Consider the following 57,671-nt stretch of genomic DNA (forward strand, 5'->3'; position numbering starts at 1 on the left):
GCGGCGCTCAATCGCGCACGGCTTACCTACGCCGCCTACGTCGGTTTTCTGCAACTCAATTTCACGCTCGGCCTGCCAAGGTTGACGCACGAAGAATTCGACGCCTACGTCCAACATACGATCGCCACGCTGATTCCTTAAAGCCCGGCGGGGAAGCGTAAATCGAAACCCGGTCACGCAAGTGCGGCACTGCTGCACGTGCGATCAACTGTGCTTGGTTCCCGCTTTAGTCGTATTTATGCTGCACCCCACCTTGCAAGGCCAGTTAGCGTAACTTAGCGTCGCGCCTATCTTTTCTTGGCATACCAAAGTGAGGAAAGCATGACGAGCAAGCTAGTGGCGCTCGAGCAATGGGTAAGCGACGTGGCGGCGCAAACGCGCCCCGCGAAGATCCATTGGTGCGATGGTTCGGACGCCGAATATCAGGCATTGGTGCAGCAGATGCTGCAGACCGGGGATCTGATCGAACTCAATCAGCAGACGCATCCGCGGTGCTATCTGCATCGCTCCCATCCGTCTGACGTGGCGCGCGTGGAGCACCTCACCTTCGTGTGCACCGAGCACGAAGAAGATGCCGGCCCGAACAATCACTGGATGGCGCCCGCCGAAGCGCACACGAAGATCGATGCGCTGTTCGAAGGCTGCATGGAAGGCCGCACCATGTACGTCATTCCTTATTGCATGGGGCCGATCGATTCGCCGCTGGCACGCTGCGGCGTGGAAATCACCGATAGCCCTTACGTGGTCGCCAACATGCGCACGATGACGCGCATGGGCGCCGCGGCGCTTGCGCGCATCGAGCGCGAAGGTCATTTCGTCAAAGGCCTGCATTCGATCGGCGAACTCGATCCGGAACGCCGCTTCATCATGCATTTCCCGGAGGAACTCACGATCAAGTCGTACGGCTCCGGCTATGGCGGCAATGCCTTGCTCGGCAAGAAGTGCCATGCATTGCGCATCGCGAGCTTCCAGGCACGGCGCGAAGGCTGGCTGGCCGAGCACATGCTGATCGTCGGCATCGAAAACCCGCAAGGCCAGACGCACTACATCGCCGCCGCCTTCCCTTCCGCCTGCGGCAAGACCAACCTCGCCATGCTGATTCCGCCGGAAGGCTATCGCCAGAACGGCTGGCGCGTATGGACCATCGGCGACGACATCTGCTGGATGCGTCCTGGCGTGGATGGCCGTCTGTATGCGATCAATCCGGAAGCAGGCTTCTTCGGCGTGGCGCCTGGCACCAGCGCCAACAGCAACCCCAATGCGCTGACTTCGATTTCGCACGACACCATCTTTACCAATGTCGCGCTCACCGCCGACAACCAGCCATGGTGGGAAGGCCTGCCCGGCACGCCTGTGATCGATTGGCAAGGCCGGCCGTACGACCCGGCCAACGGTCCGGCCGCGCATCCGAATTCGCGCTTCACCGTCAGTGCCAAGCAGTGCCCGACCTGGTCGGCCAAGGCCGAGGATGCGCAAGGCGTGCCTATCAGCGCCATCGTGTTTGGCGGACGCCGTCCGTCGCTGCTGCCGCTGGTGATGGAAGCGCGCGACTGGGCGCATGGCGTGCTGATGGGCGCCGCGATGGGCTCGGAAACCACCGCCGCCGCCACCGGCGCGGTCGGTGTGTTGCGCCGCGATTCGATGGCCATGAAACCGTTCTGCGGCTATCACTATGGCGACTACTTCACCCATTGGCTGTCGTTCGACCAACCGGGCGCCAGGCTGCCGAAGATCTTCCATGTGAACTGGTTCCGCAAAGGCAAGGACGGCAAGTTCCTGTGGCCGGGCTTCGGCGAAAACCTGCGCGTGCTGGAATGGATGATCGCCCGCGTGGAGAGCAAGGCGCGCGGCATCGACACGCCCCTCGGCATCGTGCCGTCCAGCGGCGAACTCAAGCTGGACGGCCTGGACCTGCCGCGCGAGACGGTGGCCGAGCTGCTCCACATCGACCACGCCGGCTGGCAGACCGAACTGCACGCCATCGGCGAGTACCTCGACAGCTTCGGCCAGCGCCTGCCCGCCTCGCTGCGGCAGGAACAGCAGCGCATCGCCCAGGCCCTGCACGCACCCCTGAAGGCGGCCAACGCCTGAATCGTCGGTTCCCCCTCTCTCTTTCGGAGAGAGGGTCAGCCAGGCGGTGAAGGATCGCCTCCTCTAAACCCATCGCCCGCCACACGCATCCAAGCTGGCAAGATGATTGCTGCTTGCATTGCCACCGGAAGCGCCATGCCCTCTGCGCTCGCTGCGGAAAACAACGAGATGGATGACGTTCGCGCGGCCGCCGCAGGCGACCGTCAAGCGTTCCAGCGCCTGTATCGGCAGCACGCGGGGCGCGTGCATGGCGCGATGTTGCGCCTGTCCGGTTACGATCATGCGCGCGCCGAGGATCTTACGCAGGATGCGTTCGTGCGCGCCTGGCAGAAGCTGGACAGCTTTCGCGAGCAAAGCGCGTTCGGCACCTGGCTTTACCGGCTGGCGGTGAATGTGGCACTGATGGACATCCGCGCGCGTGGCGCAGACCCGGTCGGCTATGTCGATGAGGAAAGCGTTCCCGAGCATGGCGAAACGCCCTTCTGTGCGGCCGAGCGCGAAGAACTCGAGCGCGCTATCGGCAAACTACCGCCACGGGCGCGCGCAGTTCTGGTGTTGCACGACGTGGAAGGCTGGCGCCATGAGGAAATCGCCAGCGAACTGGAGATGGCGGTAGGCTCGTCCAAAGCGCAACTGCATCGTGCACGCGGCTTGTTGCGCAAGGTTCTTGGAGAAGTGCGATGAACGAATTCGAATGGCGGCGCCAGATGCGCGACTTGAACCGGCCGGTGACGCCACGGAGCGATCTGTGGGCGCGTATCGATGCAGCACTCGACGACGCATCGAACAACGTCGCCGTGGCGGCGCCCGCGGCCCCTGCGCGACATCGCCGCAGCTGGGCGCTGGCGGCGAGCATTGCGGCGATAGCAGTACTGGCCGGTGGCCTCGTGTGGCGCATGCAGGTAATGCATGGCGCGGCGTCCATCGCCAGCGATCATCCGAGCCTGGAAAGCGCGCCGTGGAAGCCGAGCGACCCGCGCCTGGCCGGCGCCGCGCTCGAACTGGACGCCGCGCGCATGGAATTGCAACAGGCCATGCAGCAAGCTCCCGATTCACCCGCCCTGCAGCGTTTGCTGCAACGGACCCATGCGCAGCAGAACCAGCTGCGCGACCTCGAGAAACAAGCCGGCTAAGGACAACAACAATGAAAACCGCCCGCTGTCTAACCTTGCTGCTATGCCTGCTGGCAGGAGAGCAGGCGTTTGCCGATACGCCGCTGGATCTCCACCACGCGGCAGCGTCCACCGCACACGTCACCATCAACAACGTCAAAGGCGCGGTCAACATCGTCGCCTGGGACCGCAACGAAGTACACGTCGGCGGCCAGCTCGGCGACGGCGCCGCGCCACTTGCCATCGAAGGCAGCGACAACAACCTCACCATCAACGTACAGGCCAAGGGTCACGAAGGCTGGTTCAACTGGAGCGGCGAGAATGCGATGGAACCCACCACGCTGGACGTCAGCGTGCCGCGCGCCGCATCGGTAAAGGTCAGCGTGGTCAGCGCACCGCTGAGCATCGACGGCATCAAGGGCGGCGATATCGAAGCCAATTCGGTCAGCGGCCCGATCCGCATCAACGCGCAGACGCCTGCGCTGCACGTCGTCTCCGTGAGCGGCAACCTTGCCTTCTCCGGCCATGCGGAACAGGCGAAGCTGCAGACAGTGAGCGGCGACATTCTTGCGCCGTCGCTGGGCCATACAGTGGAACTGCAGACGGTGTCCGGTCGCATTCAATCCGGCGGAGGCCCCTGGCAGCAGCTCAACCTGAGCACGGTATCGGGCGACGTGCAGCTCACCGGCGGCCTGGCCGACGGCGGCAACATGAGCATCGACAGCATGAGCGGCAACGTGAGCCTGCAATTCCAGCATCCGCTCAGCGCCAACATCCATGCCAGCACCTTCAGCGGCAATCTGCATAGCGATTTCGGCACACCGACGCATCCCGAACATGGCCCCGGCAACACGCTCGATACGATGGCCGGCAGCGGCAGCGGCAAGATCCATATCGAAACGTTCAGTGGCGACCTGAAGATCAGGAAAAGCGATTGACGCGGCGGCGTTTCCGATGCCGCAAACGACAACGCCCCCGACATGCGGGGGCGTTTTCATTTATATCGGTTGGATCAGAGATCCTGGTGATATTGCACGTACGGCGTGCGCGACTGATCCGGCTCCGGCGGACCGGCCGGCGTGCTCACCGCATTGCCGGACGACCACAAATTCTGCGCACCGAAGCTCAACGAGCCCTGCCACGGCAGGCGCCACGTCACACCCAGGTCGATGCTGTTCCAGCGGCGCTCAGCGTTGAGCATGCCCGGCACCGCGGTGCCCGGTTCGGGCTGCATGGTGCGGCCGACGATGCTGGTGCTGACCGGACCGTGTTCGATACCGAAACTCAGTGCTTTCTGATCCAGCGTACTGAGCCCCAATTGATTGCCCGGTAGCAGGCGGATGCGCCCCATGCTTGCGCCGAGCAGCACGCCGCTATTGCCGTTCAAGGCGAAGCGTCCGCGCGCATTGACTTGCGTGCTGCTATCGAAATCCGCAAGACCGTTAACGCCAGGCGCCGCACCCGGCAATATGCGCGGCAGCGGCGTGGGGCTTGGCGCCTGATCCTGCGCCACGCTGACACCGACGCTGTAGCGGCCCGCGTTGTAGGTGGCGCCCACTTCGCTGCTGATGATGCGCGGTTGCGTCACCCATGAGCGCTGCGTGACACCTGCCTGCGCGGAAACGTTCGGTGTGACACCATATTGCACGGTGCTGGAATTGACCGTGCCGCCGGCAAGCGGATTCAACGAAAGCGAGGCATTGTTCTGCACGTCCGCCGTCGTACTGCTTTGCGACTGCACCAGCAGCGAGCCCTGCTCCGGTTGCGGCTGGCCGGTTTTCAGCGCCTGCTGTTGCTGCATCCACGCGGTGTTGCTGATCTGATCACCGGACAACGTCTGGCCTGCCGCCATCAGCGGCACGCAGAGCAGCGACAGTGTCAGCAGCGATCGGCGCATTGCAAATTCAGACTCGTTCTACAGACCCGCTCGTACCGAGAAACGATACGAACTCCCTAAATCCAGTATACCTTACTTTACTTTTTACTAACACCCGGAAAGCGCATTTTTCTGCGGCGCAGTCGACCAAAAACAGGTAAGCCGGCGACCGCCCTGTGGCATGGGGAATGCATGGGGAAGACATCTTCTTCACCTATGGAAAAAGCCATGGACGCCGGCCACATGACGGTATCTTCACGATATATAGTCAACCGACGTACCGCGTGGACCCGCTCATAGGTCATGAGTTCAATGCCCGATAGCCGCAATTTCGCGCCTGCCTCCGGCGATGCCCTACCGGCGGCGCTGCGTGAGGCATTGGAGCGGCTGTTTCGTGCCATGGATGCGGATGATGTCTTACGCATTTGTGAGACGGCGCTCGGCCAGCTGGGACTGCGCGGGACGCTCCATTGGCTTCCGCCGGCCGGCGAGGTTGGGGTGGACCCTGGCCGGGTGATCCTGGCCACCGATCCGCAGACCCAGCGCATTCTCGGCATGCAGGCCGAAACCGGCTCGCCCAGCGCGCAGGGCAGCGCCGAATTGGCATGGCTGGGTCGGTTGGCCGGCGTCCGTTTGCGCCAGCTCAGCGAAACCGGGCGCCTTTACGAATCGATCTCGCGCCTGGCGATGGCCGAGCGCCTGCAGCGCGCGCTGTACGCCATCGCCGAACTGGCCAGCACCACACACAACCTGGCCGAGATGATGCAATCGCTGCATTCCATCGTCGGCATGCTGATGTACGCGGAGAACTTCTACATTTTCCTGTACGACTCGGTCAGCGACAGTGTCCGCTTTCCCTATTACGTGGACACGGTCGACCAGAAGCCGCCGGCGCCGGACGAAAGTTATCCGCTGCAGGACATGCGTTACAGCCTCACCTGGAATTTGCTGCAAGGCACGCAGCCCATGATGGGTTCGGTGGAGGAACTGGCGCGCCAGCTGGAAGGTCGCTTCACGCTGATCGGGCCGGCTTGCGAACACTGGCTGGGCGTGCCGCTCACGCACAACAACAAGGCGGTCGGCGGCATCGTGGTGCAAAGCTATCGGCCGGATACGCACTACACCCACCAGGACCGCGACCTGCTCAACTACGTGGCGCAACACATGCAAACGGCGCTGGAGCGCCGCGAGGCGCACGCCGAACTGGAACGCCGGGTGGCCGATCGCACGGCCGCGCTGCGCGCCACCAATCGCGTGCTGCGCCAGCAGGTATTGCAGCGCCAGCGCGGAGAACGCCTGCAATCGGCGCTGTTCCGCATCGCAGAGCTGGCCAGTGCGCCGGAGAGCCAGCAGAACTTCTACGCAGCCGTGCATCGCGTGGTCGGCGGCCTGCTCTACGCACGAAACTTCTACATCGCATTGCTGGACGAAAGCGGGCAGAACATTACGTTTCCCTATTCGGTGGATGAGATCGATACCGAACGCGCTCCGCGCCCGATGGGCAACGGCGCAACCGAGTACGTGCTCAAGCACGGCAAGCCGCTGTTGGCCGATCGCCAGACCTTCGAACGCCTGGCCGCCGCCGGCCTGTATACCGAAACGGGCGCCAAATCCGTGTGCTGGCTGGGCGTGCCACTGATCTGGGACGACCACGTCAAAGGTGTGCTGGCCGTGCAAAGCTACTCGCCCAAGCACATCTACGACACGCGCGACCAGGAACTGCTCACGTTCGTCAGCTACCACATCGCCAACGCGCTGCAACGCAAGCAAACCAGTGAATCGCTGAAGCAGGCGTACGTGAACCTGGAGCGCCGCGTCACCGAACGCACCCGCGCGCTGGCCTTGGCCAATCGCGACCTGCGCGAACAGATCGCCGAGCGCGAACGCGTCGAACGCCGGCTGATGTACGAAACGCTGCACGACTCGCTCACCGGCCTGCCCAACCGCACACTGCTGCTGCAGCGGCTGGGGCAGGCGCTGCAGGCCTACCACGCCAATCCGAGCGCCTTGTTCGCAGTGTTGTTCATTGATCTGGATCGCTTCAAGGTGATCAACGACTCGGTCGGCCATCTGATCGGCGACGACCTGCTGTTCCAGGCCGGCAGCCGCATCCGCGCCTGCCTGAAAACGCGTGACCTGGTCGCGCGCCTGGGCGGCGACGAATTTGCCGTGTTGCTGGAAGGCATCAGCGACGTCGGCAAGGCCAGGCTGGTGGCCGAGCGCATCATCGCCGAGCTGCACGTGCCGTTTCGCCTGGGCGTCAAGGAGATTTTCACCTCTGCCTCGATCGGCATCGCCCTGCCCGGCCCGCACTACCAGCAACCGGAAGAACTGCTGCGCGACGCCGACGCGGCGATGTATCGCGCCAAGGACGAGGGCCGGCATCGCTCCGCCGTGTTCGATGATCGCCTGCGCCGCGAAGTGCTGTCGCTGCTGGAAATGGAGGGCGATCTGCGCCGCGCGCTGAGCCGCAACGAGTTCGTGCCGTTCTACCAACCGATCGTGGCGCTCGAAAACGGGCGCACGGTCGGTTACGAAGCGCTGCTGCGCTGGCGCCATCCGGTGCGCGGACTGCTATGCCCGGGCGATTTCCTCGCGGTGGCGGAAGAAAACGGCAGCGCCGAAAGCATCGACTGGCAGATCTTCGAGCAGGTCGCCTCGCAAGCCAGTACGCTGGCGGGTGCAAATGGATTCGTCAGCCTCAACGTATCGGGCAGGCATTTTCGCCAGCCGGACCTGGACGATCGCCTGCTCAATCTGCTGCGCACCTACCGCGTCAACCCGCGCTCCCTGCGCATCGAAGTGACCGAGCGCACGCTGCTGGAAAATCCCGCGCAAGTGAAACGCATGCTCGACAACTTGCGCCAGCATGGCGTGAGCATTGCGCTCGACGACTTCGGCACTGGCTATTCCTCGCTCAGCTACCTGCATCAGTACCCGATCGAAACGCTGAAGATCGATCGCAGCTTCATCATCGAACTGGCCAAGGCCAACAGCCACAGCGTGCCGGTGGTGCGCGCGATCCAGGTGCTGGCCGATTCGCTGCAGATGCAGGTAATCGCCGAGGGCATCGAGGACGACGCGCAACGCGAGATGCTGCGGCATATCGGCTGCCGCTTCGGACAGGGATTCCTGTTTGCGCAAGCGCAGCCGGTTGAAGTGTGGCTTGATGGGCGGGAGGCGTAATCGTCGATAGACGTGAACCAGGAATCGTCAAAAGATCAATGCGCGCGATTCGCTTTTAACGATTCCCGATTCCCGATTGACGCTTCGCGCAACTACTGCACCGTCGAACTGGCCGCCGTGCCTCCGCTCAACAGATGCTCCGCATCCACGCGATCGAAGGTGTATTGGCGTGCACAGAACTCGCAAGTGACTTCGATCATGCCGTTCTGCGAGGCCAAGGTCGCCTCGATCTCCTCGCGCCCTAGCGAACGCAGCATCGCTTCCACGCGTTCGCGCGAACAGCTGCAGCCGAAGACCAGCGGGCGTGGCTTGAACAGGCGCACCACTTCTTCGTGGTAGAGGCGGTAAAGCACTTCTTCCGGCGAGGTGTTCAACAGTTCGTCGCGGCCGAGCGTGGCGGTGAGCTGCTCAACGCGCGGCCAGCCATCTTCGTCGTGCTCGGTATCGTGACCGCCCTCGCCCGGCAGTTTCTGCAGCATCAGCCCGACGGCGTTTTGTCCGTTCGCCGCCAGCACGAAGCGCGCCGGCAATTGCTCCGACTGCTGGAAGTAATTCTCCAGTGCCGTCGCCAATTCTGGATGGCCCAGATCCACCAGGCCCTGATAGCGCTGGCCGCGTTCGGCCTGGCCGATGGTGATGGCCATGATCGCTTGCGGCAGTTCGCTCAAGGAAAGCGGCTCGGGCAAGGCCTCGTCCCAGCGCGCCAGGCCGCGCAGACGGCCGGCATCGGTGCATTCGGCAAACAGCAGTCGCAGGGCGCCCTTGCTTTTCAGTTCCACTGACAACGCGCCATCGAACTTGATGTTGCCGGTCAGCAGCGCGCTGGCGGCCAGAGTCTGGCCCAGCAGGTCCAGCAGCGGCGCGGGGTACTCGGCACGTCCGGCCACTTCGCGCCAGGCCGCGCCCAGCCGCACGATCACGCCACGGACGCCGGCACGTTCCAGCAAGAAGCGATGGAGCACATCCTCGGCAAGCACGGTTTCCACGTTGAACTACCTCACATATACGGCAAGATGCGAGAAATGGGGGCTCGCATCGGCAGGAACAATGGCAAGGCGTGCGCGCCACTTATACTGCCGGGGCTCCCCATGCTGATCGGTGCCATGCTGCATCTTCCACTTTTTCGCCGCCTGTTGCGTTACGCCGGTATCGTGGTCCTGTCATGGATCGCCCTGAGCTGGTTCGTGGTGCTGGTGTTGCGCTTCGTGCCGCCGTGGACGTCGGCCGTGATGATGGAGCGCCGCCTCTCTGCCCTGGCCCATGGCGAGAAGGATTTCCAGTTGCGCCAGCACTGGGTGCCGTGGTCGCGCATTTCGCCATGGGTGCCGATCGCGATGGTCGCCGGCGAGGACCAGAAATTCCCGTTTCACCATGGTTTCGACTTCGATTCCATCGAAAACGCGATCGACGCCGCCGACGACGGCAAACGCCTGCGCGGCGCCAGCACCATCAGCCAGCAGACCGCCAAGAACCTGTTTCTGTGGAACGGGCGCAGCTTCGTGCGCAAGGGCCTGGAAGCATATTTCACGGTGCTGCTGGAGCTGACCTGGCCCAAGCAGCGCATCCTGGAGGTGTACATGAACATCGCCCAGCTCGGCGACGGCATCTACGGCGTGGGCGCGGCCAGCGAGATGTTCTTTCATACTGCGCCGGCGCAACTCGGCCCCGCACAGGCCGCCCGGCTGGCGGCAGTGCTGCCCAATCCGGACCGCTTCCACGTCGATCGTCCGAGCGCCTACGTGCAGGAACGCGCGCGCTGGATCGAGCAACAGGTCAGCCAGCTCGGCGGGCCGGCCTACCTGCAGAGCCGCCAGCTGCCGCGCGATGCACGCCCTGCTCGCCGGCGCTGACCGCCAAGCACACGAACGTTCGCCCAGCACTTACACTTTACGCATCACCTATTGATGGACCCCTCCGGCATGCCGCGTCTTACGGTTGTCGTTCCTGCCTACAACGAATCGGCCGTGCTTGCTGCGTTTCACGAGCGCCTGTCCAAGGTGCTCGACCAGCTGCCGCTGACTTGCGACGTGCTCTACGTCGACGACGGCAGCCGCGACGATACCTGGGCGATCATGCAAGCGCTGGCCGCCGCCGACCCGTGCGTGGGCGCGCTGAAGCTCTCGCGCAATTTCGGCAAGGAAGCGGCGCTGACCGCCGGGCTCGATCACGTGGATGCGGATGCCGCCGTGGTGATCGACGCGGACCTGCAAGACCCGCCGGAACTGATCCCGCAACTGGTGGCGCAATGGCAGGCCGGCTACGACGTGGTGTACGCCACCCGCAGCGCGCGCGCCGGCGAAACCGGTTTCAAGCGCTTCACCGCCGCCGCGTTCTACCGCACCATGGAAATGATGTCGGACACCGCCGTGCCGCGCGATACCGGCGACTTCCGGCTGCTTTCGCGGCGTGCCTTGGCGGCGCTCTCGCAATTGCGCGAGCGGCAGCGTTTCATGAAGGGCCTGTTCGCATGGATCGGCTACCGCCAGACGGCGGTGACATACCTGCGCGACCCGCGCCTGGCCGGCCAGACCAAGTGGAATTACTGGCGTTTGACCAAGCTTGCCATCGAAGGCATCACCTCGTTTTCCAGCGCGCCGCTGAAGCTCGCCACCTGGACCGGCCTGGCCGCTGCCGTGGCGGCGTTCTTGTTTGGTCTCAAGGTGCTGCTCAAAGCGCTGCTGAATGGCGATCCGGTACCCGGCTATCCAAGCCTGATGGTGGTGATCCTGTTCCTGGGCGGCATCCAGTTGCTCGCCCTGGGCGTGATCGGCGAATACCTGGGCCGCAACTACAACGAGACCAAGCAACGGCCGCTGTATTTCATCGAGGAAGAACACCTGCCCGTCGCACGCAAAACGGTTCACACCCAGGCAACGCCGCAGCGCTAAACTGTCGCCACGCGGCCATCGCCACGGCCGCCGGGGAGGTCTGGATGCGTCAGGTCAAGCATTTGCTGGACAGGAAGGGCAGCGACATCTTCGCCATTGCACCGGAAGCACCGGTGCTGGAAGCGATCAAGCACATGGCCGAACGGAGCGTTGGTGCATTGCTGGTGATGCGCGGCGAGCAACTGGTCGGCATCGTTTCCGAACGCGATTACGCGCGCAAGATCATTTTGCAGGGTCGATCGTCCGCGCAGACGCCCGTATCGGAGGTGATGAGCAGTCCGGTGCTCACCGTGACACCCGATACGGACGTTTTCGACTGCATGCGCCTGTGCACCGACAGCCGCGTACGCCACTTGCCGGTGGTGGAAGGGCATCGCGTGATCGGCGTGATCTCGATCGGCGACCTGGTCAAGGAAGTGATCAGTGCGCAGGCCGAGCAGATCGAACAGTTGCAGCGGTATATCACTTCGTGATGCCGTAAATCGGGAATCGTCAATCGTTAAAGGCGACCACCTGCAAGCTTGTCGCCCTCGCCGTTACGATTCTCGATTTCCGATTGCCGATTTACGCTCTCGGGCGCCAGATCCGGCGAGGTAGCCGCTTTGCGCGCGATCCACGCCGCCAAAGACGACGCGCCCACGCCGATCAGCGCGATGCTGCCCACGCTCATGCCCAGCTTCACCAGGCTGCTGATGGCGCTGGTGATCACCACGTCGCCGAAACGCCACACCGCGGTGTCGACGAAGTTCTTGCCCTTGTAGCGCGTTTCACGCGGCACGCGCGTATACAGCGCATCGCTGGCGGGTTTGGTCATGCCGTACATGAAGCCGCGCGTGCCCACCATCATCATCGCCAACAGCGGCACGCCATAGCCGAACACGTTCCACTGCGCATGGCCGCCAAGCATCACCATCACCAGCAGGCCAAGATTGACCAACTGGGGCAGCACCATCGCCCAAACGACGCCGCGCCGTACCAGCAACCAGCGCGTCAGGGTCAATTGCAGCAGCGAGCCGAGCAGATTCGTAGCCAGGTCCAGATGCGCATAGAACGCTGTGCGCGCGCCGGCGGAAGCCAGATGCGCCTTGGCGTAGTCGGACACCAGCGCATAGGCCAGCGTACCCACGCCATCGCCCAGGAACATCAGAATGGCCATCGAGCGCAGGAACGGGCGCGACCACAATTCGCGCACGCCCGCCCACAACGAACCGCCTATGGGTTGCTCGGCATGGGTGTTTTGTCCTCGCTGCGCAGATATGCGCAACAGCAGCCCCAACGCAGCGCCGAGCATCACGGCCGATACCAGCAACAGCGGCGCCACGCCGATCAAGACGACCAGCAGACTGGTCACGGAGGGCCCGACGATCGCACCGGCCATGCCGCCCAGCGCGATCAACGAAAACACTTCGCGCGCGCGACGGCTGTCGAAAACATCCGCCATCAGGCTCCAGAACAGCGACACCACGAACAGGTTGAACACGCTGCCCCAGATGAAAAACCCCACACCCAGCGTGCGCGCGCCGATGCGCTCCTGCGCCATGAAGGCCGGAATGAACGCCAGCAGGCCCGCGATGAAAAAACTGTAGCTCCAAACCAGAACGCGCCTCCGCGGGAAGCGCGCCACCAGCATGCCGAACAGCGGCGTCAGCGCAAGCATGGCCACGAACACGGCGACATAGAACAATGGCAATTGCGTAGAACCCACCGCGCCGACCAGCTGATCGCGCACCGGGCGAATAATGTAGTAGGCGGTCAGCACGAAGAAAAACGCCAGCGCCGAAAGCGCCGGAGTGGCGTCATGACGCAGAGAATCGGAAGACGTCGAACGCACCGGGTGGGGTTCCAGCGGAAGGCCGCGCAAGACTAGCATGTACCTGGTGACACACGGCCACGTGTGGGGGGCGGGTATGGATTACGACTATGTGATCGTCGGCGCCGGCTCGGCCGGCTGCGTACTGGCCAATCGGCTCAGCACCATCCCAAGCAATCGCGTATTGCTGCTGGAAGCCGGCGGCGCCGATTGGCACCCCTTCCTCCATATGCCCGCCGGACTGGCGCACTTGCCCAAACGCCGCCGGCTCAACTGGAACTACGAAACCGAAACCGAATCGCAATTGCTTGACCGTCGCCTGTGGTGGCCGCGCGGCAAGATGCTGGGCGGTTCCAGTTCGATCAACGCCATGTGCTACATCCGCGGCGTGCCCGCCGACTACGACGCCTGGGCCGAAGCGACCGGCGACGCGCGTTGGTCATGGCCGCAGGTGCTGCCATGGTTTGTACGCAGCGAGAACAACAGTCGCGGCGCAAGTGCGCTGCACGGCGCGGAAGGGCCGCTGTACGTTTCGGATCTGCGTCATCACAACATCCTTTCGGCGGCATTGATCGATGCGGCCGCCAGCGCCGGGTACTCGCGCAACCCGGATTTCAATGGTCCCGAACAGGCCGGATTCGGTCTCTATCAAGTCACGCAACGCGATGGCACGCGGTGTTCCACCGCGTCGGCCTATCTGCGGCCCGCACGCGCACGTACCAATCTGCACATACGCACGCATGCCATGGTTGAACGCATCGTGTTCGAACACGACCGCGCAACAGGCGTGCAGCTGCGTCAAGGGCGTGAGCGGCAGACCGTTCGCGCTGGCGAAATCATCGTGGCCGCCGGCACCATCAATTCGCCGCAGTTGCTGATGCTGTCCGGCATGGGTCCCGCGGATCATCTGCGCGAACACGGCATTGCACCGGTGGCCGACCTGTCGGGGGTGGGCGCCGGATTGCAGGATCACCTGGACATCTGCACGCTGATCCATTGCACGCAGAACATCACCTACGACAAGCTCAACGAGCTCGCGGTGGGCTGGCGTTACCTGCGCCATCGCGACGGGCCCGGCAGCTCCAACATCGCCGAAGCGGGTGGTTTCGTGCGCAGCCGCCTGGCGACGGATGCGCGTTGCGATATCCAGTTCCATTTCGTGCCGGCCTTGCTGGACGACCACGGGCGTCATCGCCTGCCCGGCTGGGGCTACACCCTGCACGCGTGCTACCTGCATCCGCGCAGCCGGGGCAGCTTGCGTTTGCGTTCGGCCGATCCATCGATGCCGGTGGCGATCCATGCGGGATATCTCAGCGATCCGGAAGGCCACGATCTCGCGCGCATGATCGAAGCGGCGAAACTGTCGCGCGACATTTTTGCGCAACCGGCCTTCGATCCTTATCGTGGCCGGCCGGTCTTTCCGGAATCGGAACCGGCCAGCGACGCGCAATGGGAGGCCTTCATCCGCCGCAAAGCCGAATCCGTGTATCACCCGGTCGGCACGTGCCGCATGGGACGTGACGAGCGCGCGGTGGTGGATAGCGAACTACGCGTACGGGGCGTGGCCGGACTGCGCGTTGTCGATGCTTCGGTGATGCCCGCATTGCCCAGCGGCAACACCAACGCGCCGACCATCATGATCGCTGAACGCGCCGCCGCCCTCATGTTGGCCTGACGCTGGCCATGCGGAATATTCACGCACCGCGGACCGCCAGCACCGCCTCACGCCGTTGTGACCTTGTCCGAAGTACAGGACAATCCAGCGATGCCCATGGACGAGCTCAACCAGCCCATGACCGAAGAAGCCGAGCCGCATGCAGTACCGTAAGCTTTCCCTGCTGATCACCGCCTCGCTCGGCATCGCGGCAAGCTTGATTCCCGCCTTCCCCGTGCGCGCCGGCAGCACCGACGTGCAGCCTGCTGCCGATGTCCGCCCGGTTCGGCGCGATGCGCCCGGCTTGAGCGCGCCAGCCGCCCTTCCGCCGGCACAGGTGAAGGAAGCGCTGGATGCCTATTCGCATTGGCTGGATATCGTGGCGCAGCGTAACGAAGTGGCCGGGCTTGCCACTGCGGTGGTGGTGGACAACAAGGTCGCCTTCGAGCGCACGCTCGGTTACGCGGACGCCAACACGCAGGAGCCAATCACCCCCACCACCGTGTTCCGCCTCGCGTCGTTGTCCAAGGCCTTCGCCACCGCTGTCACCGGCCTGCTGATCGATGAAGGCCGCTTCAGCTGGAACACCAAGCTGGCCGACGCGCTGCCGTTCTTCCAGTTGAAGGATGCGCAGGCCTCCGGCGAGGTGACGGTGCGGGACATTCTTGGCCAGCGCCTTGGGCTTCCGCACAACACCTACGATCAGATGCTGGAAGACAACGTTCCCTACGAGGAACTGGTGCGCAAGCTGGATGAAGTGACGCTCACCTGCAACGTCGGGGAGTGCTATGGCTACCAGAACGTCGCCTTCAGCCTGATCGGCGACCTGATCTACGCCGAGACCGGCGACTTTTTCTATCACCAGGTCGACCGGCGCATCTTCTTTCCGCTGGGCATGACGACGGCCAGCTATGGCCGCGAAGCGCTGGAGAGCAGCAAGAGCTGGGCACGCCCGCATCGTCCGCACGGTGCGCACGCGTGGGAATCGTTCGATCCGAAGGAAGCCTATTACCGCGTGGCGCCGGCGGCTGGCGTAAATGCGAGCCTGCGCGACATGGAGCAATGGCTGATCGCGCAAATGGGCGGACGTCCGGACGTGCTTCCGCAAACGCTGCTCGATCAACTGCACGCGCCGGGCGTACTCACCCCGGGCGAAATGCACGCCACGCCGTGGCGCCATGCCCGCGTGACCGCCGCCAGCTATGCGCTGGGCTGGCGCGTGTTCACCTACGGCGGCGAAACCATGGTGTTCCACGCCGGCGCGGTGGAAGGCTATCGCACGATGATCGCGTTCTTTCCGAAATACCGCGTGGGCATCGTATCGATGTGGAATTCGCCGGGCGCGGTCGGCACCGATCTGATGCCGATGGTGTTCGACGCGATGCTCGGCCTGCCGCACGTCGACTGGGCAGGCGTGGAAAGCGATCCGCCTGCGACGCGGGCTACGGCGGTGAAGGCGCGTCACAAGACGCGTCGGCGCGGGGGTTGATCCCAGCTTGCCGGATGCGTCCCCTCCCTACGTGTAGTAGAGCCTGCCCCGGACTTGATCCGGGGAGAGGGTTCGGGCGGGGCGAAGCAAGCTTGCGGTGCAATTCAACATTGCTACAAGCCCTCAATAAGCCGGGAGATTTCCCGGCTCATAAGCCAAGCGGGATTACTGCGGCGAATTGAGCTTGAACTCGATGCGCTTCTGCTGCTGCGACGCGATCGCGGTGCCGGCGCGCATGGCGGGCGAGAACTTGGCGCGACGCAGCGCATCGATGGCGGCGTTGTCGAACACGTGGCGCGGCTCGGCGCCGGTCACCTGGATATTGCTGACGCTGCCGTCCGCATTGACGGTGTACTGCACGTCCACCCAGCCTTCCTGGTTGTTGCGCAGGGCTGTAGCCGGATAGCGCGGACGGATGGTCGAGATCGGAATGGCGTCGCGTGTTTCGCCGCCACCCGCCGACGCATTGCCGGCGCTGGCCACTTCGCTTCCGGCCGAGGTCGACGCCGGTTTCCTGGCTTCTTCCTGTTGCGCCTTCTGCTGCGCGGCCAATGCAGCCTGCTGTTGCGCGGCCTTGTCCGCAGCGGCCTTGTCGGCAAGCGCCTTGTCTGCCGCGGCTTTATCCGCAGCGGCCTTCTGCGCGGCCAGTTCGGCCTGGTGCTGCTGGTCGAGCTGCTTCTGTTGTTCCTGGTCGAGCGTCTTGCGCTGCGCATCCAGCTTGGAACGCAGGATGGTCAGCGTGTAATTGGTGGGGTCGACCTTCGCCAGCAGGTTGATCTCGCGATCGGCTTCGTCGAACTGGCGCTGGTTGATCACCTGCTCCACGTTGCTGGCCGCGAACGGAAAGGTTTCGCGCAAGGCATCGGCCGCCACCTGGTTGCCGGGCTGCTTCTGCAGCACCTTCAGGTAGAACTCGAAGGCGTTATTGCCGGCCGGCGCGACGACACGCTGCTGGTTCATCGCGCTGCGCGCTTCGTTGAGCAGGTCGTTGATGCTCAGCGCATCCACGTTCACCGGTGGCGCGGCCGCCTGCTGCTGGGCGACGCTGACGGGTGTGGACGGATGGCCGCCGGAGTCGGCGCTCAACAAGTCTTCATGCGGCTTGATGATGAGGAACCAGGCAACCACTGCCAGGCACGCAACGACGCCGAGAACGGCAATGATGACGGGCTTGGTAGCCCCGCGCGCACGCGAACGCGCATGACGATTGTTTCGGGTATCCATGATTTTCGCTGCTGCAGTGGCAATAGATACCCGCGCTTCCCCCCTGTTATCCAGGTGCGGCGCCCCAGGGCCGCGGCGCGGATGGGTCAAAGGTATCGCGATTGTGGCGGCTGGGCAAATGCGGGTTGTGAGGGAAGCCGACAGAGGCTTGGGGCAAGCTCGAACATCCGAGTGCCGGAGAGATTCTCCATGCCTATTTTCATTTTCGGGGGCCGAAAATGAAGCGTCCCGGCACGAGGCCGGGACGAAACGCTTTCGAACTACCTCCCTGCGCTGGGCACCGCAGGGAGACAAATCGAGTGCAACGTCTAGTTGTTGTGCTTACTTCTTTGCAGCTTTGGTGGCTTTCACAACTTTGGCAGCGGCAGCCTTCTTGGCGGTGCGCTTACGCGTCGCCTTCTTGGCAGCCTTCTTTGCGCCAACGCGCTTGGCGGTGGCCTTCTTCGCGCCTACGCGCTTGGCACCCGCCTTCTTGGCGGTCTTGCGCGCGGTGCGCTTCTTGGCGGTGGCCTTCTTGGCGACCGGCCGCTTGGCAGCAGCTTTACGGGTGGTTTTCTTGGCGGCTTTCTTCGCCGACTTACGTGCAGTTTTCTTGGCAGTGGCCATAGTACGTCTTAGCTCCTCATCAGTTGGCAGTGGTTGCCCAGTAAAAGCGTGGAGGAACGCCTCAACCAGCAGATCGCTGTTGGTGGCGTGCCGCAAATTGTTGACCTGTCGGTAGGTACGCAGATCCGACAGCAGTCGCAGTACATGCATGGGTATCGAAACAGTGATCTTTCTCACCGCGCCGGATTTTTCGCCGTGTTCTATGTAAGGTTGGACGAATTTCGATGCCACCATTGGTAACGTTCCCCGTTTATGGTGCGAAAGCTATTCCCGAACATTTCAACTGTCAATTGATTTTTGCCATGAAATCAATCCCTTCGCCCCGACAGCCGGTCGACGGCATGGTCGGGAAAACCGAATTTCGATGACTGGATGCAATACGAACAGCCATCCAAACGTCCAGAGAACTCGCCTCGCGCAATTTTAGAAAAAAGCCAAAAACAAGCTGAAAAGCGTGATTTTTCTCATCGACGCTGATACACGCGCAACGTCGATGCAAGCGCCATTGCCATGCGCCATCCCGCGCCGTTCGGAGTACCCGAAAGGGCGATTCGGAAGCATGAACGAATTTAGACCGGGAGGTGTCCGATCGGGTGTCGAAAGTGGCCCGAAGCGCCCCGAACACCCTCGATGCGCTCCGCGACGACATGCCGTCGCGCGCATGCGATGGGTGGTGGTCGCGGGTGTCGACGATGTTCGGCGGTGCGTTTCTTCACGCCGCGCATGACATCGCTTGCGTTGTTCCGGCGGCCGATGCGCACCGGACCGCCGACATGAGAACGGCCGCCTAGGCGGCCGTTTTCGAATCATGCCAAGCGCGCGTCAGTGGTCTTCGTTCTCGATCTGCCCGGCGTAGGCGTCGGCGTCGAGCAGATCATCCAGCTCGGCGCGATCGGAAGCCTTCACCACGAACAGCCAGCCGTCGCCGTAGGCATCTTCGTTGATGGTTTCGGGCTTGTCGGCCAGGCTTTCGTTGACCTCGACGATCTCGCCAGAGACCGGCGCATAGATGTCGGAGGCGGCCTTGACCGACTCCACCGTCGCCACGCTGTTGCCGGCCTGCACCTGGGCGCCGACTTCCGGCAGCTCCACGTACACCAGGTCGCCGAGCGCTTCCTGCGCGTGGTCGGAAATACCCACGCGGATCAGCCCATTGTCTTGGACACGGGCCCACTCGTGGGACTTGAGGAATTTCAGATCGCCGGGAATCTCTTTCTGGCTCATGGTCGGGTCCAGTCGTTGTTTCGATCAGGGTTGGAGGGTGCAAATTCTAACTGCTGGCATCGCGGGAATGGGACCTGCCCGCGACGTAATCCTTTAGATGCCTTCGCAGGCTTTGCCGTCGCGCACGAACGGGAATTTCACCACGCGCACCGGCACCTCGCGACCGCGGATGTCGACCCGCAGGTTGTCCGCAGCGCCCGCCGGCACGCGCGCGAACGCCACCGATTTGTTCAAGGTGGGTGCAAAACTGCCGGAAAGAATTTCGCCTTCACCTTGCGGGGTCAGCACTTTCTGTCCGTGACGCAGCACGCCTTTTTCATCCAGCACCAGGCCGACCATGCTGCGCGGCACGCCCGCGGCCTTTTGTGCTTCCAGCGCCTTGCGGCCGATGAAGTCGCGCCCTTCGTCCAGCACGATGGTCCAGGCCAGGCCGGCTTCCCACGGCGTGACGTTTTCGTCCATGTCCTGGCCGTACAGATTCATGCCCGCTTCCAGGCGCAACGTGTCGCGCGCCCCCAGCCCGCAGGCCGCGACGCCAGCGGCGGCCAGTTCCTTCCACAAGGCGACGGCGTGTTCTTCCGGCAGCATGATCTCGAAGCCATCCTCGCCGGTGTAGCCGGTGCGCGCGATGAACAGCGGCATGCCGTGCGGACCTTGCGCGGCGGCGGCGGCGAAGCGGCCGAGCTTCTCGATGCGCGGGCGATCCACCTCGTGCAACAGGCCGATCACCTTGGCGCGCGCGTTGGGACCTTGCACGGCGATCATCGCGAAATCCGGACGTTCCTTGACGCTGACGCCGAACGGCTTGGCCTGCCGTTCGATCCAGGCCAGATCCTTTTCGCGCGTGGCGGCATTGACCACCAGGCGGAAATGTTCGTCGCCCAGCAGGTAGATGATCAGATCGTCGATCACCCCGCCCTGCTCGTTGAGCATGCAGGTGTACAGCGCCTTGCCCTGCACTTTCAGCTTGTCGATGCTGTTGGCCAGCAGGTGGCGCAAAAAGTCGCGCGCACGCGCGCCATGCAGATCGACCACGGTCATGTGCGACACATCGAACATGCCGGCGTCGCGACGAACGGCGTGGTGTTCTTCGATCTGCGAGCCGTAGTTGATCGGCATGTCCCAGCCGCCGAAGTCGACCATGCGCGCGCCAAGTTCGCGATGGAGGGCATTGAGTACGGTCTTCTGGGTCATTGCGGGCCTGCAGATGGGGACATGAGGATCACACATTATGTCCAGCGGCCTGGGTCAATCCAAGCTGCAGGGCGTCATGGCGGGCCGATCAGACGGAAGGTGAGATTGATGCGTGGTCCGACAACTGCGCCGCTCTTGGGCAAATCGTGCTGATAGTGATCTTGCGTGCCGCCCGCCATATGCAACAGGCTGCCATGCGCCAGCGTGAGGCCGACCGGCGACGATGCGCGCATGCCACGCGGCACGCGGCGGCGGAACCGGAAACGACGCTCCGCGCCCAGGCTCAGCGACGCGATGACCGGCTGCGCACCGAGCTCGGGTTCGTCGTCGCTGTGCCAGCCCATGGCGTCGTCACCATCGCGATAGAGGTTGGCGAGCACGCTGTTGAAGCGCACCGCACAGGCCTGCTCCACGCGTGCCCTCAGCGATTGCAGCGACGGCGTCCATGGCCGCGGCTCGAAGCGGCTGCGCGAGTACATATAAGTAGCGCCGGGATCGCCGATCCAGCAGCTCAGGCGCGGCGCCTCGACCTCGCGTCCGAACATGCGCAGGCGATGCCGCTCCCACTGAATTTCGTCCTGCAGGCGCCAGAGCAGTTCGTCGGCTGCTTCGCGGGCGAGCCAGCATGAGGCATAGCGCACATCCGCATCGGCAAGGGGCAGCCGTTCCCAACGGCTGCCGGTATGCTCAATCATCAGCTCTGACATAGGTGTACACCTGCGCCGGCGGCAGGTTGCGCCACACCATGCCAGAGCGGTGGCAACGCAGCCGCAGTTGCCGTTGCACGTCCGGATGCATGGGACTGCGCCAACCGTAGGTGTATTGCACGAACACGCCGCCAGGACGCAGCACCGCCAGCGCAGCGGAGACAATGTCGTGCTGCAGCTGTGGCGACATGGCGAGCAATCCAAGACTGCTCAAGATCGCATCCGCGCCAGCTGGCGCCAGCACACCGGTGCGCCGGGCAAGTTCGTTGACCTGCCGCGCGTCGGCACACAGCACATGCGCCTGGGGAAAACGGCGGCGCAACACCGCATGCAGGGTCTCGTTCATTTCCAGCACCAGCAGTTGCGCCATCGACACGCCATGCTGCAACAGCGCCTCGGTGATAACGCCAGTGCCGGCGCCCAGCTCGATCACGCAATCGGCCTGGGTCGGCATGGCCGCCGCCATCATGCGCGCCAACGGCCGGCCGGACGGCAGCACCGAAGCCATCTGCAGCGGATGCTTGATCCACTCGCGGAAGAACGTGAGCTGTTGGCTATAGGCGGACATGGGGCGGAACCTGGGGACTTTGCGCCACTTTACCGGGCGCCGTGTAACAAAACGTTGTCACCTGCCATCAGGCGATCGCAGGATATTCCGGCGCCGCATCGAGCGTGGCCGACCACACCGCCGCCAGCTCCAGCAGGCGCAGGTCCGATCCGCGCGCGCCGATCAACTGCATGCCGATCGGCAGGCCGTTCGGCAGCGTGCCCATGGGAATGCTCACCGCCGGACAACCTGCCAGGTTGGCGAAGCTGGTGAGATCGGCCTGGGTAACCGGTACCGGGCCGTCCAGCGGAAAGGCGCCCTGCGGCGTGGTGGGCGTGACCAGCACGTCGATCTGCGCGAACAGGCGACGCATTTTCAGCGTGGCGGCATCGAGCACGCGGTCCGCGGCGGCGTAATCGGCGGCGCTCTTGCCAGCGGCGTAGCCGAGCAGTTGGCGGAACGGCGGTGAGACCGGATGTTCGGTATCGGCAAGCTGCGTGGCGAAGGTGCCGAGCATCTCCGCCTCCATCAACAGAAAACCGGCGCGGCGCGCGCGGGCGACATGCCAGTCGTCGAAATCCACCTTGCGGCACTCGCCCAGTTCGCGATCGAGCTTGGCTAGCGCCGCGTCGAATACGTCGATCACGTCCTGCTGCACGCCGAGCGCGGAAAGATCCGGCAACACGCCGCAGCGCAGTTTGCCGGGTTCCCAGTCCGGCGGCGACAAGGCCACGCGGCGGCGGCGCGAGCGCGGATCGTCCGCGTCGTAACCGGCAAGCACCTGCAGCAGCACGGTGAGGTCATCCACGCCGCGCGCGAGCAGGCCGACCGTGTCCAGCCGCCGCGCCGCGGGCGTCATGCCGCGCGCAGAAATTTCGCCTTGCGTGGGCTTGAGCGCGAACACGCCGCAATAGCTGGCGGGAATGCGCACAGAGCCCAAGCTGTCGGAACCGATCGCCGCCACGGCCAAGCCTGCCGCCACCGCCGCGGCAGCACCGCCGGACGAACCGCCCGCGGTGTAGCCGTGCCGTTGTGGATGATGGGTGGCGCCGTAATGCGGATTATCGGTGACGGCGCCGAGCGCGCCTTCGTCCATATTTGTCTTGCCGATCAACACGGCGCCCGAGGCGCGCAGCCGCGCCACCACATGCGAGTCGTGCGTGGCCGGCACGCCCGGCCCCGGCAGGCCGGCGCGCGTGGGCCAGCCGGCGATGTCGAAGTTGTCCTTGAGCGCGATGGGGACGCCATCCAGCCGGCCGATCACGCCATCGCGACGCCGCAGCTCCGCACTGCGCGCCTGCTCCAGCGTTAGCGCCGGGCTCAGGCCCACATAGGCATTGAGCCCGGGATTGATGCGCTCGATGGCCTGCAGATGCACCTCGGCCAATCGGCCCGCCTGTACCCGGCCGGAGGCGAGCCAGTGCAGAAGCTGGCACAGCGTGGCGCGGCGCAGGTCGATATCGGCGATCGGCGGTAGGGAACTCATGCACGCTCCTGCACAGGTGAAACGCGATTATGTCCAACCATTGCGACGCACCCGCAAGCAGCCCCCGGTTTGCCGCGCAGTAGGCGAATCCGGAGAATACCCGTCCGGACCGCCACGGAAACCCTCCGTGCGGCTACTCTCTGCCACCCTGCCACGCCGGAGCCCAGTCCACCATGACCGAACGCGAGACGATGGAATACGACGTGATCGTCGTCGGCGCGGGGCCGGCCGGGCTCTCGTTCGCGATCCGCCTCAAGCAGCTCAAGCCGGACCTAACGGTGTGCGTGATCGAAAAGGCCTCCACCATCGGCGCGCACATCCTCTCCGGGGCAGTGATCGAACCGCAGCCGCTGGACGCCCTGCTGCCCGGCTGGCGCGACAACCCGCCGCCGATCTGCGTGCCCGCCACCGAGGACGAGTTCTGGCTGCTCACCAAGACCGGCGGCCGCAAGCTGCCGGTGCCGTCGACGATGAACAACCACGGCAACTTCATCGTGTCGCTCGGCGCGATGTGCGCCTGGCTGGCGCCGCAGGCCGAGGCGCTCGGCGTGGACGTGTTCCCCGGCTTCGCCGCCGCCGACACCATCTATAACGAGGACGGCTCCGTCGCCGGCGTGCGCATCGGCGACATGGGCGTGGCGAAAGACGGTTCGCACAAGAGCGGCTACACCCAAGGCATCGACATCAAGGCCAAGGTCACCGTGTTGGCCGAAGGCGCGCGCGGCAGCCTCACCAAGCAACTGATCAAGCGCTACCAGCTCGACCAGCACAGCGACCCGCAAGGCTATTCGATCGGCATCAAGGAACTGTGGCAGGTGCCGGCCGGACGCGTCACGCCCGGCAAGATCTTCCACAGCTTTGGTTGGCCGGCCGACAACCACACCTACGGTGGCGCATTCCTTTATCACCTGGACAAGGACCGCATCGCGCTCGGCTACGTCAGCGGCCTCGACTACAGCGACCCCAACTACCAGCCTTGGGAAGCCTTCCAGCAATGGAAGAACCACCCCATGATCAAATCCCTGCTCGAAGGCGGCAGCATTCTTTCCGCCGGCGCGCGCGCCATCGTCACCGGCGGCTGCCAATCCCTGCCCAAGGTGGAACTGCCCGGCGCCCTGCTGATCGGCGACACTGCCGGCCTGCTCAACGTGCCCAAGATCAAAGGCACCCACCAGGCGATCAAGAGCGGCATGCTCGCCGCCGAGCACCTCGCCGCGACCGAGCTCAAGCCTGAAGGCTTCGACGCCAAACTGCGCGACTCGGACGTGATGGCTGAACTCAAAAAAGTGCGCAACATCAAACCCGGCTTCAAGAAAGGCCTGTGGTTCGGCATGTTCAACGCCGCCTGGGAAACCGCCATCGGCGGCAAATCCCCGTGGACGCTGAAGAACAAGCCCGACTGGAGCTCGCTGCACAAGCTAGGCCAGCAGGAAGAACCCAAGCGCGACTACGTGCAACGCGAGCTGCCCCCGCGCGACCGCCTGGCCGGCGTCTACTTCGCCGCCACCGAACACGACGAGGACCAGCCCGTACACCTGCACGTCAAGGACACCTCCGTGTGCGTCACCCGCTGCGCGGAGGAATACGGCAACCCCTGCACACGTTTCTGTCCGGCGAATGTCTATGAGATCGTCAATGACGAGGCGGGCAAGCGGCTGCAGATCAATGCCGCGAACTGTGTGCATTGCAAGACGTGTGACATCAAAGATCCTTACGAAATCATCAACTGGGTTCCGCCTGAGGGTGGGTCGGGGCCGAATTATCAGAATCTGTGAACCTCGATCTGGCTTGGCGCTTTGCGCGCTTGCATCAACTCATACGCCGCATCTGGGGTAGCTTGGTTCTGCGCGGATGGAAAGCCACGCTCAGGAGAGCCGTCGAGCAATTTCGCTCAGAGCAAGGCGAAGAGGCTAAGAACTTAGCCTTGAGTGTCCCTGCAAGTGCGCGCGGGTGTCGGCATATGCTGGTGATCGACACCATGGTGCCCAATCCCGCACGCGATTCTGGTTCGTTGCGCTTATGCATGATGCTGCAACTTCTGCATCGGGACGGTTGGCACATCAGCTTGCTGCCAGACGATGGCCGAGTTACCTCCGGCGACGTGGCGAGATTGAGTGCATACGGCGTCCATGTGCATGGCGGGAACGTAATGGCTTGGCTGCGTGAGCACGGGGAATCACTCGATGCGATCCTGCTTTGCCGCCTGGCTGTGGCTGCGCCTTACCTCAAACCAAGTCGACGCTTGGCGCCCAAGGCCATGTGCATCTTCGACACCGTCGACCTGCATTTTGTGCGCGAGGAACGTGCGGCCGAAGTATCGGGGAACCAGAGCATGCTGCGCCAATCGGCCGCCTCACGTCGGAGGGAATTGTCTTTGATACGCGACAGCGACGTAAGTTTCGTCGTCAGCGAAGTGGAACTGGCGTTGCTTCGGAAGGAAGTGCCTGACAGCAAGGTAGAGCTGGTGAGCAATATCCACGAAATACACGGCCGGCGTGCGCCCTTTTCCAAAAGACGCGATTTGCTTTTCATCGGCGGCTTTGGGCATCCACCCAACGAAGACGCCGTACGCTGGTTCGTGGCAGATATATTGCCACTGCTGCGCACGCGCGACCCTTCCATATGCCTGCATGTCGCCGGCGACATCACACCCGAAGCAAGAACCGCACTATCCCGGCCCGGCGTCGAGATGCATGGCCGCGTGGACGATCTGTCCGAACTGATGGACCATTGCAGGGTTTCGATCGCACCGCTGCGGTTTGGCGCGGGCGTCAAGGGTAAAGTGAACATGGCGATGAGCTATGGCCTGCCTGTTGTCGTCACGTCCATCGCCGCGGAGGGCATGCATCTATCCGATGGACATGACGCCTTGATCGCCGATACCGCGACCGATTTTGCCGAAGCAGTCTGGCGCGCGTACTGCGACGAACATCTGTGGATGCAGCTGTCCGACGGAGGCATCGCCAACGTGCAGCGGTATTTTTCACCGGAACTCGCGTTACGCACGTTGCGTAGAATCCTGCCCGCAAAGCAGGCATCTCAATGAAAAGCCTGCTCTACATCGCCAAGCAATTTCTGGCCAGGCGCCCTGGCCTGCGGCGCAAGATCGTCAACGCCATTTATCGCATTCCGGCGCTCGATATGCGATTGCGCGCAGTCCTGGATCAACGCGAAGATCTGGCCTGGCGACGCGTCGATGCCAATGACCTGCCGGACGATACGCGAGAGGTCTACGAAAAACTTCGCCACCGGATGAAGCGCTCATGAAGCTGCTGCTGGATCTTCAAGGAGCGCAGAGCCAGAGCAGGCATCGTGGTATCGGGCGCTACACTCTGGCTCTCACGCGCGCTTTTCTTGACCGAGCCGCGTCCGAGCATGATGTCCGATTACTGCTCAACGCGCGTTTCGGCGATCAGGTCGATGCACTGATTGCAACGCTGGGTGAGCATGCGCGGCCGGCGCACCGCCTCGTCGTGGAAGTACCCGAAGGAATTCGTGCGCAACCCGGCGGAAACGCCTGGTTGCGCCGGACTTCGGCCCGTGTCATGCGTCATGCCATAGAGAGCTCGGGCGCCGATATCGTTTGGTACAGCAGCATATTGGAAGGCTATAACGACGACGCTGTGGTACCGGAAACATCGCCCGTTGGAATCGCCAGCGTAGCGACGCTGTATGACCTGATTCCCTTGCATGATCAGGATGCGTATCTCGGTCACCCACGCATACGCCAGTGGTATGGGCAAAGCGTGGACATGTTGAAGCAATGCGACATGCTGCTCGCCATTTCCGAATGGGTGCGCCAGGATGCTATCCAGCGTTTGCAGTTGCCTCCCGAGCGTGTCGTCAACATCGGAGCGGCAGTGGATGACTGGTTTGCTCCTCCCACCCCAGACCCGGCTGCCAGTGCGGCGCTGCGCTCGCGTTACGGCATTACTCGCCCTTACGTGCTCTACAACGGCGGCTTCGACGCGCGCAAAAACGTACCATCGTTGGTCCGCGCATTCGCCGCATTACCTGAAGCAATGCGCGCGGCGCATCAACTCGTCATCGTCGGGCGTGCCGGCCAAGAGGAGGCCGCTCAACTGCACGAAGCAACGCGCAAAGCGCGATTGCCCGCGGACAGCGTGATCTATACCGGGTTTGCACCGGATGAAGAACTGATCCGCCTCTATGCCGAATGTGCCCTGTTCGTATTTCCTTCCCTACTGGAAGGTTTCGGTCTGCCGCCGCTCGAGGCCATGGCCTGCGGAGCTCCCGTCATCGCCAGCCATGCGGCCAGCCTGCCGGAAGTGATAGACAAACGCGACGCGCTATTCAATCCACATCGTGTCGATGACATCACCGCATGCATGTCCCAAGCACTCGGTAACGCGCACTATGCTGATGAACTGCGGAAATACGGGTGCGAACGTGCCCCGATGTTCAGCTGGAACAGCGTCGCCAACCGCGCTCTGGATGCGCTGCAGGAGCTTGCTCACCGTCAGAACCGCCGGCCCAACGTAGCAATCCACGGCAACCCGCTCGCACGAGAAGAGCAACTGATCGCCGATATTTCGCGCATGGACGGCAAGCCAAGCGACGAGGATCTCGCCAGCATCGCCAGCATGGTGATATCCACACGCAAACCTGAGGCAGTGCAACGTTGGCTGGTAGACGTGAGCAGCATTGCAGAAAAGGACATCCGTACCGGCGTCCAGCGAGTCGTGCGTAATATTCTTACGCATTGGCTCATCTCTCCACCTGAAGGCGTGCAGATCGTTCCCATACGTTTCGCGCGCGGCCGTTACCGCCACGCGCGGCAATACGCGTTCGAACTGCTTGGCCGCGAGAAAAATCCCTTGCCGGAAGACGCGATTGAAGCGGTAAACGGCGATGTTTTCTTCGGCCTCGATTGGGCGGTCGACGCCATTGATGCTGCAGAACCTCAACTGCGCCAATGGCATCGCCGTGGGGCAAGTGTTCAGTTTCTCATCCACGACCTGTTGCCCATCATGCTGCCAAATGCGTTCCATCCCTACGCTCGCGACCGGTTCGCACGCTGGCTGCGCTGCGCTGCAACCGTTTCCGACAACTTGATTTGCGTCTCACGGGCCACGGCAGACGACTTGAATCTATGGTTAGCGACCACTTCCATCCGTTATCAATTCGGGCGCGCCCCTGAAGTAACTCACTCCCCTCCCGGGGTCGATCCCTCCTTCAGCAGCGCAGAGCCCGTTCTTCGTCCGCTCCTAGCCGTCGCTCTACGCTCGCGGCCGACCTTCCTGATGGTAGGAACGATCGAGCCGCGCAAAGGATACGACCAGGCGTTGGAAGCCCTGGAACAATTGTGGAATGACGGCATCGACGTCAATCTGGTCGTCGTGGGTCACTATGGCTGGCTCATGGAGCCATTTCGAGCGCGCCTTGAAGCACATGCTCAATATAATCGGCGCTTGTATTGGATCCACGATGCCAATGATGACGAACTGGACGCCATCTATCGTGCCAGCACCTGGTTGCTCGCCGCATCTTGGGGCGAAGGCTACGGCCTGCCACTTATCGAAGCGACGCTGCGTAATATTCCTGTCATTGCCCGCGATCTGCCGGTGTTTCGCGAAGTCATGGGCGAACAGGCTCAATATTTCAAGGCGCAACAGCCATCAGAGTTAGCGGACGTATTGCGGAACCTACTTTCGCTTGAGGATGTACCATCACCCGTCAAATCGTTTCCCACTTGGCAGGAGAGCGCAGCCTCGCTCTCCAGTGTGATCAAGAATCTGATTTCGGATGAGTCTGCCTAGGAATGCACCTATGAACCGATGCCCCCGTCTACCTCAGGCTAGGCCCACTTGTCTGCCTTGCCTTCAAGGCATACTCGCCCCTTTTTCAAATTTTCGATATAACTATGAATCTCAAAGGGTGCTTTCAATCCCACCACGAGAATGACTGTTGCGGAACGCAGAGCTAGTTAGTAGCGAGCCAGGCCGTACAGTAGACCGCTCAAATTGAAAGCCAATCCGTTCTCCAACTCGTTTAGGATTAAGACGTGGCGCCATCGACCGTAGATCAAACATCAAGGAACTATTTGCAAGTCGCCGTTCTTATTCCTTGTTTCAACGAAGAGGCTGCAATTACGCAGGTAGTCAAGGATTTCAAAGCCGCGCTACCATCCGCTGACATTTACGTATTCGACAATAACTCAACTGATCAGACCGTTGCCTTGGCGCTCGCAGCAGGCGCCAACGTTTCACACGTACCGTTTCGCGGCAAAGGAAATGTCGTGCGCAGAATGTTCGCCGATATCGAGGCCGACATTTTCGTATTGGTTGATGGCGACGCGACCTACCATGCACCCAGTGTCACAATGCTCATCCAAAAGCTGATCGATGAACAGCTGGACATGGTTGTTGGGGTACGTCAACACGAAGAGAAAAATGCCTATCGCCCAGGCCATGAATTCGGCAACAGACTATTGACCGGATGTGTGAGCAGTATTTTTGGCGGCAAATTCACCGACATGCTGTCGGGATATCGCGTCTTTTCACGGCGATATGTGAAGTCGTTCCCTGCGTTGGCTCATGGTTTTGAAACGGAAACGGAATTAACCGTACATGCTCTGGAGCTCCGTATGCCATATGGCGAATTGATTACTCCATATGGCGTACGACCAGAAGGTTCTGTCAGTAAATTGAGCACCTACAAGGACGGCCTGCGGATTTTGAAAACCATCATCAAGCTCTATGCAACGGAACGCCCCTTACTCTTTTACAGTATCGTCGGCCTTGTCTTCGCGGTCGCGGGCACCGCACTATCAATTCCGCTAGCCGTCACCTACTTTGAGACTGGACTGGTTCCACGCATTCCTACTGCCATATTGTCCACGGGGTTGCTGCTCAGCGGAGTAACCTCTTTCGTTGCAGGACTTATTTTGCAGGCCACAACGCTGAGCAGACGAGAATTCAAGCGTCTTTCTTATCTGGCCATACCAGCTATCCCACGTGATGCTAGCGCCCGAGACATTGCGTCCATACGTTGAACAATACGTTTTTTTAACCTTTCCTGGTAATCCATCATGCCGATCACTTTCGATACTACAGATAAACAATCCCAATTTAGTTGGTCAAAAAAACAATTGATAATCCTTGGCGTTATCGTTTTAGCAATCATCACTTACCTGGCATTTCGATTCACGGGCGTTCAACCGGTCGTAATGTCGGATGAACAGCGCTTCAGTACATACTCGCGAATCCTCGATCCCGCACAAGCTGACGTTCCGTCTTATCTATTTTACTTTATATATCATATAACCAATCAATGCGGAGCAGGCTTTCTGGAATGTGGAAGATTATTGAATCTTCTTCAGCTCGGATTGGCCAGCGTTCTACTTTATATTCTTTGTATGAAATACTTATCAAAAAGGATTTCGGCATTTATTGCAATTGTTACGCTACTGGCTCCTTGGGGGAGCTACGTAACGTATTATATGCCAGAAATACTTTATTATCTTATTTTTCTGACATTGACATGGATCACTCTGAATGAAGAAAACTATCGCAACCAGACGTTATTTGACAGCGCCTCAGGAATAACACTTGGAATATTGTCCCTGATCAAGCCTCACGCGCTGTTTTTAGTACCGGCGTACGCTGCGTTCCGCGTTTACGCTCACGTCCTGAACAAGCGCCCGCACAGCCTGTTTAAACTTGCCTGCTCTATTGGTTTATCCGTTATTTTACTTTTTGTCGTCCGCCTTTCTGTGGGTTACCTGATAGCTGGCCATGCTGCGCTCAGCCTGTTCGGAAGTACCTATAGCGGAGTTGCAGATAAGAGTGGCGGACTCTTCAGTTCTCAAATGCTTTTATCCCTTTTTTATGTTGCAAAAGGTCACGCATATGGGCTCCTGGTACTGCTGGGATTTCCGTTGACGGCGGGCTTCGTTATACTTTGCAACAAGATCACTGATGATAACCGCGAGCAGAAAAAAATCATTTTTTTTTCGATCGCCGTGCTGATATGCATGCTCGCTGTCACAATCGCCTACACGGCGCGAGTTAACGGAATGAACCAGTATGAAAGCCTTAATCGGCTTCATATGCGTTATTATTTTTTCATATTTCCGATTTTTTCCATTATTGCCGCATTCTTTTTCAAAGAGACGGAACTCAATCTCGCAGCCTGGCAAAAAACAATTGCTGCGCTTGTACTTGTCGTCACTCTTTATGCCGGCTTCAGAGGGCTCAAGCCGTACACTCCCTCTGCCGTGGACTCGCCCGATCTGTGGACAATTGCATATCACCCCAAGGTGTTGCACGTATTTGCACTATTACAGGCGTTCGCCCTGCTGCTGCTTATCATAAAGCCTTCCAAGGCCTCGAAATTCTTTGTCTATCTAATACTTCCTTCATTGGCAGTTAATGCCGCACTCACCCTGCCAGTTTTCTTTTCGTATTATAGGGTGCAAAGCACCGCTGACAAAGCTGGCGTCTTTTACGAGATGACCATAGGCAACCATGATCCGGTCGCGATTGTCACGGACGACGACTCGAACGCAACACGTGTGATATTTCACCTTAGCGCCAAGGACATAAGGAAGGTTCTTACTTCACCTACCCAGATGTTGACTGCACAGATGATTGCGCCCGATGTTCGTTGGATCATCGCTCTTAACGACAATCCACTCGCTCCTTCACTTCGGGGTTATCTTGCATACGAGATGCCTGGATATAAAATTTGGCACGTCGGCACCAGTGGTTACGACGTCGATTTCACTGGAACAACTTGGCCTGAAGTGGACTCGATTAAAGGAGTCTTCGGTCCCGAATGGTTTGGCCGTTGGTCTGATGGCAAGTCCGTCACCATTAACTTCGCCAGAGACATTCCCGCCGATATTTTTGTCGAAATCAAGGCCTTTGGCTTTGGACCTAATATTGGGCAATCCGCCAGCATCCAAATTGGTAATCAAGCCAGGCAGTTTGAGCTAAGCAAGGATTTGAGCTCAGCCACACTGAGTTACCGCAACATTCCCGCGCACACACGAGCCGTGATCATCACGGTACCTCATCCTATTTCACCAAAAGAGATTGGAATGAATACCGATTCGCGCATGCTTGGTATCGGACTCAATCATCTGTCTATCGAGCCGGCAGTATCGAAAGACCAAAGGGTTACCAGCGCAAAGTGAAGCCGCCGGATATCGAGAGCTTGACGCTCTATTCTGCGACTCTGATATGCGATTCCCAGCCAGAGGTACACAACAGGGAGGGCAACATCCATTCGCAGACGCATGGTTCGTTAAATCTCGCTACAATAACCGTTTGTTGGTCACCCCTTGGCGTCGTTGGCTCCGGTAGAAGGAAACACAGATGAAAATTCTGGTCGGCTACAAGCGTGTGGTGGACTATAACGTCCGCATCCAGGTCAAACCCGATGGCACCGGCGTGGTGACTGACGGAGTAAAACTCTCCGCCAATCCCTTTGACGACATCGCCCTGGAAGAGGCGCTTCGCCTGCGTGAAAAAGGCGTGGCCGAAGAAGTGGTGGTGGTCGGCATCGGTCCGGCCGATCTGACCGCACATTTGCGCAATGGACTGGCGATGGGCGCCAATCGCGCCATCCACGTGGTGACGCCGAACGCCGTACAGCCGCTTACTGCCGCCCGCGTGTTCCTGAAGCTGGTCGAAAAGGAACAGCCGGGACTGATCATCCTAGGCAAGCAAGCGATTGACGATGACGCCAACCAGACCGGCCAGATGCTGGCCGCGTTGTGGGACCGTCCGCAGGCGACCTTCGCCAGCAAAGTCGAGATTGCCGAAGGCAAAGCCACGGTGACGCGCGAAGTCGACGCCGGCCTGGAAGTCATCGAAGCCGATCTGCCCGCCGTGATCACCACCGATCTGCGCTTGAACGAACCTCGTTTCATCAAGTTGCCGGACATCATGAAGGCCAAGTCCAAGCCGATCGATACCATCGAGTTCGCATCTCTGGGCGTGGACGCGCACGATCAGCTCAAGACCACGCACTACACCGCGCCGGCTAAGCGCAGCAAGGGCGTGATGGTGAAGGACGCCGCCGAACTGGTGTCCGTTCTGAAGCAAAAAGGGCTGCTGTAAGCAGCCGGCCAGTATTGAGGAGACATCCATGAGCAAGATCTTGGTTATCGCCGAACATCTGGACGGCAAGCTGAACCCTTCCACCGCACGCGCCGTAAGTGCTGCAGCGGCCGTCGAGCCCGAGGTCATCGACGTATTGGTGCTGAGCGACAAGGCCGACAGCCTCGCCACGGAGGCCGCCAAGATCCAGGGCGTGAGCCGCGTGTTGACAGCCGAGCGTACGGAAAATGCCCATCCGCTTGCCGCCGTGCTGGCACCGCAGATTGCCAAGGTAGCCGCCGGCTACAGCCACGTATTCGTTCCCTCCACCACGTTCGGCAAGGACGTCGCGCCCCGCGTCGCCGCCCTGCTCGGTGTGGCGCAGGTCAGCGATGTGATGAGCGTCAATGGCAGCCACACCTTCAAGCGACCGATCTACGCCGGCAATGCGATCATCACGGTGGAAGCCGATCCTGCGCATGCGGTCGTCGCGACCATTCGCACCGCCTCCTGGCCGGTAGCGGCAAACGGAGAGAGCAGTGCCCCAATCGAATCATTGAGCCTGGATGCAACGCTGCCGACGCATACACGCTTCGTCGAGCTCAAACAGGGCAAGAGCGATCGCCCGGACCTGCAGAGCGCAAACAAAGTTGTTTCCGGTGGCCGCGGCGTGGGCTCGAAGGAAAACTTCGAGATCATCTACAAGTTTGCCGATAAGATCGGCGCCGCCGTCGGCGCTTCCCGTGCCGCAGTCGACGCCGGTTACGTGCCGAACGAGCTGCAGGTTGGTCAGACTGGCAAGATCATCGCGCCGGAGCTCTACATCGCCATCGGCATTTCTGGCGCCATCCAGCACCTGACCGGCATCAAGGACGCCGGCATCATCGTGGCGATCAACAAGGATGGCGAAGCGCCTATTTTTGAGATCGCAGACATCGGCCTCGTCGGCGATCTGTTCAAGCTGTTACCGGAGCTTGAGCAGGCAATCGGCTAAACCCTAACTGCTCTGCAAACCAGAAAAGCGGCACGCATGTGCCGCTTTTTTTATGTTCGGATGATGGCGCGTACCGCGTCGATTACACGATTTACATCACCATCGGACATAGCCGGCGAGAGCGGCAAGCTGACAGTCTCGCGTCCAATCCGCATGGCATGCGGCCATCGCTCCGGTAACCAACCGAAACGCTGCTGGTAGTAGGGATGTTCCGGAATGGACTGGTAATGCACACCGGTGCCGATCCGCATGGCATTCATGCGATCCAGGAATTCGTCGCGTGTCATACCGGCGCGCTCTCTATCAATCAGCACGATATAAAGATGCCGGCCATGGCGGGTTTGCGGGTCTGCCGGCGCCGGCAGCGAAATCGGCATCGTCGAGAAGGCTTCATCATAGCGCCGCCAGATCTCCTCCCTACGATGCCAGTTCTGATTGACGCGTACCAGCTGGTGCAGCCCGATCGCCGCCTGCACGTCCATCATGTTGTACTTGAAACCGCACTCCAACACCTGGTAGTGCCTGTAACCCTTGTCGCCAAAGCGGTGCCAGGCGTCCTTACTCATGCCGTGCAACGCAAGCACGCGCGCTCGCGCCACCTGCTCTTCATTCCGACCGAGAATCATGCCTCCTTCACCCGTAGCCACGTTCTTGGTCACATAGAAGCTGAAGCAACCAAAGTCGCCGAATGTACCCAATGGCCGCCCACGATACTCGGCTTCGACTGCGTGTGCGCAATCCTCGATAACCACCAGGTCATGCCGAGCCGCGATCGCCATGATTTGATTCATGTCGCATGGCCGGCCGGCAAAATGCACCGGAAGTATCGCACGCGTGCGTGAGGTAATAGCGGCCTCTATCGCTGCAGGATCGATGTTTTGCGTAACCGGATCTACATCAGCCAGCACTGGCACCAAGCCGGCATGGATGATTGCATTGACGGTTGCGCAAAAGGTCAACGGCGTAGTGATCACTTCCGAGCCTGGCTCGAGCCAAGCCGCAAGCATGCTTACATGCAGCGCAGCCGTACAAGAATTGACTGCCGCGACCTGCGAGGGTCTCACTCCGCGAAAGTCCGCAAAGTCCCGTTCAAATTGCGCGACACGCGGACCTGTCCCCAGCCATCCGGAACGCAGGCAGGCTTCCACTTCGGCGATCTCCGCTTCCCCGATCTGAGGAGCACCGAACGTAAGGAAAGGGACTTCAGTTTCCAAGGTCAGATCCAAATTAGGGTGCAAGGTGGGGGCAGGTGCGGCAGGCTCACTGGGCCTTCGATCGAATCAATGTTGCCCGTGAGGTATTACGCACGACACCAACGATTCGACCATGTCCTCGAGCGAGCTGCCCCCTGCTTGCAGGTGCAATTCAGGTTTGGTGGGTGCTTCGTAAGGAGAATCGATTCCCGTGAAATTACTGATTTCGCCGGCACGTGCTTTCCGGTACAGGCCCTTCGGATCCCGGCGTTCGCACTCATCCAATGGCGTATCCACGAATATCTCCACGAATTCGCCCTCCTCAAACAGGCTGCGCGCAAATTCACGCTCGCTTCGGAATGGCGAGATGATGCATACCAGGACGATCAACCCAGCATCGACCATCAGATGCGCCACTTCGGCCACACGTCGCACGTTTTCGACACGCGCCTCTGGTGTAAAGCCCAGATCGCGATTGAGACCATGCCGCAGATTATCGCCATCGAGCAGATAAGTGTGGTACCCCAGAGCACACAAACGGCGCTCAAGAAGATTGGCGATCGTCGACTTGCCAGCACCGGACAGCCCGGTGAACCAAAGACACTTCGGCTGCTGACCTTTACCCTGCGCTCTCGCCTGCTTATCTACGTCCAGATGCTGCCAGTGCACATTGGTGGCGCGGCGTAGCGCGAAATCCAGCATGCCGCAGGCCACGGTTGCGTGGCTCTGCCGGTCGATCAGAATGAAACCGCCCAGCGTGTGGTTTTCGGCATAAGGCTCGAATGCAACGGGATGGTCGAGATCAATATTGCAATAGCCGACTTCGTTCAATTGCAGGCGATGGGCAGCAAGCTTGGCCTGCGTATTCACATCTACCTTGTGCTTAATTGAAGTGACACGGGCATTAACGGTTCTGGTGCCAATCTTCAACCAATAACCGCGATTAGGTAATAGCGGAGCATCCCCCATCCACAACAAATGCGCTGCAAACTGATCGGACTCCCGCGCCGGCTGAGCCGCGTCAGCAATGACATCCCCTCGACTGACGTCGATCTCACTATCGAGGGTGAGCGTGACGGCCTGCCCAACCCCGGCACCTTCGAGATCGCCGTCGGCCGTTACGATCCTGGCAATATGAGCGCGCTGCGCGCCCGGCTGCACGACGATCGGCGCACCCACCTTGACGTGGCCACTGCAAATCGTGCCGGCATAGCCGCGGAAACTTTGATCCGGACGATTGACCCACTGCACAGGCATCCGAAAGCCTGACGATTGGACTGGCTCGACGCGAATAGTTTCGAGTATGTCCAGCAAGGTTGGGCCTTCATACCAGGCCATGCGGCTGGAAGGCTTGCCGACATTGTCTCCTTCTAGCGCGCAGACCGGTAAGGCATGCACCGAGGCAAGGCCAAAGCCCGAGGACAGCTCAGCATAGGCACTTCGGATCTCTTCATAAGTTTCTTGCTGGTAGTCGACCAGGTCCATCTTGTTGACCGCCAGGATGATCTTGCGAATTCCCAGCAATGCACAAATGTACGTGTGCCGCCTGGTCTGAGTCAGCAGGCCTTTTCGAGCGTCCACCAGCACAATGGCCACGTCGGCCTGCGACGCGCCCGTCGCCATGTTGCGCGTGTACTGCTCGTGGCCTGGGCAGTCGGCAACGATAAAACTGCGCCGCGAGCTATGAAAGTAGCGATAGGCAACGTCGATCGTAATACCCTGCTGCCGCTCAGCATCCAAACCGTCGGTGAGCAGCGAAAAATCCAGTACGTTGCCTTCAGGATGCAGACGACGGCTATCCCGCTTCAGCGCCTCGATCTGATCGTCCGGGAGCATCCCTGCATCGAAAAGCAGCCGACCCAACAGCGTACTTTTGCCGTCATCGACGCTGCCACAGGTAATGAAACGCAGCAGGCTGCGGGAGGTGGCTTCACGAGCCATCAAAAATACCCCTCCTGCTTCTTCCGCTCCATTGATGCCGATGAATCGCGATCGATAAGCCGTCCCTGACGCTCCGAGGAGCGTGATGCCGCCATCTCGGCGATGATCTCATCCAACGTGCTCGCAGTGGATTCGATGGCGCCTGTCAACGGATAACAGCCAAGCGTGCGGAAACGCACCATGCGGTGCTCGATCTTTTCACCCTCCCGGAGGATAAAGCGGTCATCATCCACCATGATCCAGGCACCATCACGCCACACCACCGGACGCTCTTTCGCGAAATAGAGCGGCACCACTGGAATGCCTTCACGCCGGATGTAATGCCATACATCCATCTCCGTCCAATTGGACAAGGGAAAAACGCGCACGCTTTCTCCCTTGTGAATGTACGTGTTGTAGAGGTTCCACAGCTCAGGACGCTGTCGTTTAGGATCCCAGTGGTGCCGATCATTACGGAATGAAAAAATCCGCTCTTTGGCACGCGATTTCTCCTCGTCCCGTCGAGCGCCTCCGATCGCGGCATCGAACCCATGTTTATCCAACGCCTGTCTCAGTGCGGCTGTCTTCATCACGTCTGTATGCACTGCAGCCCCGTGGATCAAAGGCGAAATTCCCTGACGGAGACCTTCCTCATTAATGTGTACAAGCAGTTGCACGTCACCGACAGCCGCGACCTGTTCACGAAAAGCAATCATCTCCCGGAACTTCCAAGTGGTATCGACGTGCAGCAGCGGAATAGGCGGGTAAGCCGGGTGAAACGCTTTGCGCAGCAAGTGCAATAGCACGGACGAATCCTTGCCGATCGAGTACAGCATCACGGGCAGCCGAAAATTCGCAGCCACCTCCCTTAAGATGTAAGTGCTTTCGGCTTCGAGTTGATCCAGATGTCCTGAAAGAAGGGTCATTAGCTTCGCTTGCCATAAAGAACTGTGGATTCTGCCATGGTCGCTGCAGATGAACAGCTTGGAACTATGTGGGATAGCCAGCCCGAGACTTTGTTCCGATCTGAGAGCGCCAAACCTACGCCAGCAGCTAGCGTGATCCAAAGCCGGGAACTCCTCACCACGCCCGCCGCAAGCAATGGACAAGCGCTGAATATTCTGTCCACCCCTCTCTCAAACAGTGGCCAGTACTGGAACATGGTCATGATGCAGCGGAGGCAGGAGGTGATCCGTACCTGGAGCTCAAACGTTTCACATTGGAAAAAAAAAGGGGGGGCGGAGCGGACAAGCACAAAACAATTACTTTAAAGCCTCAGGTTGCTTACGGTAAACTTACAATTCATTCAGGAAAGCTTACCGCCCGGCCAGTGCCCAGGTCGTTGCGCTTCATGTCCAAGCGCCCCCTACGTCAGAGGCAAAACTGACACTTATGTGTCCTTAGTTCAAGAAGGGGTGGCTTGGTTTATGGATAGACAGCCCAGCTCTGCCATTACCTTCTACATTGTCGCGATCTAAAAAAACGCTTATCCGCCCCAATAAACGCAACCCTGGCGGTTAAATATCCTTGCTGTCTCAAAATGTTGACGAATTCTCCACGCCGAATTAATCAGGGTAGCGCTTTTTTCAAGTTTGCCATTTTTTGCGTTACTATCAGTTCGCCCATATTCCCGCGAGCTGATAACAGATATGGATTTTAAGTACACAGGTACCGACATCCTCAGCTCTACCGAAAGTACGTTGGCGAATTACAATACTTGGATAGCCCGGCAATTCGCTGATATTTATCTTAATTTTGAATATAAAACTGTTCTCGATTACGGGGCCGGCATCGGCAGCATAGCCACACTTTTTCGCTGCAGAACTGGCGCATCGCCTTTAACGCTTGAGATCGACGCACATCAACGAGCCATTCTAAAGCAGCGTGAATTTCAGTGTTTCTCCAACACCGACCAATTGCCCTTCAATATTGACTTCATTTACACCTCAAATGTGCTGGAGCACATTTCTGATGATATTGCAGTACTGAGGAAACTTGAGGCACATCTTTCCCCAAAGGGAAGAATTGCCATCTTCGTCCCGGCATTCAAGCTGATTTGGACAACCTTAGATGACAAAGTAGGCCATCAGCGTCGCTACACCAAACGAATGCTTCGCAGACATCTAGAAATGTCAGGCTATAAGATCGAACGCATGCGTTATTGCGACTCCGTGGGCTTTATGCTCGCAGTTCTCTTCAAATTGATCGGCAATAAGGATGGTGAACCAAGCGCTCGATCACTCATAATTTTTGATCGAATCCTGTGGCCCGTAAGCCGGTGCCTGGATATTTTTACTCACCCATTTTTTGGGAAAAATATTCTGGCAGTTGCTAAGAAAGATATGTAATTCGCGTTAATATCCAACAGAAGCTTCGATATCGCAACGTCCTAGCGAAGCAGGACACCGAAAATTCCTCCAAAGCGCGCCGCCGCAATCAATCGAATTCAATTACGGCGCCCATCCAGGGTCTGTTTACCGAAGAGCAGATCATTGGCTTCCTGCGCGAAGCGGAACCCGCTGACCGTTCCCACCGGTATCAACCAAGTCTGGTCGATGGACTTCATGCATGATCAACTGAACGACGGGCGCACGTTCCGGCTGTTCAATGTGTTGGATGACTTCAACCGTGAAGGCTTAGGCATCGAGGTAAACCTATCCTGCCGGCGGCCCGATTTGTTCGGTCGCTGGAGCAGATCATGCAATGGCGAGGGCAATCCCAGGTGATTCGTTGCGACAACGGCCCCGAATACATCAATGGTGCGCTGCAGACTTGGGCCAAACGGCAGATCCATATTGAGTACATCCAGCCTGGCCAACCCCAGCAAAACGCTTGCGTCGAACGCTACAACCCGAACGGTGCGTTACGACTGGCTGGCTCAGACACTCTTCGAATCCATCGAAGCGGTACAGGAGTTCGAAAAAGCGGAACTTTTGGGCAGATCCAAGGCCCACAAGGTCGCTAAAATTACGTTAACGAAGAGGGCATCGAGGTTTTGCCAATCTGCTTCGTAAGATCGGCTATGCAACTGGCTCGGCCTTCCATGGGTAGTATCGGGAGCGAACTTGATTGCGAGGCTCCGCCGGATGAGAACCGATGGGCAAACAGGCACAAAATAACTACATCTGAGCTGCATCTAGCTTACGGCAACCTTACATGATACTTAGAGGGCTTGTTCCCTCCATATCTGAACAGTCAAATGCAGAAGCTTCTCCACTTTCACCTCCCCAAAACAGGTGGTACGGCAATACGTCACCATTTGGTCAATCAACTTGGCGAAGACAAGGTCAGCAGAGCGCTGGCCGGGGTACGTTTAGCGGATGCGCTGATCGAATGGGATCAGATGACGGCCATCAGTGGCCACTTTTTCCTGCGACAAGGAGATAAGTTGCCGTCGAATCGATACAGTTTTACCGTTCTTCGCGATCCGGTGGACCGTTTCCTCTCGGAGTTCTACTTTTCAAAGGTCGATAACTCGAGCAGACCTCTCGATAGAAGAACGCACACACTGGACTTGGACGCATACCTCCATAGTCTGTCTGACAAAGAATGTCAGGCATTTTCAACGCAATTGGAAATGCTCTATCCCCTTGGCACAGACTCCCAACTTGTGCTAACCCAGAACCAAAAATTGCTGGCTGCATTAAATGTACTGAACCTCTTTAGCTCGATTGCCATCCAGGAAGAGCTGGAAGATTTCACATGCATGCTTGACACCATATTTCATTGGCCGAGCAAGCCGCCGCCTCGGGTGAACATTACTTCCTATCGTTTGAACGTGAACGAATTGAGCGCTCCGCAACGCGATCGTCTAAAGCTTTTGCTTGAACCCGAAATTGAACTCTATCAGCGCGCCAAAGACATATTTAAAAAGCAAAGAAGGCAACTGCTAACCCAAGCCAGATGTGACGCGGTGGTCGGCCCAGTATTCGAGACAACCGAACCAGCACTAAATGCAACCGCCAATCCTCCGAAAAATTTCGGAGATCTTCGCTGCTCGATCAAAACGGTCCGCATCTCCGGCGTAATTTCGGGCGACGAGCGCGTCATGATCGGGGAGGAACTCTCCATTTCGATCGAACTTGAAGCTGAGGTACCAATATCGTCCTTAAACATTGGGATCGCGATCAAGGATGACCGCGGCATCCTTATGTTCGGCACTAACTCCATGCTTCTTGGTGAGGTCTTTCACCTTTCTTCCGGCATATATGTCTCCACATACCGCATGCTCAATCGCATGCCAATAGGTAGTTATCGTCTAGACGTTGCCCTAACGCCGACGGAGAGCCATTATGAAGGCTGCTATCACTGGATCGAGCAGATCGCTTCGTTCGATGTATACGATGTCGCTTTGACAACATTCGAAGGAAAGATCTTGATGGACGCGCAAGTCGATCTGACGCCGACATCACGTTTCGCCTCTTGCTCAAGCTCCACGTACATAACAGCAAACCGGACCATACGAGCAAAGGCTCGCGCAAACCCACCCTTGAAGGATTTCAAGGCAAAAATTGTCGCGATGTGCTCGCCAGAGACTCTCCAAAGCGGGAGTGAGGTTTTGCTTCCAGTCCAGATAAAAAACAAGGGCAACCAAACTTGGCCCGCATTTGGATTACAATCCGTCACACTTTCTTATCGCTGGTATACGAATCGAGGCACCATTTTGGTTGCAGATGGATTAAGAACACAGCTACCAAATGATGTGAAACCCAACGAAAGCATAACCATGGCGCTTCACGTCAAGGTTCCCGACGCAAAGGGAAGATTGCTTCTAATGGCTTCGTTAGTCCAAGAAGGCGTAGTCTGGTTCATGGAACGACGAGCCGGCTCATCTCTCGTATTCAAGCTCAACGTTATTTAGCCTTGCGAAGCGCGTCGATCACCGCACCCATCTAGGACACGTCCAACTGCAAAAACTCAGCCCTGCATCTGTCTGATCAGGTCAGAAAGAAGTTGCGTCTTTTTTTTCATCAGGGAAACATCTCCCTTACTTTCAACATTCAAACGCAAGAGCGGTTCCGTATTGGACGCACGCAAATTGAAGCGCCACTTGCCAAAATCCGCGCTGATGCCATCCACGTTTTCAACGGCCGGCTCCTGATTGGCGAAATAAGCCATGATGTGATCCACGGTTTTGCAGACATCATTTACAGAAAAGTTGATCTCTCCGCTACATGGAAATGCCGTAACTTGCTTGCTCACCAATGATCCAAGAGATTGGCCACTCTTGCTAACACGTTCAGCTAAAAGCAACCACGGGATCATTCCTGAATCGCAATACGCAAAATCGCGAAAATAGTGGTGTGCGCTCATTTCTCCACCGTAGATCGCGTCATCTGCACGCATACGCTCCTTGATAAAGGCATGCCCTGTCTTGCTTTGTATAGGCACTCCACCAGCATCGCGCACCATATCGATTGTGTTCCAAGTAAGGCGGGGATCATGTATTACCGTCGCACCGGGATTTCTTGCCAGCAGCTGGGCTGCGAGCAAACCAACAATGTAATATCCTTCGATGAAATTACCTTCCCCATCAAAAAAGAAACACCGGTCAAAATCACCATCCCAGGCAAGCCCAAAATCTGCGCAATGAATTCGAACTGCGTCTGCCGTGGCTGATCGATTTTCAGGCAATAGAGGATTAGGGATGCCATTGGGAAAGGTGCAGTCCGGATCATGGTTCACTCGGATGAATTCAAACGGTAAATGCCTGGAGAGCAAATCCAGCACAGGTCCAGCACAACCGTTGCCTGCATTGACAACGACCCTCAATGGCCGAAGAGCTGCAATATTGATATATCCAAGAAGATGACTAATGTAGGCCGCCTTGTCATGATCACGAGTTACGCTGCCACAACGCTCTGCGTCCACGAAGCGGTTTTCTTCAACCAAACGTTCTATGTCACGCAACCCGGAGTCACCGCTGATCGGCCGGGCTCCGTGCCGCACTAGTTTCATACCGTTATAGTCCATAGGATTGTGGCTCGCGGTAACCATGATCCCGCCCGCCACCTCGCGATAAAACGTCTGAAAGTAGACCTCTTCGGTACCACATAAGCCGATATCGATGACATCGCAGCCAGCGCGATTCAAACCTTCAGACAAGGCAGCTGCCAATGCCGGGCTATCTTTACGAATGTCGTAACCAACTACCACTACGCCTTCGCCCACCTCCTTGGCAAACGCTCGGCCAATCCTTTCTGCCAATTCCACATTGAGCTCATCGGGCATGCGCCCCCGAATGTCATAAGCTTTGAAACTCTTTAACGCCACTTTGTATTCTCCTGGAGAGGGATGGCCTTACACATGAGTCTCGTACATCCACTGCAGCGTTCGCCGCAACGGAATCATATCCAGCGGGCCAATCAATTGACCCAGCTTCTCATTAGAGCCCACCAACCTCGCCACTTCGTTAGCACGAACGAATGCGGGATTGGTTCGCACCTCAATGCGATATCCCGCTAAGTCCTCCATCAATCCAATTACCTCATTGAGCGTGTAAGCACATCCAGAACAGATATTCACCGTTTCACCAATTGCGTCTGCATCAAGCAACCGCCGGTATGCCTCCGCCACAAAACGTACGTCCTGAAAATCGCGAGCAACATCCACGTTGCCGAGTTCAATCACGGCCGCACGGCGTTGAAAATGCGCAACGATCTTAGGAAGCAGATATTTTTCCGACTGCCCTACCCCAGTGTAGTTAAAGGGGCGGGTTATGATGATAGGAAGCCGCTCAGTCCAGAGATGTGCCATCTGTTCCATTGCGAATTTGCTGACCGCGTAATCATTGGCTGGCACCGCAGGCAAATTCTCCGTAAGAACTGGTACATCACTATTGCCATAAATATTGGCGCTACTCGCCAAAATTACCGCACGCGGTCGGTGACTACTGGAAGCCAACGCTTCCAGCAGATTGCGTGTACCTACAATGTTAGTACGGTAAATAGCATCCGCGTCACCATGCGCAACAAAAGCAATGGCGGCAAGGTGGATCACCACGTCGGGCATTAGGGATCCAACGGCGTGGATAGTAGCGTCTCGATCACACAAATCGACTGCGATGCCCCTAGCGGACGATTCATGCGCAAGGCTTGCTACCTCATAGCCTGCAGCTTGCAGCTCGGCAGAAACATATTTGCCAGTGAACCCCAGGGCTCCAGTTACCAATGCCACGGGTTTCACACGATTAGAAGGAGTGACCACGTTCGTTCCGCTTGAGATCGGCCATAACCATCATGCGACACAACTCTTCAAGATTCGTCTTCGCCTCCCACCCTAGCTTGGCCTTTGCCTTGGCCGGATCGCCAATCAATAGGTCGACCTCTGCTGGACGATAATACTTGGGGTTGATGACTACCATAGCGCGGCCAGTCTCACGGCAAATGCCGCGCTCCCCTTCGCCCTCTCCCCTCCAGTCAATCGTGATGTCCACACTCCTGAATGCCATAGTGACAAAATCGCGAACTGTTTCCGTACGGTTTGTAGCCAGCACATAGGTATCAGGCTCGTCCACCTGCAACATGCGCCACATGCCCTCTACATATTCCTTTGCAAAACCCCAGTCACGTCGAGCATCAAGATTACCCAGTTCGAGTCGGTCTGTCCGACCTAACTTGATCTTGGCGACTGTGTCGGTAATCTTTCGGGTCACAAACTCGCGGCCGCGCAACGGCGATTCGTGATTAAACAAAATCCCGCTGCAACCAAAAATCCCGTAGGATTCACGATAGTTCACCGTGATCCAGTGCGCATAGAGCTTGGCAACACCGTACGGGCTGCGAGGATAGAACGGGGTGTCCTCCTTCTGGGGAACCGCCTGCACCTTACCGAACATCTCGGATGTCGAAGCTTGGTAGAAGCGGATTTTTGGATTGACGATGCGGATCGCCTCTAAAAGATTCAACGCACCTATAGCCGTGATTTGGGCAGTAAGCACTGGCTGGTCAAATGAGACGCCCACAAAGCTCTGCGCAGCCAGGTTGTACACCTCAGTAGCCCCGGTGTCCTGCAAAAGACGAATCGCGGAACCAAGATCGGTAAGATCATATTCAACCAAATGAAGATTCGGCTGCTTGTCGATACCGAGTTCTTCAATTCGCCAAAAATTGACGGAACTTGTACGCCGATATGTGCCATAGACTGTATACCCATTTTGCAGAAGCAGTTCGGCAAGATAGGCCCCGTCTTGACCAGAGATACCGGTGATGATTGCTTTTTTCATGAAGCTTTTTCCTTTGATCATGCTTTAACTAAGTTATGGGCGCTTACCGAGCACCTAAATCCGATGACCATATTTTGTATGGCGACTTCCCCGTGACCGCTTCAAGGAAACGTGCTGAACTTATTGCCCATGAATCAACGGCGATACCTGCCTGACTTGGCACCATCCCGGCCCTAACAGCAGCAAGTGATTGCTCGACGGCATTCGCCAACTGGTCGGAAGAATCCCCAGAGAAATACATGATTCCTTCGCCCCCCACCTCACGGAATACAGGAAGATCACGGGCGAGTACGGTAACTCCGCGCATAGCTGCTTCAATAATGGGCAGGCCGAACCCCTCGCCACGCGAAGCGACAAGCAATAGGCTGGCCGCATCATATAGCTGATCAAGGAGTTCGTCACTTGCAGCGGAGAACCAAGTTACTCCCGAAGCCTCTTGCGATAGATCATTCAACTGTTTGACCAATTGCTCAACGCACCAGCCTTGCTTACCAACGATTACCAGCTCAGCGTCACTATTTCTCTCACGCAATTTTGCAAACGCTGCGAGCGCCTGGTCATAACCTTTACGCGGTTCAATCGTACCCACCATGAGCACGATGTTTCTCTTCTGACGCAGCCATAAGAGACGCTCTTTTTCTTCAGGCGATATACCACGCGACGGCACACTGGCTTCCACGTCTGCGCCAAGGTGAAACCAGCACAGTTCCAGTGGAACTTTACGCCCAGTTGAGTCCAGCCACCCCGCGAATTCATCTACTACCGACCTCGAAATAGCTACAACTCGATCTGCAACATCCGTGACAACCTGATACCACGGCCTCAAAATTTCCGGTGCATTAGGCGGAAACCATTCGGGATGCGCCACGGGAAGCATGTCATAAAGGACAAAAACGATCTTGACACCTTTTGCCTTCAGCGCACCAAACACCTCTCGAGCCGAAGGAACACCGGTAGGCACCAGATCGAGACCGACGAACAAATCGTTACTGTCGATATCGATCGGTTCGTCCTCAAGCGTTGTTTCGGGACAACCGAGGAAATTGCAGGTGAACTGACGAGCATAGCGATAAACACCATCTCCTTTCGTATAGACGGGTTCTATGCGCAAGCCTGCGTTACTTTGGGTTAGGAGTTTGCTCAGAATGCTGCGCACGACACGCTGGATTCCGCTACGTGCATCTGTTTTCACCAACTCGGAGATATCCAGTAACAACTTCGGGTGAGGCGTAGCTCGTCCGAGCAGCGTGGATAGGCCCAACGCCACTGCATCATGATCAGCATCCGTTGGATCGATTGTCGACTGAATGATCGAGACCTGGCCTAGTGTGCGCTGAAGAATTCGACGTGAACTGCACTCATGGAAACCATCAATGGCTAGGGAATATTGCTCGGCGATCCGCGCAGGGTCGTGTAAACGGATTAAATGGTCTCGCCCAATTTGGGCCAACTCTGAACGAGTTTCTTTGGAATCAAGCAATTTACCGATGCTCGCGGATAGATCTTCGACTTTGAATTCATCCTCAAGCGTAATCGTTGCATTGCGCGGTAGCTCGGCCAAAGAACCATGAGCATTGACGATTGTCGGAATACCCCATGCCAGGCAATCAAGTACCGCCGCAGACGTCTCTCCGCGAGATTGCCGCCTTAGCTGGACCGCGATATCTGCAGATGCGAGCCATCGACGATAAGCCGCTGCATCTGCAAAGCCCGTTATGACCACATTACGGGCACCCGACTCCTTTATGCGCGCATAGAGCATCTGCTCCCAGGCCGGGTCGGCAGCGCGGCCAACGAAAACCAGCTTACAGTCGGCGCGCCCAGCGAAGGACATTAGCCATGCGTCTAGCAAGGAGTCATTGCATTTTGCAGCACTGAGCATCCCAAACGTAGCCACTACCAGTTGCCCATCGTCCAGACCCATCGCCTGGCGCGCTTCAGCACGGTGAATTTGTTGCTGGACTTTACGAAGGAGAGGTATTTGAACAAATCGTTCCGCTTGGACCTCGTCGTACCACTGGCTTGCAAGCTCACAGCTATGCGCTGAATGAACTATCACTCCATCGGCGGCGCCTACCACGCCCCAATTACAGGGGAATCTGAAGGCGACTGCATTTCGATCCGTTGCATCACCAAGCATTTTCAATGCGTGATAGCCATAACCTTCATAAAGCGCCCGCTGCCATATTCCAGGCATTCGCCCGGTATCCTGAAGCCAGTGGTGAAGGTTGCCTAAGTAGAAATCATGCAATGCTACCGTTCCGCTGACTTTCGCTAGGGCGTCGAACATGTAGCTATGAAATTCGGAGTTTCCGAAATGATAAAGCACTCGGTCAAAATGCTTGGAGTTGGCCAAAAACCAGGCGACGTCGCGCACCGGAAGCTTCAAGTCGCCGATATCAATTGCCCGATCGACTTTGTCAACGATGAGTTCGATATCGTAATGAGTCATCAACTCCGGCAGAAGTTCGGCACTGAAGTCGGCAATGCCGGACTGCTCCGGCGGCAGCGGTGAAAAATACGCCAACTTAAGTCGGCCACGCCTGGCCGAGTCTTTCTCTGCAAGAGATAGGGCGGAGCGTCGCTTACGAACGGCCAGCTCCACTCCCTTCCAAGCCTCAGCGGCGGTCTGCCCCCATGAAAACTCCTTACTGCGCGCAAGCCCGCTCGAAGCAAGCCGCTGCTGCAGTGCACTGTCCGACAGAACGCGGATGATGGCATTTGCAATGGATTTTCTGTCTCGCGGATCAAACAGCTCTCCTTCCGGACCAACTACTTCAGGCAGACTGGAGGTCTGGGACACAATCACAGGCGCCCCTACAGACATTGCCTCTAAGACCGGTAAGCCGAATCCTTCATGCCAAGACGGAAACACGAATAGCTCACACAAGTTATACAGCATGAGCAGGTTTTGATCAGACACAAATCCAGTGAGAACCAACGCATCGCGATCTAGGCCCATGCGCTGAGCAAGCGCACGTAGTCGTTCGGACTCATCGGGCTCTATCGAGCAGACTATTGCCAGCTGATGCGACTTGGCAAAGCGACCAGTAGCTGCGAAGGCTTCGATCAGCAGATCAATGTTCTTTCGATGGTCTATTCCCCCGGTGTACATCACAAAGGGCTTGTGGAGCTTCAAATGTTCGCGTAGTGCGCGCTCGGCACTCTGCGATACGACTGTTGGAACATAGCGCTCGTCAACCGCCGAGGAAATATTCAGCGCATAATCTGGCGCATACTCTAGTGCATCAATAACTTCTCGGCGTGAGCTATTGGAAATGGCGAGCAAAGCGTCTGCATAGGAAAGGTTTTTAAGAATGCTTTGATACCACTTCCTAAGCCGAGGATCGGGCAAATAAATACCAGGATAAACATATGGAATGAGGTCATAAACAACCGCAACCGTAGCAACACCGGGGACAGTAGCGGGCAGCGCACAAATGCAATCGTCCGTCCAACCTTCAAAACAGCTGAGAAAGAGAAGGCAATCTGGCGCGATCATCGCGATCATCGCATCACGCACCAATTGACTCGCCTCACTCCTCCAGGAGTTAGCTTCATCGCTTGCATTACGAGGCGACGGCGCAGTCCAAACGTGGATGTCCTGCGGAGCGACGCCTGCCAGCAGTTCGCGGCGCAACTCGATAGCCGATTCTTTCATGTCTCCATTGATGAGAAAGGATATCCGTCGCCCCTCTGCCTGCCGGATCAATGCACGCACAAGCGATCTGGCATAGATGCCAACACCCCGCTTTCCATGCACGAGACTCTGGCACGCTTGCAAATCGATAAGCAAATGCATGTTTTGGCTGCTTTCCTGTTCCAAATGTCACGAAGACTTCATTATGCTATTTAACATCGAACGAACCGTCCGAGCCCGTGCGGGCAAGTGAGCACTCCCGTTTGACGCCGCTGGCGGTGTGAACTGTGTTGTCTCAGGCCGGGCATTGCCAACCACTGCGCGAATCAGTCGAACCTTTAATCTCGGAGCAATACTTAGAAGCGTTCCACCAATTCGGCGAAGAACGGGGCGCCCTGCAGCCGCAATGATAAAGCGGACCAATCTGTCCTTTAATTTCAAACCTGCAGCACGCTCGTTTTTCATTGCAGCCCGCAGAACGCGCACCACAAAACGCGGACCTTTGGTTATACGCCAGGAGCGGCTTCGCAGAATTCGTTGAAGCCTAGCATCTGCCACGCGCTCACGATTCAAGCTGTCTAGCAATGCCGCATGCACATTATCCGCAAAAGCCAGTCGCTCATGGACATGCTCAATCGCTGCCTGCATGCCCATCAACGGATTATTCAAGTACTCCAGATGGGAAACTCTTTCGCCCAATTCGTCGATTCGCTTCCTATTTTCCGAAAATTGTTGCAGCTGGGCTTCAGTACGAAGGCACGCATCCGTCAATCGTACGATTGCCATCCGCATACTTTCGATCCGCTTCCCCTCCTCCCCAAACAGTTTCTGAATCTGTGCTTCAGCACGAAGGCACTGATCGGCCAATCGTACGATCGCCATCTGCATACGATCGATCCGTTCCCCTTCTTCCCCAAAGAGTTTCAGAATCTGCGCTTCAAAGCTTGCTTTGCTTCTATCGTAGCTGTCGAGCAGCGCCGATACTGGCAAACCATATTCTTGTTTGAAGGCGCCATCGAACGCCCCCAGAAGTGACACATCTGCTTGCTTTTGCGCCACAACCGCATAGTCAGGACTCGCACCGCCAAGCACTTGATCTAAAGAAACACCTTTTGCCTGTAGAAGCGCAGAGTTTTCTTGAAGACGGGCAATTTTTACTCGTGCAAAACCGTAATACTCCGGAACAAAGGCCAGCAGTTCGGGAGGCAAAGGATTGCGGTGTGATGGATCCATGTAGAAGCCCACCGATGAAACTTTGAAATTTTCAGGATTAGGCGTCTCCAGAATAAGCAATCCTGCTGGCCTTAGGACTCTCAGCGCTTCTGCTACGAGCGTCTGTAATTGCTCGAAAGGAAGATGTTCCGCAATATGAAAACCGGAAACGATCAGCTGACTTTCGCTTGGCAACTTTCTCAGGAACTCGATGACGTCCCCTTGAATTGCCCGCAGATTTCGCTCATGGCATGAACGCAACATCCCTGCATCGAGATCAACACCTTGTCCATCGAAACCGTTTTCCTTCAGCAACTCCAACCATTCTCCCCGCCCGCACCCCAGATCAACTGCTGGCAACTCTGAAGAAATTTGCTTAAGCGGGTTGATGAAAGGCAGATATACCTGCAGCCGCGACAAAATCAGCTCTCGTGAACCACGAAACCTGTCCTCAAACGCCCGGTAGAAGTCTTCGTGGCGCTGCTGCCCGGAAAACTCCCCGCCTGGCCCGGAAATCAATGGTTGATTGTTTTGCATAGATCACTCATCACACATATATGCCGTTTGGACACAAATATGCCTTTTGGCGGCATATAGTATGTGCGCCTTCATCAACACGGCACCAAAACACCAGTCACAGCCGCCTGGCCTCAATAACGGGCGGAACCCATGCGGTGCCTACGAATCTCGTCCGGCTCAAATTGGATACCGAGAAAACCAAAGCAAGGTCGCGCCACTCATAATTATTGACAAGATGCGTGTCTGTACTGGAGAGCGCGGTGGAGATCGAATAGGTGCCCGTTCCAAGATTCATGGGAAACGCGATACGAAATTCAACACATTGACCCGCTCTTATATTTTCCAGAGCCTGCCCAGTGTGATGTGTATTCGTGCCAAAGACTGCTTGCCCGAGCCTGTCCTTAATCATGTATCCCAAGACCAGCCGCGGCACGTCCTTATGCACCGCAGCTTTGACGCACAGCACCACGGGTTGGCCAACATCAACGAATTCAATGGGTTCTCCATCTGCATTCAGAAGGACGATTTCCTTCACCGAAACCTCCCGCGTCCCTGAGATGGTCTGCGCTCGCCCACTCTCATCCGTGGTTACCGTGACGGTACTGTTTTCCCGCTCTGCGATCAGGGCGTTATAGAGGTCCATGATTTCTGCGGGGTTGCCATCCTGAATAAGACGCCCCCCATCGAGGAGCAGCGCGCGGTCACAGAGAGACTGCACTGCCCCACTATCATGGGACACGATCAGCAGGCTAGTGCCCCGTTCACGAAATTCACGGATGCGCTTGAAACATTTATGCTGGAAATAGGCGTCGCCGACCGAAAGCGCCTCATCGACAATAAGCGCATCTGGCCTGAATGCCGTTGCAGTGGAGAACGCCACACGCATCTGCATGCCAGTGGAATATGTTCGAGTCGGCTCATCGAAATAATCGCCAATTTCAGCGAACTCTTCTATTTGGTCGATGACGCCGTCAATCGCCTTTCGCGAAAATCCCATCAGGCCCGCTACGTGGTAAACGTTTTGGCGACCAGACAAATCCGGATTGAATCCCATGCCGAGTTCTAGAATCGCCGCAATACGCCCACTTACCGCCACACTGCCAGTTGTCGCGCGCAGGGTTCCGGTAATCAGCTTAAGCAGAGTACTTTTCCCCGCCCCGTTCTGTCCGACGACTCCTACCGCCTCGCCATGCGCGACGCTGAAAGAAACATTTTGCAGAGCCCAGTGCTCCGCTTTAGCTTGCACCTTCACGCCAAACCAGGACGCAAATCGCTTCCATTCGGTACCGTAATCACGGTAAGCCTTGCCGATAGCGTTGACAGTAAGAAGTCTATCGGTCACAGCACATCCACCATTTCAGGAGCTGCTCGCCGAAACATCACTAGCGACAAACCAAGCATGACAAGGCCGAACGCACCGACGCCCATCAATCCGGTAACGTCAGGCCCGCGCCCGTAAAGCATGATGTTCTGAAACGACACAACAATGTGATACATCGGATTAAATTGAAGAAAAGCTTTCAGCCCCTCAGGGACAATGGTCGGCATGTAAACCACAGGTGTCAGCCAAAACCAGAGCTGCAATATGACCACCATGACCTGCGCCACATCGCGTACAAAAACGTTTATTACACCGAGTAATAGGCCAAGCCCAAGACTGAACACGACGTTGACCAGAAAAAGTAGTGGCAACCACAAATATGCCAAGGTAAACATGTGTCCTATGAGCAAAAAGACGCCGATGGCTGCAGCCAACAGAAGTATATTGTTGACCAACGCTGAACCTGCCACGATTAATGGCAGACACACTCGCGGGAACATGATCTTCTTCATCAACCCGCCGTTTTCGACAAACATATTGACTGATCGAGACAGCAACTCGCTGAAAAGCGACCAGGCGGTCATGCCCGCCATCAGATAGATTACGTAGGCATAGCGATTGTCGGTGCCCGGCAATTTTGTAGCCAACACTCTGGAGAGGATCAACGCGTAAATCGCCACCTGAGCCAAAGGCTGCAAAATCATCCACGCAGCGCCTAGCTTGCTGCGCGAAAATCTCGATCGCAGATCATTTTTTATTGACGATACGATGAAATGTCGGTAACGCCAGATTGCAAGCAACATCTCTATCACAACAATATAATCCTTAGCTGAAGTGACGCGTTCGACCACAAAAACTCAGTACTCAAATGACGGCCGTCAGCACCTAGTAAGCCATGATGCGATGGGCTTAGTGCACGGCCGCTGGTTGCAGCTGTACTGGATAGTGCGATAGCAACCAAGCTTTCCAGACGTTCCACCGATTACAAGTCATTCGGGCTATTTCAACGCAGCCGCTAGTTCTTCCTTGAGATCCTCTACATCCTCAACGCCGACGGACAATCGGATCAGCCCATCGGTGATCCCTAAACGCTTACGATTTGCCGGCGGAATCGACGCATGAGTCATGATGGCCGGATGCTCAATCAAGCTTTCCACGCCACCGAGCGACTCTGCCAGAGCAAACAGCTCACAACGCTCAAGCACTTTGGTAGCTCTCTTTGCCCCCCCCCTCACCTCTGCACTGATGATGCCTCCGAAACCATCCATCTGGCGACGTGCAAGAGCATGTTGCGGATGATTCTTGAGGCCAGGATAGATCACTCTGTCAATGGCCGGGTGTCTTTCCAGCCATCGAGCAAGCTCCAACGCGCCGTCACAATGCGCCTTCATGCGCAGATGCAACGTCTTTAACCCACGCATAGCCAGGAATGCATCGAACGGCCCAGCGATAGCCCCGACCGAGTTCTGCAGGAATGCCATTTGCTCGGCCAGCTCCCGATTACCAGCTATGACAATCCCGCCCACGATGTCCGAGTGGCCATTGAGATACTTGGTGGCCGAATGCAGTACTAGATCCGCCCCCAACTCCAGGGGACGCTGCACGATGGGTGAGCAGAAAGTGTTATCGACGACCAGGATAAGACCGTGTTTTTTTGCAAAAGCTGCCACCTTTCGCAGGTCGACCAGCTTCAGCATAGGATTGGTCGGAGTCTCCGCCCAGATCATCCGGGTATTGGGCTTCAGCGAGGCCTTCAGTGCGTCGCCGTCGTTCAGATCGATGAAGCTGAAGTCCAGACCAGCGGACCGGCGGCGGACGCGCTCGAAGAGCCGATAGCTGCCGCCGTACAGATCGTCCATGGCGATGATGTGGCTGCCCGAATCGAGCAGGTCGAGCACGGTGGCCGCTGCTGCCAGGCCGGAGGCGAACGCAAAGCCGGCCACACCCCCTTCCAGATCCGCCACGCACCGTTCATAGGCCATGCGGGTGGGGTTCTGCGTTCGCGAGTATTCGAACCCCTTGTGCTTGCCTGGGCTTTGCTGGACGTAAGTCGACGTAGCGTAAATGGGGGTCATGATGGCCCCGGTACTGGGGTCCGGCCGCTGTCCGGCGTGGATGGCGCGGGTGCCCAATCCTAGTGTCTTCGTCTTGCTGCGACTCTTGGTGGCCATGGCGAAGCTCAGTCCCCGAGATAAAACGGTCATCTTAACCTGACAGGCCGAAAATCGCAGAATAGGCGCCTGAGATTCCGTTCAGCATGCTTGCTTTGCGCATCCTCCCCTGGCCGGCTCAACGCACCGCTCGCTAGCTAAATACCACCATCTTCGCCGAGGCAAACGACGAACCGCCCGGCAAGCGTCGATACTTTGACCTCAGCCTATTGCTTGCCCGCTCCCCGCAGACTGTTTCCCGGCCCGATCAATGGCAAACTATCCGCTGGCTGCGTAGCAAAGCAGGGCTTGATGAATCCCCCATCTTCAGACGCCAAAACCTGGCTCGTTACCGGTGGTGCCGGCTTTATCGGCGCCAATTTCGTTCTCAAGGTGATCGCCGACGGTGTACGCGTCGTCAACGTCGACAAACTCACCTATGCCGGCAACTTGGACACGCTCGCCCCCCTCGCCGGCAACGATCGTCACATTTTCGTTCAGGGAGATATCAAGGACCGGGCGCTCTTTCAGCGTCTGCTGACGGCGCACAAGCCGGAGGCGATCATCAACTTTGCGGCCGAATCGCACGTTGACCGGTCCATTGATGGTCCAGCGGCCTTCGTCGAGACCAATGTTGTCGGCACGTTGAGCCTGTTGGAGGCCGCACGCGACTACTGGCGCTCAATGGAAGGTCCGGAACGCGATCGCTTCCGATTTTTGCATGTATCGACGGACGAGGTTTACGGCAGCCTGGGGGACGAGGGACGCTTCACGGAAGCGACCGCTTATGCTCCTAATTCCCCCTACTCCGCGTCCAAAGCAGCCTCCGACCACTTGGTGCGCGCCTTCCATCACACTTACGGCCTGCCCACGCTGACCACCAATTGTTCCAACAATTACGGGCCCTATCAGTTTCCGGAGAAGCTGATCCCGCTGGTCATCCAGAAGGCGTTGCACGGTGAACCGCTGCCTGTGTATGGAGATGGCTTGAACATTCGCGATTGGCTGTACGTGGGTGATCATTGCTCTGCCATAAAGAAGGTGCTGGAACGTGGTCGGGTCGGAGAAACCTACAACGTGGGCGGCAATGCGGAGCGCACCAATATCGACGTGGTGCGCACTATCTGCTCCCTGCTTGATGCGCGCCGTCCGCTACCCAGCGGCAAGCCTCACGACAGCCTGATCACCTTCGTAAAAGACCGCCCCGGCCACGATCGACGCTATGCCATCGACGCCAGCAAGCTGCAGCACGAGCTGGGCTGGCAGCCGGCGCAGACGTTCGAAACTGGGATCGCGCAGACGGTGGATTGGTATTTGTCCAACCAGACCTGGATACAGCGCGTACTCGATGGCAGCTATCGCATGGAACGGCTCGGCGCATGAATACACGCAAGGGGATCATCCTGGCCGGCGGCTCCGGCACTCGGCTCTATCCGATTACGCAGGCGATTAGCAAGCAACTGCTGCCGGTCTACGACAAACCCATGATCTATTACCCGCTGTCCGTGCTGATGCTGGCAGGCATGCGCGAGATCCTGATGATCAACACGCCGCATGAGCAAGCGCTGTTCCAGCGCCTGCTGGGCGACGGTTCGCAGTGGGGCATTGACATCCGGTATTCCGTGCAGCCGTCGCCCGATGGTCTTGCGCAAGCCTTTGTTATCGGCCGTAATTTCGTGAGTAATGCGCCGAGCTGCCTGGTGCTCGGCGACAACATTTTTTACGGGGTCGGGCTTACGGAGCGCCTGAAGCGCGCGGCGACGCGACCACATGGCGCCACCATCTTCGGCTACTGGGTCAAGGATCCGCAGCGTTACGGGGTTGCGGAATTCGACGGCGAAGGGCGTGTGATAGGCATCGAGGAAAAGCCTGCGCAACCGAAGTCCCAATACGCCGTCACAGGGCTGTATTTCTACGATCAGCGGGTATGCGACTACGCCGCCAGCCTCAAGCCTTCTTCCCGTGGCGAGCTGGAGATTACCGATCTCAACCGTTGCTATCTTGAAGACGGCTCCTTGCACCTGGAGCAACTCGGCCGTGGCTACGCCTGGCTGGATACGGGCACACACGAGTCCATGATGGAAGCAGGCAACTACATCCAGACCATCGAAAACCGGCAAGGGCTGAAAGTCTGTTGCCCTGAGGAAATCGCCTATCTCAATGGCTGGATCGACGCGGAACAGGTCCTGCGCCTGGCGGCGCCCCTGATCAAGACCGGTTACGGGCAATACCTGGTTCAACTGGTCAACCAAGGGCCTGTGCGATGAAATCCATTCAGACGGCATTGCCGGGCGTGGTGGTCGTGGAACCCCAGGTTTTCGAGGATTCGCGCGGGTTCTTCTACGAGAGCCACCACGCAGCCAAGTACGCCAAACTGGGCATCCACGCCAACTTCGTGCAGACCAACGTCTCGCGCTCGGCCAAGGGCGTGCTGCGCGGCTTGCACTATCAATGGCCGCACCCGCAAGGCAAGCTGGTCAGCGTACTGGAGGGGGAAGTCTACGACGTCGCGGTCGATATCCGGCACGGCTCGCCCACCTTCGGCCAATGGGTCAGCGCCATGCTTACCGCCGACAATCATCGCCACATGTGGATTCCCGCCGGTTTTGCGCACGGCTTCTGCGTGCTTTCCGACTACGCAACCTTTACCTATCAGTGCACCACGCTGTATGACCCTGCAGCGGATGCTTCGATCTGCTGGAACGATGCCGCCATCGGTATCGACTGGCCAGTCAGCGACCCGGTGATTTCCGCCAAGGACGCCAAAGCGCCATTGCTTGCCGATGTTCCCGTCGACCGCCTGCCGCCGTTCGAAGCATGAACATCTTGCTGCTTGGTGCGAACGGGCAACTTGGCCGCAGTTTTCTTGAGCATGGTGGGCTGGCAGAGCGGGGAATACTTTCCGCCGCTACCCGCGATGGCAGCCGTTTCGACGGCAAGCCTGCGGAAGTTGCTGATCTATCTCAAGCCGATGCGCTGCACGACCTGCTCGACCGGCTGCAACCGCGGGTGATTGTCAATGCCGCAGCGTATACGGCGGTGGATCGCGCGGAGAGCGAAGAAGCCCTTGCGACACGCATCAACGGCGATGCGGTCGGGGAGCTTGGCACATGGGCAGCAGTCCACGATGCGTTGGTGATCCACTATTCCACCGACTACGTTTTCAACGGCAACGCCGACATACCGTACCCGACCGATGCCCCCACGGCGCCGATCGGTGCTTACGGGCGCAGCAAACTTGCCGGCGAACTGGCATTGCAGCGCAGCGGCGCGAAGCATCTGCTGCTGCGAACGGCCTGGGTCTACGCGCCGCACGGCCACAATTTTCTTCGCACCA

46 protein-coding genes and 2 pseudogenes (1 of these 48 running past the window's edge) are annotated in these 57,671 nt (G+C 58.5%); 27 read left to right on the forward strand and 21 right to left on the reverse strand.

Annotation, left to right across the window (positions count from 1 at the left end):
• From ACTHNE_RS13490 to ACTHNE_RS13510, 5 genes and pseudogenes are all read left to right on the forward strand, one after another.
• A pseudogene (locus tag ACTHNE_RS13490) lies at window positions 1–141 on the forward strand (TetR/AcrR family transcriptional regulator); the annotation flags it as partial.
• Window positions 142–321: 180 nt separating this feature from the next.
• Window positions 322–2,091: a phosphoenolpyruvate carboxykinase (GTP) gene (locus ACTHNE_RS13495; RefSeq protein WP_440269509.1), complete on the forward strand. Its 1,770-nt coding sequence runs from the start codon at window positions 322–324 to the stop codon at window positions 2,089–2,091.
• Window positions 2,092–2,226: 135 nt separating this feature from the next.
• The gene (locus tag ACTHNE_RS13500; RefSeq protein WP_440269510.1) at window positions 2,227–2,775 is read left to right on the forward strand and encodes an RNA polymerase sigma factor; all 549 of its coding nucleotides are present in this window, start codon (window positions 2,227–2,229) and stop codon (window positions 2,773–2,775) included.
• Complete coding sequence (locus tag ACTHNE_RS13505; RefSeq protein ID WP_440269511.1) at window positions 2,772–3,224, forward strand: hypothetical protein; 453 nt, start codon at window positions 2,772–2,774, stop codon at window positions 3,222–3,224. The genes ACTHNE_RS13500 and ACTHNE_RS13505 overlap by 4 nt, the downstream gene beginning before the upstream one ends.
• A gap of 11 nt (window positions 3,225–3,235) precedes the next feature.
• Window positions 3,236–4,141 carry a DUF4097 family beta strand repeat-containing protein gene (locus ACTHNE_RS13510; RefSeq protein ID WP_324945588.1) on the forward strand — a complete coding sequence of 302 codons (906 nt, stop codon included), beginning with the start codon at window positions 3,236–3,238 and terminating at the stop codon, window positions 4,139–4,141.
• Between the two features lie 74 nt (window positions 4,142–4,215).
• Here the strand turns inward: ACTHNE_RS13510 and ACTHNE_RS13515 are convergent, their stop codons facing one another.
• Complete coding sequence (locus ACTHNE_RS13515) at window positions 4,216–5,100, reverse strand: hypothetical protein (RefSeq protein ID WP_440269512.1); 885 nt, start codon at window positions 5,098–5,100, stop codon at window positions 4,216–4,218.
• Window positions 5,101–5,382: 282 nt separating this feature from the next.
• Here ACTHNE_RS13515 and ACTHNE_RS13520 point away from each other — a divergent pair, with 282 nt between their 5' ends.
• Window positions 5,383–8,265: a bifunctional diguanylate cyclase/phosphodiesterase gene (locus ACTHNE_RS13520; protein ID WP_440269513.1), complete on the forward strand. Its 2,883-nt coding sequence runs from the start codon at window positions 5,383–5,385 to the stop codon at window positions 8,263–8,265.
• A gap of 92 nt (window positions 8,266–8,357) precedes the next feature.
• On the opposite strand, the gene hslO is transcribed toward ACTHNE_RS13520, so the two are convergent.
• Window positions 8,358–9,251 (reverse strand): Hsp33 family molecular chaperone HslO, encoded by an 894-nt coding sequence (hslO, locus tag ACTHNE_RS13525; protein WP_324945583.1) that lies wholly within the window; start codon window positions 9,249–9,251, stop codon window positions 8,358–8,360.
• A 117-nt stretch (window positions 9,252–9,368) separates the two neighbouring features.
• Here hslO and mtgA point away from each other — a divergent pair, with 117 nt between their 5' ends.
• The 3 genes from mtgA (at window position 9,369) to ACTHNE_RS13540 (ending at window position 11,626) form a co-directional block, all read left to right on the forward strand.
• Window positions 9,369–10,115 carry a monofunctional biosynthetic peptidoglycan transglycosylase gene (mtgA, locus tag ACTHNE_RS13530; protein ID WP_440269514.1) on the forward strand — a complete coding sequence of 249 codons (747 nt, stop codon included), beginning with the start codon at window positions 9,369–9,371 and terminating at the stop codon, window positions 10,113–10,115.
• Between the two features lie 69 nt (window positions 10,116–10,184).
• On the forward strand, window positions 10,185–11,153 hold the full coding sequence (locus tag ACTHNE_RS13535) for a glycosyltransferase family 2 protein (RefSeq protein ID WP_440269515.1): 969 nt from the start codon (window positions 10,185–10,187) through the stop codon (window positions 11,151–11,153).
• Window positions 11,154–11,197: 44 nt separating this feature from the next.
• A complete protein-coding gene (locus tag ACTHNE_RS13540) occupies window positions 11,198–11,626 on the forward strand; it encodes a CBS domain-containing protein (protein ID WP_324945574.1) in 429 nt (142 codons plus the stop codon).
• A 26-nt stretch (window positions 11,627–11,652) separates the two neighbouring features.
• Here ACTHNE_RS13540 and ACTHNE_RS13545 read toward each other — a convergent pair whose 3' ends face one another.
• Window positions 11,653–12,984 carry an NTP/NDP exchange transporter gene (locus ACTHNE_RS13545; RefSeq protein ID WP_440269516.1) on the reverse strand — a complete coding sequence of 444 codons (1,332 nt, stop codon included), beginning with the start codon at window positions 12,982–12,984 and terminating at the stop codon, window positions 11,653–11,655.
• A 76-nt stretch (window positions 12,985–13,060) separates the two neighbouring features.
• Here ACTHNE_RS13545 and ACTHNE_RS13550 point away from each other — a divergent pair, with 76 nt between their 5' ends.
• Both ACTHNE_RS13550 and ACTHNE_RS13555 read left to right on the forward strand, forming a co-directional pair.
• Entirely contained in the window at window positions 13,061–14,638 is a 1,578-nt protein-coding gene (locus tag ACTHNE_RS13550; protein WP_440269517.1) for a GMC family oxidoreductase, read from the forward strand.
• A gap of 139 nt (window positions 14,639–14,777) precedes the next feature.
• Entirely contained in the window at window positions 14,778–16,106 is a 1,329-nt protein-coding gene (locus tag ACTHNE_RS13555; RefSeq protein WP_440269518.1) for a serine hydrolase domain-containing protein, read from the forward strand.
• 165 nt (window positions 16,107–16,271) lie between these two features.
• Here ACTHNE_RS13555 and ACTHNE_RS13560 read toward each other — a convergent pair whose 3' ends face one another.
• The 7 genes from ACTHNE_RS13560 to ACTHNE_RS13590 form a co-directional block, all read right to left on the reverse strand.
• A complete protein-coding gene (locus tag ACTHNE_RS13560; protein WP_324945565.1) occupies window positions 16,272–17,330 on the reverse strand; it encodes an energy transducer TonB in 1,059 nt (352 codons plus the stop codon).
• Between the two features lie 321 nt (window positions 17,331–17,651).
• Entirely contained in the window at window positions 17,652–18,170 is a 519-nt protein-coding gene (gene metJ, locus ACTHNE_RS13565; protein ID WP_345786025.1) for a met regulon transcriptional regulator MetJ, read from the reverse strand.
• A gap of 588 nt (window positions 18,171–18,758) precedes the next feature.
• A complete protein-coding gene (gene gcvH, locus ACTHNE_RS13570) occupies window positions 18,759–19,160 on the reverse strand; it encodes a glycine cleavage system protein GcvH (RefSeq protein WP_324945562.1) in 402 nt (133 codons plus the stop codon).
• A gap of 93 nt (window positions 19,161–19,253) precedes the next feature.
• Window positions 19,254–20,354: a glycine cleavage system aminomethyltransferase GcvT gene (gene gcvT / locus ACTHNE_RS13575; RefSeq protein WP_440269519.1), complete on the reverse strand. Its 1,101-nt coding sequence runs from the start codon at window positions 20,352–20,354 to the stop codon at window positions 19,254–19,256.
• 74 nt (window positions 20,355–20,428) lie between these two features.
• Window positions 20,429–21,061: an alpha-ketoglutarate-dependent dioxygenase AlkB family protein gene (locus ACTHNE_RS13580; protein ID WP_440269520.1), complete on the reverse strand. Its 633-nt coding sequence runs from the start codon at window positions 21,059–21,061 to the stop codon at window positions 20,429–20,431.
• Window positions 21,042–21,629 (reverse strand): class I SAM-dependent methyltransferase, encoded by a 588-nt coding sequence (locus tag ACTHNE_RS13585; RefSeq protein WP_440269521.1) that lies wholly within the window; start codon window positions 21,627–21,629, stop codon window positions 21,042–21,044. The genes ACTHNE_RS13580 and ACTHNE_RS13585 overlap by 20 nt, the downstream gene beginning before the upstream one ends.
• Window positions 21,630–21,696: 67 nt before the next feature.
• Window positions 21,697–23,094, reverse strand: coding sequence for an amidase (locus ACTHNE_RS13590; protein ID WP_440269522.1), 1,398 nt, complete (start codon window positions 23,092–23,094; stop codon window positions 21,697–21,699).
• Between the two features lie 173 nt (window positions 23,095–23,267).
• Between ACTHNE_RS13590 and ACTHNE_RS13595 the strand changes: the two genes are divergently transcribed.
• From ACTHNE_RS13595 to ACTHNE_RS13630, 8 genes are all read left to right on the forward strand, one after another.
• Window positions 23,268–24,869 carry a 4Fe-4S dicluster domain-containing protein gene (locus tag ACTHNE_RS13595; protein ID WP_440269523.1) on the forward strand — a complete coding sequence of 534 codons (1,602 nt, stop codon included), beginning with the start codon at window positions 23,268–23,270 and terminating at the stop codon, window positions 24,867–24,869.
• 185 nt (window positions 24,870–25,054) lie between these two features.
• On the forward strand, window positions 25,055–26,140 hold the full coding sequence (locus tag ACTHNE_RS13600) for a glycosyltransferase (RefSeq protein ID WP_440269524.1): 1,086 nt from the start codon (window positions 25,055–25,057) through the stop codon (window positions 26,138–26,140).
• Window positions 26,137–26,361 (forward strand): hypothetical protein, encoded by a 225-nt coding sequence (locus tag ACTHNE_RS13605; protein WP_440269525.1) that lies wholly within the window; start codon window positions 26,137–26,139, stop codon window positions 26,359–26,361. Before ACTHNE_RS13600 ends, ACTHNE_RS13605 begins: the two co-directional genes overlap by 4 nt.
• Window positions 26,358–28,874, forward strand: coding sequence for a glycosyltransferase family 4 protein (locus tag ACTHNE_RS13610; RefSeq protein WP_440269526.1), 2,517 nt, complete (start codon window positions 26,358–26,360; stop codon window positions 28,872–28,874). Before ACTHNE_RS13605 ends, ACTHNE_RS13610 begins: the two co-directional genes overlap by 4 nt.
• A gap of 245 nt (window positions 28,875–29,119) precedes the next feature.
• Entirely contained in the window at window positions 29,120–30,109 is a 990-nt protein-coding gene (locus tag ACTHNE_RS13615; protein ID WP_440269527.1) for a glycosyltransferase family 2 protein, read from the forward strand.
• Window positions 30,110–30,145: 36 nt separating this feature from the next.
• Window positions 30,146–32,254: a DUF7024 domain-containing protein gene (locus ACTHNE_RS13620; RefSeq protein ID WP_440269528.1), complete on the forward strand. Its 2,109-nt coding sequence runs from the start codon at window positions 30,146–30,148 to the stop codon at window positions 32,252–32,254.
• A 181-nt stretch (window positions 32,255–32,435) separates the two neighbouring features.
• Complete coding sequence (locus ACTHNE_RS13625; protein ID WP_440269529.1) at window positions 32,436–33,182, forward strand: electron transfer flavoprotein subunit beta/FixA family protein; 747 nt, start codon at window positions 32,436–32,438, stop codon at window positions 33,180–33,182.
• Window positions 33,183–33,210: 28 nt separating this feature from the next.
• Window positions 33,211–34,155, forward strand: a complete 945-nt coding sequence (locus tag ACTHNE_RS13630) for an electron transfer flavoprotein subunit alpha/FixB family protein (protein ID WP_440269530.1) — start codon at window positions 33,211–33,213, stop codon at window positions 34,153–34,155.
• A gap of 50 nt (window positions 34,156–34,205) precedes the next feature.
• Here the strand turns inward: ACTHNE_RS13630 and ACTHNE_RS13635 are convergent, their stop codons facing one another.
• The 3 genes from ACTHNE_RS13635 to cysD form a co-directional block, all read right to left on the reverse strand.
• Window positions 34,206–35,369 carry a DegT/DnrJ/EryC1/StrS family aminotransferase gene (locus ACTHNE_RS13635; protein WP_440269531.1) on the reverse strand — a complete coding sequence of 388 codons (1,164 nt, stop codon included), beginning with the start codon at window positions 35,367–35,369 and terminating at the stop codon, window positions 34,206–34,208.
• 66 nt (window positions 35,370–35,435) lie between these two features.
• The gene (cysN, locus tag ACTHNE_RS13640; protein WP_440269532.1) at window positions 35,436–37,289 is read right to left on the reverse strand and encodes a sulfate adenylyltransferase subunit CysN; all 1,854 of its coding nucleotides are present in this window, start codon (window positions 37,287–37,289) and stop codon (window positions 35,436–35,438) included.
• Window positions 37,289–38,194, reverse strand: a complete 906-nt coding sequence (gene cysD / locus ACTHNE_RS13645; RefSeq protein WP_440269533.1) for a sulfate adenylyltransferase subunit CysD — start codon at window positions 38,192–38,194, stop codon at window positions 37,289–37,291. The genes cysN and cysD overlap by 1 nt, the downstream gene beginning before the upstream one ends.
• Before the next feature lie 36 nt (window positions 38,195–38,230).
• On the opposite strand from cysD, the gene ACTHNE_RS13650 reads away from it, so the two are divergent.
• The 4 genes and pseudogenes from ACTHNE_RS13650 (at window position 38,231) to ACTHNE_RS13665 (ending at window position 42,129) form a co-directional block, all read left to right on the forward strand.
• Window positions 38,231–38,539: a hypothetical protein gene (locus ACTHNE_RS13650; RefSeq protein WP_440269534.1), complete on the forward strand. Its 309-nt coding sequence runs from the start codon at window positions 38,231–38,233 to the stop codon at window positions 38,537–38,539.
• 378 nt (window positions 38,540–38,917) lie between these two features.
• The gene (locus tag ACTHNE_RS13655; RefSeq protein WP_440269535.1) at window positions 38,918–39,616 is read left to right on the forward strand and encodes a class I SAM-dependent methyltransferase; all 699 of its coding nucleotides are present in this window, start codon (window positions 38,918–38,920) and stop codon (window positions 39,614–39,616) included.
• A 159-nt stretch (window positions 39,617–39,775) separates the two neighbouring features.
• Window positions 39,776–40,183, forward strand: a pseudogene (locus ACTHNE_RS13660) (transposase); the annotation flags it as partial.
• 284 nt (window positions 40,184–40,467) lie between these two features.
• Window positions 40,468–42,129 (forward strand): Wzt carbohydrate-binding domain-containing protein, encoded by a 1,662-nt coding sequence (locus tag ACTHNE_RS13665; protein WP_440269536.1) that lies wholly within the window; start codon window positions 40,468–40,470, stop codon window positions 42,127–42,129.
• A 56-nt stretch (window positions 42,130–42,185) separates the two neighbouring features.
• On the opposite strand, the gene ACTHNE_RS13670 is transcribed toward ACTHNE_RS13665, so the two are convergent.
• The 8 genes from ACTHNE_RS13670 to ACTHNE_RS13705 all read right to left on the reverse strand — a co-directional run bounded on the left by ACTHNE_RS13670 (window position 42,186) and on the right by ACTHNE_RS13705 (window position 54,355).
• Complete coding sequence (locus tag ACTHNE_RS13670) at window positions 42,186–43,541, reverse strand: phosphomannomutase (protein WP_440269537.1); 1,356 nt, start codon at window positions 43,539–43,541, stop codon at window positions 42,186–42,188.
• 27 nt (window positions 43,542–43,568) lie between these two features.
• Window positions 43,569–44,474, reverse strand: coding sequence for an NAD-dependent epimerase/dehydratase family protein (locus ACTHNE_RS13675; RefSeq protein WP_440269538.1), 906 nt, complete (start codon window positions 44,472–44,474; stop codon window positions 43,569–43,571).
• Window positions 44,458–45,492 (reverse strand): GDP-mannose 4,6-dehydratase, encoded by a 1,035-nt coding sequence (gmd, locus tag ACTHNE_RS13680; protein WP_440269539.1) that lies wholly within the window; start codon window positions 45,490–45,492, stop codon window positions 44,458–44,460. Before gmd ends, ACTHNE_RS13675 begins: the two co-directional genes overlap by 17 nt.
• 43 nt (window positions 45,493–45,535) lie before the next feature.
• On the reverse strand, window positions 45,536–49,294 hold the full coding sequence (locus tag ACTHNE_RS13685) for a glycosyltransferase (protein WP_440269540.1): 3,759 nt from the start codon (window positions 49,292–49,294) through the stop codon (window positions 45,536–45,538).
• 27 nt (window positions 49,295–49,321) lie between these two features.
• Window positions 49,322–50,881 (reverse strand): class I SAM-dependent methyltransferase, encoded by a 1,560-nt coding sequence (locus tag ACTHNE_RS13690; protein ID WP_440269541.1) that lies wholly within the window; start codon window positions 50,879–50,881, stop codon window positions 49,322–49,324.
• 97 nt (window positions 50,882–50,978) lie between these two features.
• A complete protein-coding gene (locus ACTHNE_RS13695; RefSeq protein ID WP_440269542.1) occupies window positions 50,979–52,205 on the reverse strand; it encodes an ABC transporter ATP-binding protein in 1,227 nt (408 codons plus the stop codon).
• Entirely contained in the window at window positions 52,202–52,987 is a 786-nt protein-coding gene (locus tag ACTHNE_RS13700) for an ABC transporter permease (RefSeq protein WP_440269555.1), read from the reverse strand. Before ACTHNE_RS13700 ends, ACTHNE_RS13695 begins: the two co-directional genes overlap by 4 nt.
• A gap of 195 nt (window positions 52,988–53,182) precedes the next feature.
• Entirely contained in the window at window positions 53,183–54,355 is a 1,173-nt protein-coding gene (locus ACTHNE_RS13705) for a trans-sulfuration enzyme family protein (RefSeq protein ID WP_440269543.1), read from the reverse strand.
• Between the two features lie 291 nt (window positions 54,356–54,646).
• Between ACTHNE_RS13705 and rfbB the strand changes: the two genes are divergently transcribed.
• The 4 genes in view from rfbB to rfbD are tightly spaced (each overlapping or abutting the next) and all read left to right on the forward strand, a layout consistent with a single transcriptional unit that may run on beyond the window.
• The gene (gene rfbB / locus ACTHNE_RS13710) at window positions 54,647–55,717 is read left to right on the forward strand and encodes a dTDP-glucose 4,6-dehydratase (protein WP_440269544.1); all 1,071 of its coding nucleotides are present in this window, start codon (window positions 54,647–54,649) and stop codon (window positions 55,715–55,717) included.
• Window positions 55,714–56,601 carry a glucose-1-phosphate thymidylyltransferase RfbA gene (gene rfbA / locus ACTHNE_RS13715; protein ID WP_440269545.1) on the forward strand — a complete coding sequence of 296 codons (888 nt, stop codon included), beginning with the start codon at window positions 55,714–55,716 and terminating at the stop codon, window positions 56,599–56,601. The genes rfbB and rfbA overlap by 4 nt, the downstream gene beginning before the upstream one ends.
• A complete protein-coding gene (gene rfbC, locus ACTHNE_RS13720; RefSeq protein ID WP_440269546.1) occupies window positions 56,598–57,155 on the forward strand; it encodes a dTDP-4-dehydrorhamnose 3,5-epimerase in 558 nt (185 codons plus the stop codon). The genes rfbA and rfbC overlap by 4 nt, the downstream gene beginning before the upstream one ends.
• Window positions 57,152–57,671: the 5' portion of a dTDP-4-dehydrorhamnose reductase gene (gene rfbD / locus ACTHNE_RS13725; protein WP_440269547.1), read on the forward strand. 416 nt of this gene lie beyond the right edge of the window; only the first 520 of its 936 coding nucleotides appear in the window; it begins with the start codon at window positions 57,152–57,154; the stop codon falls past the right edge of the window. The genes rfbC and rfbD overlap by 4 nt, the downstream gene beginning before the upstream one ends.

The sequence above is a fragment of the Dyella sp. genome (assembly GCF_051954575.1).
Lineage (GTDB): Bacteria > Pseudomonadota > Gammaproteobacteria > Xanthomonadales > Rhodanobacteraceae > Dyella_B.

What these genes read in the sequence shown, in the direction of transcription:
- gmd (WP_440269539.1), bottom strand. Translation starts at nt 45,492, where the DNA reads ATGAAAAAAGCAATCATCACCGGTATCTCTGGTCAAGACGGGGCCTAT.
- rfbC (WP_440269546.1), top strand. Translation starts at nt 56,598, where the DNA reads ATGAAATCCATTCAGACGGCATTGCCGGGCGTGGTGGTCGTGGAACCC.
- ACTHNE_RS13550 (WP_440269517.1), top strand. Translation starts at nt 13,061, where the DNA reads ATGGATTACGACTATGTGATCGTCGGCGCCGGCTCGGCCGGCTGCGTA.
- ACTHNE_RS13560 (WP_324945565.1), bottom strand. Translation starts at nt 17,330, where the DNA reads ATGGATACCCGAAACAATCGTCATGCGCGTTCGCGTGCGCGCGGGGCT.
- ACTHNE_RS13595 (WP_440269523.1), top strand. Translation starts at nt 23,268, where the DNA reads ATGACCGAACGCGAGACGATGGAATACGACGTGATCGTCGTCGGCGCG.
- ACTHNE_RS13650 (WP_440269534.1), top strand. Translation starts at nt 38,231, where the DNA reads ATGGTCGCTGCAGATGAACAGCTTGGAACTATGTGGGATAGCCAGCCC.
- ACTHNE_RS13520 (WP_440269513.1), top strand. Translation starts at nt 5,383, where the DNA reads ATGAGTTCAATGCCCGATAGCCGCAATTTCGCGCCTGCCTCCGGCGAT.
- ACTHNE_RS13585 (WP_440269521.1), bottom strand. Translation starts at nt 21,629, where the DNA reads ATGTCCGCCTATAGCCAACAGCTCACGTTCTTCCGCGAGTGGATCAAG.
- metJ (WP_345786025.1), bottom strand. Translation starts at nt 18,170, where the DNA reads ATGGTGGCATCGAAATTCGTCCAACCTTACATAGAACACGGCGAAAAA.
- ACTHNE_RS13510 (WP_324945588.1), top strand. Translation starts at nt 3,236, where the DNA reads ATGAAAACCGCCCGCTGTCTAACCTTGCTGCTATGCCTGCTGGCAGGA.
- gcvH (WP_324945562.1), bottom strand. Translation starts at nt 19,160, where the DNA reads ATGAGCCAGAAAGAGATTCCCGGCGATCTGAAATTCCTCAAGTCCCAC.
- ACTHNE_RS13605 (WP_440269525.1), top strand. Translation starts at nt 26,137, where the DNA reads ATGAAAAGCCTGCTCTACATCGCCAAGCAATTTCTGGCCAGGCGCCCT.
- gcvT (WP_440269519.1), bottom strand. Translation starts at nt 20,354, where the DNA reads ATGACCCAGAAGACCGTACTCAATGCCCTCCATCGCGAACTTGGCGCG.
- ACTHNE_RS13610 (WP_440269526.1), top strand. Translation starts at nt 26,358, where the DNA reads ATGAAGCTGCTGCTGGATCTTCAAGGAGCGCAGAGCCAGAGCAGGCAT.
- mtgA (WP_440269514.1), top strand. Translation starts at nt 9,369, where the DNA reads ATGCTGCATCTTCCACTTTTTCGCCGCCTGTTGCGTTACGCCGGTATC.
- ACTHNE_RS13685 (WP_440269540.1), bottom strand. Translation starts at nt 49,294, where the DNA reads ATGCATTTGCTTATCGATTTGCAAGCGTGCCAGAGTCTCGTGCATGGA.
- cysD (WP_440269533.1), bottom strand. Translation starts at nt 38,194, where the DNA reads ATGACCCTTCTTTCAGGACATCTGGATCAACTCGAAGCCGAAAGCACT.
- rfbA (WP_440269545.1), top strand. Translation starts at nt 55,714, where the DNA reads ATGAATACACGCAAGGGGATCATCCTGGCCGGCGGCTCCGGCACTCGG.
- cysN (WP_440269532.1), bottom strand. Translation starts at nt 37,289, where the DNA reads ATGGCTCGTGAAGCCACCTCCCGCAGCCTGCTGCGTTTCATTACCTGT.
- ACTHNE_RS13515 (WP_440269512.1), bottom strand. Translation starts at nt 5,100, where the DNA reads ATGCGCCGATCGCTGCTGACACTGTCGCTGCTCTGCGTGCCGCTGATG.
- ACTHNE_RS13600 (WP_440269524.1), top strand. Translation starts at nt 25,055, where the DNA reads ATGCTGGTGATCGACACCATGGTGCCCAATCCCGCACGCGATTCTGGT.
- ACTHNE_RS13700 (WP_440269555.1), bottom strand. Translation starts at nt 52,987, where the DNA reads ATGTTGCTTGCAATCTGGCGTTACCGACATTTCATCGTATCGTCAATA.
- ACTHNE_RS13705 (WP_440269543.1), bottom strand. Translation starts at nt 54,355, where the DNA reads ATGGCCACCAAGAGTCGCAGCAAGACGAAGACACTAGGATTGGGCACC.
- ACTHNE_RS13500 (WP_440269510.1), top strand. Translation starts at nt 2,227, where the DNA reads ATGCCCTCTGCGCTCGCTGCGGAAAACAACGAGATGGATGACGTTCGC.
- rfbB (WP_440269544.1), top strand. Translation starts at nt 54,647, where the DNA reads ATGAATCCCCCATCTTCAGACGCCAAAACCTGGCTCGTTACCGGTGGT.
- ACTHNE_RS13590 (WP_440269522.1), bottom strand. Translation starts at nt 23,094, where the DNA reads ATGAGTTCCCTACCGCCGATCGCCGATATCGACCTGCGCCGCGCCACG.
- ACTHNE_RS13540 (WP_324945574.1), top strand. Translation starts at nt 11,198, where the DNA reads ATGCGTCAGGTCAAGCATTTGCTGGACAGGAAGGGCAGCGACATCTTC.
- ACTHNE_RS13495 (WP_440269509.1), top strand. Translation starts at nt 322, where the DNA reads ATGACGAGCAAGCTAGTGGCGCTCGAGCAATGGGTAAGCGACGTGGCG.
- ACTHNE_RS13580 (WP_440269520.1), bottom strand. Translation starts at nt 21,061, where the DNA reads ATGTCAGAGCTGATGATTGAGCATACCGGCAGCCGTTGGGAACGGCTG.
- ACTHNE_RS13625 (WP_440269529.1), top strand. Translation starts at nt 32,436, where the DNA reads ATGAAAATTCTGGTCGGCTACAAGCGTGTGGTGGACTATAACGTCCGC.
- ACTHNE_RS13630 (WP_440269530.1), top strand. Translation starts at nt 33,211, where the DNA reads ATGAGCAAGATCTTGGTTATCGCCGAACATCTGGACGGCAAGCTGAAC.
- ACTHNE_RS13535 (WP_440269515.1), top strand. Translation starts at nt 10,185, where the DNA reads ATGCCGCGTCTTACGGTTGTCGTTCCTGCCTACAACGAATCGGCCGTG.
- ACTHNE_RS13505 (WP_440269511.1), top strand. Translation starts at nt 2,772, where the DNA reads ATGAACGAATTCGAATGGCGGCGCCAGATGCGCGACTTGAACCGGCCG.
- ACTHNE_RS13690 (WP_440269541.1), bottom strand. Translation starts at nt 50,881, where the DNA reads ATGCAAAACAATCAACCATTGATTTCCGGGCCAGGCGGGGAGTTTTCC.
- ACTHNE_RS13555 (WP_440269518.1), top strand. Translation starts at nt 14,778, where the DNA reads ATGCAGTACCGTAAGCTTTCCCTGCTGATCACCGCCTCGCTCGGCATC.
- ACTHNE_RS13665 (WP_440269536.1), top strand. Translation starts at nt 40,468, where the DNA reads ATGCAGAAGCTTCTCCACTTTCACCTCCCCAAAACAGGTGGTACGGCA.
- ACTHNE_RS13655 (WP_440269535.1), top strand. Translation starts at nt 38,918, where the DNA reads ATGGATTTTAAGTACACAGGTACCGACATCCTCAGCTCTACCGAAAGT.
- ACTHNE_RS13620 (WP_440269528.1), top strand. Translation starts at nt 30,146, where the DNA reads ATGCCGATCACTTTCGATACTACAGATAAACAATCCCAATTTAGTTGG.